The sequence below is a fragment of the Lentzea aerocolonigenes genome (assembly GCF_000974445.1).
Classification (GTDB): domain Bacteria; phylum Actinomycetota; class Actinomycetes; order Mycobacteriales; family Pseudonocardiaceae; genus Lentzea; species Lentzea aerocolonigenes.
On sequence record NZ_BBOJ01000025.1, the window covers coordinates 1 to 57,671 of the forward strand.

The following is a 57,671-nucleotide window of genomic DNA, read 5'->3' on the forward strand; positions in this document are numbered from 1 at the left end:
TGAACACGCTGGGTCTGGTCTGCATAGTGCGGCGGCCCCGGCGGTACCGGTCCTGGCTCGGGCAGCCCGGCACGGTCGCCGAGAACGTGCTCAACCGCGAGTTCGGCGCCGAGGCTCCGGACACGAAGTGGGTCACCGACGTGACCGAGTTCCGGATCGGGGACCGCAAGGTCTACCTGTCACCCGTGATCGACCTGTTCGACCGGTCCGTCATCGCCTACTCCTGCGGACCCTCGCCGACGCTGGAGCTGACGAACTCCTCGCTGCGCGAGGCGATCGCCACCCTGCCCGCCGGGGCCGCGCCGCTGGTGCACTCCGACCAGGGCTTCCAGTACCAGCACGCCTCCTGGCGTGCCCTGCTGGCCGACGCGTGCCTGACCCAGTCGATGTCACGGCGCGCCAACTGTCTCGACAACTCGATCGCCGAGAACTTCTTCGGCCATCTGAAGGAAGAACTGTTCCACCACACCAGGTTCGACACCGTCGAGGAGTTCACCGTGGCTCTGCACGAGTACATCGACTGGTACAACACCACCCGTATCTCGACCACGCTCAAGGGCCTGAGCCCGGTCGAGTACCGAGCCCAGGCCCTCGCGGCCTAACCTTTACTTAGCCAGTCCAACTTCCGGGGACCAGTTCAATGAAGGCGCCCCTTCATCCCGCTTCAGCGGTCCCTGCTCGTGACCAGCCGGGCCAGACCGCGCAGATCCAGGGCTGCGGCCGGACGCGGATCCGCTCGGTCCAGGCAGCCGAACGCCAGCCGCACGCGGCGGTCCGCCTCCGCTTCCGCCCACGCCCGGCCGCCCGCTTCCGCGACGAGCGCGACGATGCGCTGGACCGTCTCGTCCGCGGCGCGGTCGGAGAGGTAGATCCGTCCGAGCAGGCGCCCCGCCGGCGTGTCCGCGGCCAGTGCCGCCACGACTGGCAGGGTTCTCCTGCGGGCCCTGATGTCGGAGTGAGCGGGCTTGCCGGTCCTCTCCGGGTCCCCCCAGATGCCGAGGATGTCGTCGACCAGCTGGAAGGCGACGCCGAGATGCACCCCGAACCACCGGCAGTGGTCAGCGGCGGCGGGGTCGGCTCCGGCCGCGAGAGCACCGAGGCGGCAGGCCGCCCCCAGCAGGGCACCGGTCTTCCTCGCCGCGGTGGCGAGGCACTGCTCGACGTCGGCCGACGCCGCGGTCTCGGCCGCCACGTCGGCCGACTGCCCTTCGCACAGGTCGACCAGCACGTCGGCGAGCACACCGGCCAGGGACGGCGGCACCAGGCGCAGCGCGAGTCCCACCAGGACGTCCCCGGTGAGGATCGCCGCCGTCGTCCCGAACCGCGCCCAGGCCGCAGGACGGTGCCGCCGCGTTTCGTCGCCGTCCATGACGTCGTCGTGCAGGAGCGAGAAGTCGTGGATCAGCTCCACCGCCGTCGCGGCCGCGATCACGTCCGGCGCCGGAGGCCCGTCGGCGAACGCGCGGGCGCAGGCGAGGGTGAGAGCGGGCCTGAGCGCCTTGCCGCCCGGCGGTGAAGGTCTGCCGTCCGCGTCCCACCACCCGATGTGGTAGCCGGCGACGCGACGCAGCGCCGGGCCGAGCTCGTCCACCGCGGCGCGGTGCACCGGCTCGATCAGCGTGCGCGCGTCGGTCAGGAGGCGGGCGGGGCCGGACGTCGGCAGCACCACGTGACCCGTCATCACCGTCCCTCCGGCGCGCCGTCAGGGGCGAGCGCGCCCGTATCGCCGCCGGTGGAGAGCTGGACGTGCACGTGCCCTCTCCCCGCGTCGATGTTGATCACGTCCAGCTGGACCGCGGCCACCGACCACGTGCGCAGTGCCAGCGTGCGCTGCTCACCCGCCAGCGCCACGAGACTGCTCCTGACCGGCTCGGCCACACCGAGTGCCGTCTCGAACCCCTTGACCGCCGCGGCGAGCTGTTGCACAGCCGTGCGCAGGCCGGAACGCGCCACGTTGATCCCGTTTCCCGCGGAAGGCGACTGCTCGTACGACTTCTCCGCTGCCGAGAGAACGTCCTTCCACCCGTTCACCACCTCCGCGGTGAGTGGCGACTTCGGGGCCGACCCGTCGACGGGAGCCGCCTGCGCCATGGCCGCGAGCACCGGGGCCAGCTGGTCCCTGATCTCCTTGGCCTGGTCGGTCAGCGGGCCGAGCTGCGCGGCGTCGCGGGCGGCGTCCTCCCGTTGGAGTTCCGCGATCCGCCGCTGGGTCGCGTCCGGCCCGTTCCCCGAGGTGATCACGTACGCGACCGCCAGCCCGAGCAGGAAGGCGGTGAGGAAACCCGCCCACAGCCGCCCTTTCGGCCTGGGCGGCGGCGTGGCCCAGACGGCGGCCTTGGTCGCACGTGACCGAACGGTCCTGCTCATGGTTGCTCCTCGACGCCGTTGCGGGGAAGCCGGTCAGCGGCCCCGGAAGACCGCTGACCGGCTCCTCGGCTACCGGAAGGTCCACCTCTGGTTGGTCCCGCCGTGGCAGGTCCAGATGATGAGCTGGGTTCCGTCCGCCGTGCCTGCGCCGTTGGCGTCCAGGCACTTCGTGCCGTTGCGGATCGAGCCGTCGGACTGCGCGGTCCAGTTCTGCCCGGACGCGCCGTTGCACGTCCACAGCCTGACGATCGCGCCGTCGGTCTGGCTGTTGCCGGTCACGTCGAGGCACTTGTCGAGCGACCGCAGCGTGGTGCCGTTCTGCGTCCACTTCTGGTTGTTGCCGCCGTTGCAGGTCCACAGCTGGACCTTGGCACCGTCGGTGGAGCTGGCTCCGTTGACGTCGACGCACTTGCCGCCGCCGCCGACGATCTCCTTCGCACCGCCACCACCCGGCTGTCCCGCGCCCGGTCCGACGTAGGTGATCGAGTCGAGGTCGAAGCTGGTCGACGACGACGTCTTGAACACCGCGAACAGCTCGACGGTGCCGGCCGGCGCGGTCACGTTCACCGCGGGCGTGCTGGCGTAGGTGTCCGCGCCACCGGTGCTGGTGACCGGCGACGAGGCGATGAGCTGACCCGTCGGCGAACCGGCGCGCAGTTCGATCGTCCCTCCGCCGCCTGTCGGCGATGACACCCGGAACGACACCTGGTTGATGCCGGTGAAGTTGACCGGTTTGAACGAGATCCAGTCGTTGTTGCTGATGTCACCGACCCTGGCACCGGACTCGGCGCCCGCCTGAGACACGATCGTCACGCCGGACGAGTCGTTGAAGAACTCGGCCTGCTTCTGCTTGGGCTGCAACACGACCTGGGCACTGCCGGTCAGGGGCGGCACGCCGTTCGCACCGTTGTCGGTGTACTCGGCCGAGCCGATGACGTGCACGTTGAGACCTTGGTGCCCGGAGTCGATCGTGGTCTGGAGCGCGCCCGAACAGCCGGTCATCGGCGAGCCGATCGGGTGCTTGTGCGAGTCGTGGCCCATGTTCGACTGGACGCTCACCTTGCCGCAGTCGATCGTGCCGTCCTCCAGGTCGGTCACGGACAGCGTGTACGGGACGGGGTCACCGAAGTTGATCATCCCGCCGTCGACGGGACCGGTGAACTTCACCACCGGCTCGGTGTTGCCCACGCTGATGGTCACGTTCGCGGTGCCGATCTTGCCGGCCGAGTTGGTGACGGTGAGCTGGGCGGTGAACTTCCCGCTGCCGGTGTAGACGTGCGTGGGGTTCTGCTCCGTGGACGTGGCGCCGTCGCCGAACGTCCACCGGTAGGTCAGCGGCAGACCACCCGGGTCGTTGGAACCGGCGCTGGAGAAGCGCACCGTCAACGGCGACGGACCGGTCAGCGGACTGGCGGAGGCCTGCGCCACGGGTAGCCGTTCACCGGTGGTCGTGTAGTCGATGCGCCACAACCCGGCGCCGGGCAACGGTTTGTTGTCGTCCCAGCCCGTTCCCCAGGTCAGCAGGTACATCGACCCGTCGGGACCGAACTTCGCGTCCATCGGCGAGGCGAACGACATGTTGGACAGGAAGTTGTTGACCTTCAGCAGGTTCCCGGACGAGTCCATCCGGAACTCCCACATGCGGTTGCGGGACCACTCGCCGAAGAACGGGGTCTGGTCGAAGTAGGCGGGGAACTTCGTGCTCGACGGGTTGCCCGCGTTGTACTGGTAGGCGGGGAACGCCATCGGCGCCTCGCCGCCGCTGCTCGGGCCCATCTCCGGGAAGGCGTTGCCGTTCGCGCCGTTGCCGTACCAGAGGTCCGCGGCCCGCGACGCGGGCAGAGTCGTCAGGCCGGTGTTGTTGGGCGAGTTGTTGACCGGCGAGGCGCAGTTGAACTTCGGGCCGGACGTGCCGTTGGCGAAGTTCCAGTCGTTGTAGGCGATGTTGTTCGCCACGCAGTACGGCCAGCCGTAGTTGCCCGGCGACTTGATCACGTTCCACTCGACGAGCCCGGCCGGGCCGCGGTTCGCGTTGTCGCCGCCCGCGTCCGGGCCGTAGTCGGCCGCGTAGATCACGCCGGTGGTCGGGTGCACGCTGAACCGGAACACGTTGCGGAAGCCCATCGCGTAGATCTCGGGCCGCGTCTTGGCCGTGCCGGGCGCGAACATGTTGCCCGAGGGCACGGTGTAGGTGCCGTCGGCCTCGGGGTGGATGCGCAGGATCTTGCCGCGCAGGTCGTTGGTGTTGGCCGCGGTGCCCTGCGCGTCGTACAGCGAGCGACCGGGACGTTCGTCGATCGGCGCGTAGCCGCCCGAGTCACCGTTGGGGTTGGTGTCGTCGCCGACGCTGATGTAGAGGTTGCCGTTCGGCCCGAAGTTCAGCTGGCCGCCGGTGTGGCCCGGCTCCTCCTTGCGCGACGCGGGCAGGGTGAGCAGGACCTTCTCGCTGGCCATGTCCATCCTGTCGCCGTTCATGGTGAAGCGCGAGATCCTGGCGATCTCCTGGCTCCCCGCCGGCGAGTAGTTCAGGTAGACCCATTTGTTGGTGGCGAACGCCGGGTCGAGCGCCATGCCGACCAGGCCGTCCTCCGAGTTCTGCCCCTGGCCGTAGACGCTGAGCGTGCCCGCGACGACCGTCGTCCTGGTGTCCGGCTTGTAGATCTTCAGGTTGCCGCCGTACTCGTTGAAGAACACCCGGCCGTCGGGAGCGACGTCGAGCGTGCTCGGCGCGATGGTGGAGTTGTCGAGCTGCACCTTCTGGAAGCTGCTCCACACCGTGGGACCGCAGTCCGCGCCCACGATGCCGCCCGCGGTCTCCACGCCACCGGTGATGTGCTGGCGGAACAGGGGTTCCGAGTAGCTCGAGGCGTTGTGGCCCATGCCGGTCGCCCACACCCGGCCGCCCTCGAAGTTGCGGCACCACGAGATCGGGTGGTCGACGCCCATCTTCTGCGGGCCCGCGTCGTAGGTCGACTCGTCCGCCGTGACCAGCACGTGCACGTCACCGCGCGCGGAGCGGTTGAAGTTGTACCACTCCTCGGTGCGCGTCCACCGGTCCGGAAGACCGGCCCCGGACGGGTGCTTGCGGTCGGCGACCTTGGCGGTGCCGGACACGATCGACGAGTGCTGGGTCATGGTCATGCCGAGCATCTGGTCCCACCACGGGAACTGCTGCTCGATGTTCATGTCCGTGGCGTTGTGGATCGCCACCACGCCGCCGCCCCTGCGCACGTAGTTCTGCATCGCGGTGCGCTGCGCGGCGGTGTCCCACACCATGCCCGACGTCTGCAGCATCACGACCACGCTGAACGTGGCGAGCGTGGTGTCGTTGAAGACCGACGCGTCCTCGGTCTTGGTCATCTCCCAGCCGCGCTGGGCGGCCAGCTGCTCCATCATCGTGATGCCCGCCGGGATGGAGTCGTGCCGGTACGCCCCGGCGGCGGTCTTGGTGAACAGCAGGACGTGCAGGCCGTGGGCCTGTGCCGGGGTGATCGGCGTGACGAGCCCCATCACCACCAGAGCACCGGCCAACGCCGCCAGTAGTCGCTTGAGTCTGTCTTGCATTGCCACTCCTCCGGGGGTGGTGACGCGGTCGGCTAACGGGTGAGAGCGGCGGCGGCAGCGTGCAGGAAGGCCAGGCCTTCGACGGCGAGGGCGTCCGGGGAGTCGGCCAGCGGCCGCCAGATCGAGGCGGCCGTCGCGATGGCGGCGTTGTCCGGGGTGAACGACTCGATGCACAAGGGACCGCGGTAGCCGGCATCGCCCAGGGCGCCCAGCAAGGCGGGCCAGTCCTGGTGATCGCGACCCGGCGTACCGCGGTCGTTGGCGCACACCTGAACGTGTGCGATGCGCGCGCCGGCGGCGAGAACCGCCTTCACCGGCGCCGCTTCCTCGATGTTGAGGTGGTAGGTGTCGAGCGCCAGGCCGCATCCCTCGGCAGGGAGCCCGTCCAGCGCCTCGAGCGCTTGGTCCACGGTGTTCAGCAGGCTCGTCTCGTACCGGTTCAGCGGCTCCACGGCGATGCGGACACCGCGCTGCGCCGCGTACTCGACGACGGGGCGGAGGTTCGCGCGCAGCTCGCGGTACACCCGCGGCCGGTCGTCGATGCGCCAGGTGCGGCCGACCGAGCTGTACGCGGGGCCAGCCGCGACCGGGCTGCCGACGATCGCCGCGACGTCGACGACGTGCCGCAGGTAGTCCTGGGTCTCCGCGACCGTGTCCGCGGCGACCAGCTCACGGCCGGGCGGCATGACGAGGCAGACGGTCGCTCCGAGGTTCAGCTCGGCCAGCAGGTCCGCGGCGCGGCGCGGGTCCCAGTCGCCCGGCTGCTCCACCGGCAGTTCGATGACGTCGAACCCCCACTCGCGAACCCGTGGCGCGAGCGCGGCCAACCCGTCATCGGTGAGCGGTGACGTCCAAACCCATGTGTTGACGCCGATGTCCCACATGCAGGTGAACGTAAGCCCGACCATATGGCAGGGTCAATGCAAAAGTCCGACGCAACCGGACTAAATTATGGCTGATCTATGCCAAAAGTAGTTCAGGCCTGTCCGGCGGAGATCGCGGAGACGACCGCGCCCAGCCGGGCGTCCAGCACCTCCGGCGACAGCACGTGCTGCACGACCATTGCCGCGGCGCCCAGCACGCCGGCGGTCGCACCCGCGGTCGACGCGACGATCCTCAGGTTCTCCGTGGCCAGTGGCAGGGAGCGCCGGTAGATCGACTCGCGCACCCCCGCCAGCAGCATCTCCCCCGCCTCCGCCACCAGCCCGCCGATGACCACCAGGGACGGGTTGAACATGCTCACGCACCCGGCGAGCACCTCGCCGATGTCCCTGCCCGCCTGCCGCACCACCCGGCCCGCCTCGAGGTTGCCGGACCGGACCAGGTGCACCACGTCGGCCGTCGAGTGCGCGGGGAGTCCCAGTTCCCTCAGCTTCGCCGCGAGCGCCGGACCACCGGCGACCGCCTCCAGGCACCCGGTGTTGCCACAGCGGCACAGCGCGTCCTCACCGTCGGGCACCCTGATGTGCCCGAGGTCGCCCGCCGCGCCGGCCGCGCCGCGGTGGAGCACGCCGTTGCTGATCAGCCCGGCACCGACGCCGGTCGCCGCCTTGATCACGATCATGTGCAGCACGTCCGGGTGCGAGGCGGTGTGCTCGCCCAACGCCATCAGGTTGACCTCGTTGTCGACCAGCACCGGCACGTCGAACTCCGCCGCGATGGCCGCGGGCACGTCGAACCCGTCCCAGCCCGGCATGATCGGCGGGTTGTTCGGGCGGCCGGTGGAGTGCTCGACCGGGCCGGGCAGGCCGATGCCCACGCCGGCGATCTCCGCGGTGTCCACCCCGCGCAGCAGCTCGCGCCAGGTCGCGACCAGGAGCTCGAGGATCGCCTCCGGACCGTCCGCGATGTCGAGACCTACCTGTTCGACCGCGAGCAACCGGCACCCGAGGTCGGAGACCGCGACGGTCGCGTGGGTGGCCCCCACCTCGGCCGCCAGCACCAGCTGCGCGCCGGGGTTGAACACGAACCGGCTCGCGGGGCGCCCGCCGGTGGACTCCTCAATGCCACCTCCGGTCACCAGCCCAGCAGCCAGGAGCACGTCGAGCCGCAACCGCACCGTGGACCGGACGAGGCCGGTCGCGGCCACGATCTCCGCTCGGGTGCGCGGCCTGCCGTCCATCAACAGGCGCAGCACGGCGCTCGGGGAACCGGAATCGATGCCATGGGTGCTCTCCATCGGGCAATTGTCACACCGGCAACGAAAGAACCGGGCTCAACGTCGGGCTTGCGTGTGATCGTCACCGAACCCGGGTCAGGCCGGTGTGGCGGCCGTGTGCCGCGCGAACAGGGTGGCGTAGTCGCTCTCGAGCCCGGACAGTGCCGTGCGCAGCGCGGGGAAGATCCAGCCGGTCGGGGACGACTCGCACCTGTCGAGTTTGGTGAGCAGGAGCAGCCTGGCCGCCCCGATGACGACGAGGGTGGCCCCGCTCGCGAGGACGCTGCCACCGAACGCCACCACCCTGGTGATGCCCTCGTAGCCGGAGACACCGCGACCCGACCGGCCGACGCCCCGCAGGCTGAGGTAGCCCGAGCCGTTGCTGACGGTGGCCCTGGTCGTGCAGCGCGTACTGCCGAGCAGTCCGTCGAGGGCGGTGTCGACGCTCAGCGTGGTGTCGACCGTCCGGCCGGGCGCCGGCAGCAGCTCGTGGGCGATCACCTGGTCGGCTCTGGACGCGAAGGCCCGGCGGGCCCACGTGCCGTGCCCGTCGGTCCAGGTCGAGGTGACCTCGCCGGTGCGGGAGTCGGTGATCCGGCCGTAGCCGCCGACGGCGGTCATGCCGGGACTGGAGATCCGGAACTCGTAGGCGGGGTGACAGGACCGGCCGGCCTCGAAGACCACCTTCTCCATCGCGGGCTCGCCGTACAGCACGGCACCGCATTCACCGTTGGCTGTGCGGAAGCCGTCCCTCCAGCACACGGCCGGGCTGGTGTCGTGGATCCTCGGCTCTGGCATGCGCATCACACGACTCCTTTGTCAGTGACGGGAATGGTCGTGAGTGCTTTCCGGCGCCGCAGCGGCGGAAAGCACTCACGACCGCGGATCAGGTCAAGCTCCACTGCTGGTTGGACTGGCCGTTGCACGTCCACAGCTGGACGAGCGCGCCGTTGGCCGTGGACGCGCCGGACACGTCGACGCACAGACCGGACTGCGCGCCGGTGATCGTGCCGTTGGCGTTGACGTTCCACTGCTGGTTGGCCTGGCCGTTGCACGTCCAGATCGCCACCCTGGTGCCCGCGGTGGTCCCTTGGCCGTACGCGTCGAGACACCGCTGCGCAGTGCCGTCGAACACCGTGAGCTGACCCGACGCGGACCGGGCCCACTTCTGGCCGGTGCTGCCCGAGCAGTCCCAGATCCGGGTCTGCGTGCCCGCGGTGCCGTTCGGCGCCTCCAGGCACTTGCCCGCGCCCACCGCGCGCACCGCACCGGCCGGCGGATTCGGGTTCGGATTGCCACCACCACCGCCGTACCCGGCAGCGATGATGTTGGCCTGCACCGCGTTCTCGGTCGCGTCGGACGGGTAGCCCGCGACCATCGCACCCTCGTAGAAGGTTCCCGCGCTGAGGTTGGCGCCGCCGTCGGGCTTGCAGCAGTCACCACCGCTGCCCAGGATGATGGCGCCCTGCTTGCGCATCGGGCTGTAGCCGTTCGGCAGCGAGCCGTCGTACAACGTGGTGAGGTCGCCCGCCTGGGCGTTGCCGCCCTTGAGCGCGAACCGCGAGGTCCCGTTGTTCTTCAGGATCGCCGTGACGAACTTGTCCGTGAAGGCGCGCTGGTTCGGGTTCCACTGCTGGCTCCCGCCGGGGAACAGGCCCCACTCGAGATCCGCCTGGACCCACGGACCGCGGCCCTGGCAGCCGCCGAACCAGCACTGCGTGCTGAAGTTGATCGCGTCCATCGCACCGGCCGCATCGGCTTTGCGGGTCGTCTCGCTGTTGCCGTAGTCGAAACAGCAACCGCCGTTCACGTGCGTACCGCTGGTCACCATGTACATGCCCTCCGGCGCACTGCCGGTGGGCACGCCCGTCAGGTGACCGTCCCGCCAGTAGCTGTTGCCGGGGTTGATGTAGAGCGAGTACGCCTTGCTCTTGTCGGCGCCCATCACCAACGACTCGGAGGTCGCGCTCGCGGGCCTGCTCTGCGGCGAGCCCGGCACCACGCTCGAACCCTGGTACCACAGGTCGTTGCCCCGGCCGGACTGGTCGTAGACCACCGTGACGACGCACGACGTGCCGGCGCAGAACGCGTCCTGTGTCGCCGCGTTGGCGTTGCCGCCGGCGGCGAGCAGCCCGATGTCCTTGCTGGTGTTGTCCGACGAACGCCTGACTTGGTAGAGATTTCCGTTGTAGGCGCCGTAAAGCGCACGCGTCGTGCTGTGCGCCGCGATGCAGGGCGTGCCGCCGCTGGCGTAGATGTCACACGGTCCTGTGGTCGCCGCTGCCGCGGGTGCCGATGTGGACCACGTCAACGTGGCCGCGGCCAGCACGGTCACCGCCAAGGCGATCCGCGTGCGCGCCGCCGTGGAGACTGCCGAGAGTCTCATTCCGCACCTCCTGGGAAGGTCTGCCCGCTCATGGCAGGGTCCAGCGCTGGTTCGTGCCGCCGTGGCAGGTCCAGAGGATCAGCTGGGTGCCGTCCGCCGAACTGCCTCCGTTGGCGTCCAGGCACTTGTTCGCCTGCTGGTTGACCAGAGAGCCGTTCGACCCGGCCGTCCAGTTCTGCGATCCGCTGCCGTTGCACGTCATCAGCTGCACCTGCGCGCCGTTGGCGGTGCTGCCGCCCGCGACGCCCATGCACTTGTTGAGGGCGCGCAACGTGTTCCCGCTGACCGTCCACTGTTGACTCGCGTTGGTGTTGCAGGTCCACAGCTGGATCTTCGTGCCGTCCGCGCTGCTGCCGCCGGCGACGTCGACGCACTTGCCGGAGCCGCCGGTGATCCGCCCCGTGCGCGGAACCGTCCCGCCCAGCTCCTTGATCCGGACGTTGCGGAACGACACGTCGTCACCGGACCCGTGGTTCTGCAGGGCGATGTGCCCCGACGTGAGCGACCTGGCCGGATCGGCGTTGGTGAAATCGTTGATCTTCACGCCGTTCAGGAAGACCTGGAGGCGTTCGCCCTCGACCAGCAGCTCGTAGGTGTTCCACTCGCCGGGCGGGTTCAGCGCGGCGTCCCTCGCGGCGGTGTCGGGGGCCTTGACCCCGTAGATCGCCCCCGTGGTCTTGTCCGCGGTGTCCGTCGCGTCGATCTGGACCTCGTACCCGTTGGCGAGAGCCGAGTCCGGGGTGCTGCCCGCCGGGAACCCGAGCACCACACCTGAGTTGTCATCTCCCGGCATCCGCCAGTCGAGCTTGAGGGAGTACGACCGGAACTCCTTGGCGCTGTACCACAGCATGCCCAGGCCGTCGAACGACGTGAGCGTGGCGTCGCTGTTGGTGAAGCCGCCGGGGCCTGCCTGCGTCCACCCGGTCGTCGACCCGTTGTAGAGGGTCGTGTAGCCGGTCTCCGGACGGCAGTCGGCCTTGGTCCTGTTCGCCGCGTACCTGATGCCGCCGAGGACCATCGTGCGGAAGGCCGGTTCGGTGTAGCTCTCCTTCGTGTGGCCGAGGCCCGTGTAGAAGGAGCGTCCACCGGCCATGGGCTTGCACCACGTGATCGGGTGGTCGGCCCCCATCGACCCACCTGAGTACGTGGACTCGTCCAAAGTGGACAGCACACGGACGTTGGCACGCGGGTTGGCGCGGTAGTTGTACAACTCGTCGGTGCGGACCCAGGCCGGGGAGAGGTGCGCGGTCGCCGCGTGCGCACGGTTCTCCGTCCGGACCGTCGCCTGCTGGATGGCCGGGTGCGACGCGAAGTACGCACCCACCAGCTCGCCGTAGAACGGCCAGTCGTACTCGGTGTCCGCAGCCGAGTGGATCCCCACGTAACCGCCGCCGCCGCGGACGTAGGACTCGAAGGCGCTCTGCTGGGTGGCGTTCAGCACGTCCCCCGTGGTGCTGAGGAACACCACGGCCTCGTACTGCGCGAGGTTCGCGGTCGTGAACTGCGCCGCGTCCTCGGTGGCGGTCACCGTGAAGTTGTTGGCCGCGCCCAGCTCGCGGATCATCTGGATGCCGTTGGGGATCGAGTCGTGCCGGAAGCCCGCGGTCTTGGAGAACACCAGCACGTCGTAAGGTGCGTCCGCGGCCGCCGCCGGTGGCGCGGGTGCGACCCCGCCCACGACGAGCGCCGCGGCGGCCACGCCGAGCGCCCGTCGCCAAGCCTGGTAGGTCATCTCATCCTCCTTGGGTTCGAAGCACGCGGCGGAGTCATGGCAACGTCCAGCGCTGGTTCGTGCCGCCGTGGCAGCTCCAGATGATCAGCACCGTGCCGTTGGCGGTGCCGGCGCCGTTGGCGTCGAGGCACTTGCCGGACTTGGTGTTGACCACGGAACCGTTGGCTCCGGCGGACCAGTTCTGGCTCGTGGCACCGTTGCAGGTCCCGAGCTGCACGGCGCCACCGTCGGCGGTGCCGCCGTTCGCGACGTCCATGCACTTGCCCAACGCCCGCAACGTGGTCCCGTCGACCGTCCACTGCTGGTTCGCGCCGCTGTTGCAGGTGTACAGCTGGATCCGCGTGCCGTCGGCGCTGCTGCTGCCGGTGACGTCGGCGCACTTGCCGGACGCCGCCCCGGTGATCGGCCCGGTGCGGCCGCCGCCACCCGAGGACGTGTCGAACGTGAAGGCGTCCACGTCGAACAGGTAACCGGTGCCGCTGCCGGCGAACGTCAGGTACAACCTGCCGGTGGTCGTGGGCACGTTCGTCAGCGCGGTGGAGACCTCCCGGAACGTGTCCCAGCCGCCGGTCACCGGCACGGTCAGCGTGGCCACCGCCGGACCGGTCTGGGAGCCGGTGCGCACCGTGATCGTGCCGCCCGCTCCCGCGGAGGACACCCGCGTGGTGAACCTGTTCGCGCCGGTGAGGTTGTAGTTGTCGAACGCGATCCAGTCGCCGTTGTGGATGTCGCCGACGGTGCGGCCGCCCTCGGCCGGCGTCTTGTCGAACAGGCCGGTGCCCGACTGCGTCGTGTAGTGCTCGGCCTGGCGGTGCCGGGGCTGGAGCACGTTCTGGGCGTGGGTGGTCGCGGGCGGCACGCCGTTCGCGCCGTTGTCGGTGTACTCGGCGTCGAAGACGGCGTAGATGTTCGCCGCCGTGTCGTGCTCACCGTCCACCGGAATCTGGATCGTGCCCGAACAGCCGGTGCGTGAGGTGATCTTGTGGGAGTGGCTGTCGTGGCCGAGGAGGTAGGACAACGTCACCTTCGAGCAGTCGATCGTCCCGTCCTCCGCGTCGGACACCGTGATCGTGTAGGGGACGCTGTCGCCGAAGCTGAACAGGCTTCCGTTGACCGGGGTGTTCAACGTGACCACGGGCGCGGTGTTGCCGACGGTGATGATCACGTTGGTGCTGCCGGTGAGCCCGGCGGGGTCCTTCACCGTGAGCGTGACGGTGTACTGGCCGTTGGCGGTGAAGGTGTGGCTCGGGTTGGCCGCAGTGGACGTGCCGCCGTCGCCGAAGTTCCACTCGTAGGTCAGCGCGCCGTTCTCCGGGTCGGAGGAGCCGGCCGACGAGAAGTCCACGGCCAGAGGTGCCGCGCCGGACAGGCGGTTGGCGGCCGCACGGGCCGTCGGCGCGCGGTTGCCCGCCTGCCCGATGTACTCGATGCGGTAGAGCGCGGAGCTCGCGTCACCGTTGCCCCAGCCGGTGCCGTAGTCCAGCACGTAGAGCGCGCCGTCCGGGCCGAAGGCGGCGTCCATGACCTGGGTGCCGCGCCAGGGGAAGTCACCGACCTGTCCGGGCGAACCGTCGGGGTTGACGTCGATGGTCTTGATCCAGCGCCGGCCGAACTCGGTCGCGAACACGTGACCGTCCAGCGAAGCGGGGAACTTGACCGTCGACGGGTTGTTCGCGTCGTACCGGTAGACCGGCGCGGCCATCGGGGACTCGGACCCGCAGCCGAACGCGGAGAAAGAGCAGTTGTCGTACTTGATCCACGCGGCGCGTGCGGCGGGCAGGTTCGTCAGACCGGTGTTGTTCCGCGAACTGTTGACCGGTGCGGCGCAGTCGAACCTGGCGCCGGAAGGACCGGACGGGAACGTGTAGCGCACATAGGTCTCATTGGTGGTGTTCGTGCCGGTGCAGTACGGCCAGCCGTAGTTGCCCGCCGAAGTGATCCGGTTGAACTCCACCTGGCCGGCCGGGCCGCGGTTGGGGTCGGTCGAACCCGCGTCCGGTCCGTAGTCACCGAGGTAGATCGTGCCGGTGGCCTTGTCCACGTTGAACCGGAACGGGTTGCGCAGGCCCATCGCGTAGATCTCCGGCCGCGTCTTGGCCGTGCCGGGCGGGAACAGGTTGCCGGCCGGGATCGAGTAGGACCCGTCGGCGTTCACCTTGATCCGCAGGACCTTGCCGCGCAGGTCGTTGGTGTTGGCCGCGCTGCGCTGCGCGTCGTAGACCGGGTTGCGGCCGGAGCGCTCGTCGATCGGGCTGTACCCGCTGGAGTCGAACGGGTTGCTGTCGTCACCCGTGGACAGGTAGAGGTTTCCCGCCGCGTCGAAGTCGATGTCGCCGCCGACGTGGCAGCACATCCCGCGGTTGGTCGCCACGTCCAGCACGGTCACCTGGCTCGCCATGTTGACCGTGAAGTCCGCGTTGAGGGTGAACCGGGACAACCGGTTGACCCCGTTCCACGCGGAGAAGTCGGTGCCGTTGGCCGGCGCGTCACCGCCCGGTGTTGACAGCGGCGGCGCGTAGTAGAGGTAGATGTAGCGGTTGGTGGCGAAGCCGGGGTCCGCCGCGACACCCTGCAGCCCTTCCTCGTCGTGGGTGTAGACGGGGATGTTCGCTATCACGTTCGTGGCACCGGCCGCGGTGGTGCGGCGCAGCGTGCCGTTGCGGGAGGTGTGCAGCACCGAGCGGTCCGGCAGCACGGTCATCGACATCGGCTCGCCCATCTCGGCGACGCCCTTGGCCAGTTCGACCTGCTGGAAGTCGGCCGGGTTGACGGTGTGCGCGGCGGCCGGTGGTGCGGTGGTGGCCGTGACCGCCACGGCTGTGGCGACGGTCAGGAGCGCGGCGGAGAGCGCCGCGGTGAGTCGGTTTCTCATGGCAGGTAACACCTTCGGTCTCGGTGGCGCGCTGGTGCTGGGTTCGCGGTGGACGGCCGGGGATTCGGCACGTCGAGCAGGTCCGGGTGAGCGGACCCGTCGGAGAGGGACCCGGTGCGAGCGTCACGGCGCCGGCCGAGACGAGCGAGGAGACCGCGGAACGCGCGAGAGCCCGGCGGCGGCGCCGGAGGGTGGAGGTACGAGGCCATGATCGTCCTTCTTCGTTGAAGGTGTCTGCCGCTCCGCCCCTTTCCGGGAGCGCTCCCAGAAGGGGGCGGAAATCGGCCCGCCTCCCGTTGCCGGGAGTGCGGGCCGAGGTGGTGCTAGGTGGTCTGGCGGCCGGGCAGGCGCCAGGTCTGGTTGAGCGGGCTGCCCTGGTTCACGGGGTTGCAGGTCCGCTGGTCGAGCAGGGCACCCGACGCGGTGGAGGCGTCCACGACCGCGACGCACTTGCCGCTGTGCCGGGCGACGAGCTGGAAGTCGGTGGGAGCACTGCCCGCGTAGGTGACCTTCCGCAGGGTGAACTGCTGGTTGGTCCCGCCGTTGCAGTTCCACTGGATGACCGCGGCACCGTCCGCTGTGGACACTCCGTTGACGTCCAGACACTTGCCCGACTGCTGGTTGGTGACGGTGAAGGTGTCGGCCGCTCCCGCCACCGGGTTGAAGTTCCACCGCTGCTCGTCAGCGGTGCCGCAGGTGACCTGCTGCTGCCGGGTGCCGTCGGCGGTGCTGCGGCCGGGGTTGGTCAGGCAGTGCTGCGAGTGCTGGGCGACCGCGGTGGACTGGAACGCCCCACCGGGAGTGCCAGACGGCGGCAGGACCGTGATGGTGAAGGACTCGTCGACGTTCGAGTGCGGCAGGTTCACCGTGGTGCCGTTGTTGTTCAGCGTCACGACCGTGTCCACAGCGGTCACGGGCCCTGAGACGGCTCCGCCGTTGTTGTACGGGATGCGCTCTGCGAGCACGCGCACCTGGTTGTTCTTCACGATGCCCTCGGTGGCGTCCAGGCGCCGCAGGTTGACCGCGATGTTGCCCGTCGTGCGACCGCCGCCGACCAGGATCTTGGCTTCACCCGGTGCCTTCGTCGCGAACCCGTCGTAGTTCTGGCTCGGCGTGACCGTGGAGATCTGGCCGGTCTGCGAGCCGTAGAAGCGGTAGACCCACCACTCCCCCTTCGGCTGGTGCTGCCCCGCCGAGTTGTGCACGAGCAGGTTGCCGAGGTCGTTGTGCAGGTTGCCGCCGCTGGCCCAGTTGGCGCGCAGGCCGTCCGCGCCCGCCCGTTCCAGCCGTGAGATGTACCACGAGCCGTCGCCGGGGTTCTGCTCGTTCGACGCGCCGTACTCGTTGATCTGGTACGGCCTCGGGTGCGGGATACCGCGCGAGTCGAGCGTCTGGTTCGCCACCTGCACGTTCGACACGGGGTCGCCGGGCAACGAGTGCCAGCTGATGATGTCGGGCACGGTGTTGGTGGAGCGCACGAAGTCCAGGTACTGCGGCCACCAGCCGCCGGTGGACGGCGTGCACGCGCAACTCGGCCCGACGATCAGCTGGTTCGGGAACTCCGCCCGGATGCGCTGGTACGTGCGGCGCCACAGCTCGAAGTACTGGGACTGCGGGCGGTTCCAGAAGATCGTGATGTTGGGCTCGTTCCAGATGTCCCACTGGACGGGGACACCGGTGGCCCGCACGTCGCCGATCAGGCGGGTGAGGAAGTTGTCGTAGTCGGTCCAGTTGCCGTTGTCACCGGGGAAACGGGAGATCCCGAACCCGTCGGCGCCCCACAGGTCGTGCGGCAGCAACACGAACTCGCCGCCCAGCGCACGGGTGCGCAACAGCTGCGCGCGCGTCGAGTTCCACCGCCGGTCGTACTTCCCGGAGACCCAGCCGCCGGGACTGTCCAGCTGGGCACCGCCCGCGCGCATGTACCGGAACTTCACGTCGCGGTAGAAGTTGTCCGCGGGCCCGGACGCGTTCTCGGTCATGCCGTAGATCCAGCCCGACGCCCGGTAGGTCGGAGCGCCGGCGCCTGTGGAGAAGTCGACGGCGATGGACTCGTCCGCCGCCCCCGCCGGCACCGTGAAGGCGAGGACGGACAACAGGGCCGTGAGCAGAGACAGGACCGCTCGGCGGCGGCCGCGCCACTTTCTCGTGGTGGTGTTCACGCCTGCTCCTTTGCAGGGAAAGGGTTGCGCAGCGGAGTCCAACCTGGTCGATCGATCGATGTGTCAGAGGTTCCGGGCCCACTCGTGCAGTTCGCGGGCCTGTTCCGCGAGCCGGTGCTCGTCGCTGCCCAGCGGGTCCTTGAAGAAGAACGCGAGCGCGCCCTGGGCACCGGTCCGGCCCGCCGCGTGGGCGGCGGCCATCAGGCGGGCGAGGTCGAGCACCAGCGGGGCGGCCAGGGACGAGTCCAGGCCGCTCCAGGTCAGTTGCAGTGACATCCGCGCGCCGAGAAACCCTTCGAACGACACGTGATCCCACGCCGTCTTGCGTTCGCCGAGATCGGGAACGTGGTCGATGTGCAGGGGCGCGGTCACGTCCTCACCGAGCAACGCCGCCAGCCCCCTGGTCTTGGACGCCAGCTTGCTGTCCGCGTGCGCCGGGTCCTCCAGCGTGGCCCCGTCACCACCGCCGAGCAGGTTCGTGCCCGTCCAGGACAGCACGCGCAGCGCTCGCGAGGTGAACATCGGTGCGAGCGCCGCCCGCACCAGCGTCTCCCCCGTCTTGCCGTCCCTTCCCGCGTAGGGCAGTCCCTTCGACACCGCCAGCTCGGCCAGCGCCGGCACCGCGACCCCGGTGGACGGTGTGAAGTCCACGAAGGAGCACCCCGCCTGGAAAGCGGCGTAGGCGACGAGAGAGCTCGGCGGCAGCACGACGTTTCCCGGCACGGCGAGCGCTTCCTCCAGCGCGGCGAGCGAGTCGTGCTCGACCCGCACGGGTGGCTCGGTCGACGCCACGTTCACCACCACGACGCGGGCCAGCTCGTGCCGGGCGCGGAAGTCGGCGATGTCCTCAGCCAGCCGCCGGGCGGCGTCGGCCTGGCTTCCGGACGACGCCGCCGGGTCGTAACCGGGCCGGATCTCCGCGTCCGCGGTGTCCAGCCCGCTCGCGATGCCTCCCGTCACGTCGTACGGCAGCACGCCGTCGCGCACCAGGGACTCGACCCGCTTCGCCAGCGGCGTGGTCACGATGTCGTGCCCGCCGACCACGAACGCGCCCCACGGTGCCAGGTCCGCGTCCAGCAGCTCGGTGACGCAGCCGACCGGCGGCACCAGACCCGCGCGCAACGCGAGCAACCCGCTCACGGCGGTGGTCGCCACCGATCCCCTGGCACCGTTCAACCACAAGCCGATTCGTTCGGCCACGACCGTCTCCTCTCGTCAGCCGACCCCGGCCGGCCTCTTCGCCGCCCGAGCTGAACGCCGTCGACGGTGAGCCGAAAGCGTTGCAGCGAATGAACTCCAGTGCCTCGGGCGCCCCGATGAGCCGGTGTGGCGGATCCGGTCGCGGCACAGCGAAGTCCATTGTGGACAAAATGTGCCGAGACACACTCCTGTCCACGGGCGAACCAGGGCACGATCACGCCTGGGCGAGCTCACCATTGAGTCCTCCGAGCGCCGAGAACCGCTGCGACAGCAGGGAATTCAGCCTTCCGCACAGTCAAACTAACGAGCCGCTTTTCACACGGCAAGGTCGTGACGGTGTCACATATCAGCCAAATTGGCCCCTTGACCCGGCAGTCGACGCAGCCCGCCCGACCGGAGCTGGTGCGAACGTCCATTGTGGATGATCATTCGGCAGGAACACCCGCTTTCGCCAGCACCCGGAGGAACGCACGCGACCACTGGGGCAGGTCGGGCCAGCCCCGGCAGGACACCATCGCGCCGTCCACGACGTCCGGCCCGTCGGCGAAGGTGGCGCCGGCCTGCTCCACGTCGACCTTCAGCGGCGGGTACGCGGCGGTCGTTCGTCCGCGCAGAAGTCCCAGTGCGGCCGGGACCTGCGGGCCGTGGCAGATCGTGCCGACCGGGAGCTCGTGAGCGAAGAAGTACGCGACGATGCGGGCGACGTCCGGGTCCGTGCGGATGTACTCCGGTGCCCGGCCACCCGGAATCACCAGCGCCTGGTACTCCTCCGGGCGCACGTCCGCGAACGCCAGGTCCACGGGCAGCCGACGACCCGGCTTCTCCGTGTAGGCGTCACATCCCGGTTCGAAGTCGTGCACCACCAGCTGCACCGGCCGTGTCGTGGGCGCGGCCACGACCACCTCGTGGTCGTCCTCCCGCAGCCGGAACAACGGGTACATCGAATCGAGCTCCTCCGCGGCGTCCCCCGCCAGCATCAGTACTCGTGCCATGCGCCTTCCTCTTTCCCCGTGCGGTTTTCGTTCAGTTCTGCGGCAGGAGTTGCCATTGCTGGTTGACACCGCCGTTGGCGGACCATTGCACGACCTGGGCTCCGTCGCTCGTGGACTGCCCGTACACGTCCGCCACGAGACCGTTGCCGACGTTGACGATCGTGAAGAACCCACCGGCCGCCGATCGCAGGAACCACTGCTGGTTGGTGCCCCCGTTCGCGGTCCACTGCTGCAGCTGCAGGCCCGTGGTGGACGACGAACCGTTGACGTCGAGCACCTTGCCCGTCGCGTCGTAGCGCAGGGTGAAGGATCCGTTCTGCGCGGCGCTGACGGTCCAGGTCGCGTTCCCGCTCTGCTGCACGGCCTTGGCACCGTCGGCGGTGGAGTTGCCGGCGATGGCCAGCGGCTTGCCGCTGTTGCGGTTGACGATGCGGTACTTGCCGGGGGTGGGCCCCTGTCCGCCGCCCAGGGTGAAGTACTCGGCGGTGTCGGTGAACGTGGTGACGCCGGACTTGCCGGTGGACAGGACGAGGTACACCCGCGAGCCGCTCGCGGGAGTCGTGAAGGACACCGGCTGCTGCACGCGCGAACCCAGCGGGACGGTGAGGGTCGTGCTGCCCGAGGCGATCACCGCACCGGTGGGGCTGTCCAGCCGGGCGCTCCAGGCGAAGTCCACGGCGGTACCGGTGAGGTCGTCGTTGAAGACGGTGATCGTGCGGTCGACCCTGGTGTTGCCGGCGAAACCGGGAACCGCCGACGCCAGCGGGAAGCCGCCGCTCGCGTCGGACACACCGGAGGCCGACCAGTAGGGCAGGTCGATCGCGGCGATCGGGTTGAACCCGGCCTGGACCCGCTGGATCTGGGCGTTGCTCCACGGGTCCGGCAGGTTGTCCGCGCCGTAGACGGGGCGCCCGCCCTCCTCCGGGGTGAAGTCCGTGGTCCGCACGCCGGGGATGACGCTCGCCCAGGCGGACAGCAGGGTGTAGGGCCGCAGGTCACTGGTGTCCTTGCCGCGCTTGGCGGCGGTCGCGGTGCCGAACCACGTGAAGCCCTGCTTGCTGCTGCACGCCGGCCAGATGTACTCGCCCTCGCCGTCCGGCCGGCCCGCCACGGACCAGGTCTGTTCGCCGTAGCGGCCGGTGCCGTCGAGGTAGTGCGGGATGAGGTTGTAGTTGGCCTGCGTCATGCCGGGATACCGGTTGGGCGCCCCGCCGGGGGCCAGCTCGGTGATGATCGGCCTGGTGCCGTCAGCGCCGTTCACGGCCGCGTACAGGTCCTTCTGGAACTGCTCGGAGTCGGAGTCGGAGAGGTTCGGCTCGTTGACCTGGCTCCAGCGGATGATCGACGGGTGGTTGCGGTCGCGCAAAGTCAGCGCACGGGCGTGGGCCACCATGTTGGCGCGGCCCGCGTTGAAGTCCTGGGCGTTGCCGGCACCGCGGATCGCGGTCTCGTCGATGATCATCAGACCGAGCTCGTCGGCCACGTCGAGCATGTACGGACTGGCCGGCTCCTGGTGGATGCGGACGACGTTGAAGTTGAGGCGCAGGTAGTTGTCGACCGCCTGCGGCCAGCCTCCGTTGCCGGCCGACGGCGGGAGGAAGCCCGGCAGCGTGTCGAACGCGTCGCCCTTGCCACCGTTGTCGATCCGGTCGTAGTTGGCGCCCTGCAGGTTGTCGCCGCGCACGTTCACCCGCACGCCGTTGAGGCGGTAGTACTCGCCGTTCTGGGTGCTTTCCCGGAACCCGAAGCGGTACGTGGCGTCGCTGGTGCGGCCGTCGTCGGTGGTCGCGCGCACCGACAGCCGGTGCAACTGGGCACGATATCCCTGCCGATACGGCACGTTCGGCCACCAGTACGAGGCCGCTCCGAGAGTCCACGCCACCGGACCGACGGTCACGGTCGCGGTGGAACGGGCCGCGACGGTGACCGTGCGGCTGGGCAGCGCGGGGTAGGCGAAGGCCTGTCCGTTGTCCGAGGCGAGCGTGCCGCCGAGGGTCACGGTGCGGGCGCCGCCGGAGGTGTTGGCGACCGTCACGTCGTAGGTCAGGGTCTGGTCGGTCACCGAGGTGCGGACGAAGGCGTCGCTCACGTGCACGGCCGGGTACACGCGCAGGAACGCCGAACGGAAGATCCCCTGCGGAACCGCCTCCGACCAGTTGGCGGCGTCGGGAACCAGGTACTTGCCCGCCGGCGTCTTCAACGCGTTGCGGCCCTTCACGTTCACGCTGATCGTGTGCGTCGCGCCGGGCGTCGTGAAGGCGGTGATGTCGAAGTTCGACGGCGTGTACGCGGTCGTCTGGGTGGCGACGACCCGTCCGTCGACCGACAGGGTCGCCTGGTGGTTCACCGCACCGAACTCGATCCACGCCGACTGCGGCTGCCCCGAGTCGGGGACCGTGATGGTGCGCGAGTACGTCGCCTCGGACACGTCGGTGAAGCCTTGCTTGTACCAGCCACCACCGGGCACGGAGATCGTTGTCGCCGGGCGGCCCGCCGGCGTGAAACTCCACCTGCCGGCCAGGTCGACCGACTGTATCGCGGCCTCACCGGCGGCGACCCCGTTCACGTCTGCGACTGCGGGGGCCGAACCGGCCGCCGCGACCGGGACCGCCACCGCCGTACCGACCACAGCGAGCACCACCGCGACCACGGCCGCGAACCGCCCCCGAGACATGCTTGAACTCCTTGTCCGCCAGCCAGGAGTCGTCGTGCTGGCAACAGTTCCGAGTTGTGTCCACAACGGATAGACGTTCCGGGGGGGCGGCGGCGCTCCGGACGTGGTCCTTGGCGGACCGGAGAAGACGGGTGCTGGTGAACCCGGTCGGCGAGCTCGGCCCTGCGGCAGCTCAGCGAGGCGGCGAAGCGCGCCTGGTGGTGATCACAGGCGGCGCCACCGCGTCGGGCAGGAAGGTCTGGACAGAGTACGAGACAGCACTGTCACGGGTACTCCTCGAATCGAGGGCAGGGCCGCGCGCCGACACGCGCGATTCGTTTGTTGACCAGCGAACAATTAGTCGGACCGTTTCCACGTTAGGGCTTGGGCCAGACCCGGTCAATAGGTCATACATGTTGCCCGAATGAGTCAGGTTGCTCCACAAGGCGCAAGCCGACGCCGATCAGCCGAGCCTCCCAGCCGTGCTGCCGACCAGGTCGTTGTCGAAACATATGCGATCGCTACCAGTCCGTGGTCCGACGGCGGGAGACCGCCCACCGCCGTACGGACCACGGCCCCCTCGCACGGCCCACGATATTTGTATGACTCATTGCCGCTACCCTCTGATCAATTGGTGAACTGCTGATCAGTCTTGTGCGATCCCGTTCACCAGGTGGAGGCAGCACGAAACCCCGCCAGGCCGGAAAGTCCACAAGGGATGCTGAGTGATCCTCGGCGAAGGACGCTGTACCGCGGGAAAACTCACGGCACAGCGTCCTTCGAGTGGCTCAGGCGCGCAGGCTCCACTGCTGGTTGGCGGCGCCGTTGCAGGTCCAGAGGATGACCCTGGTTCCGTTCGCGGTGCCGGCACCGTTGGCGTCCAGGCACAACCCCGACTGCACACCGGTGATCGTGCCGTTGGCGTTGACGTTCCACTGCTGACTGGTCTGACTGGTGCAGTCCCCGATCACCACCGCGGTGCCGTTGCCGGTACCGCCGTTGCCGGCCGCCAGACACTTGGTGCCGTACACCTGCAGCTGCTTGCCCGACGTGTTGGTGAAGCGCTGGTTGGTGCCGCCGTGGCAGTCCCACAACTGCGCCTGTGCGCCGTTGGCCGTGCTCGCGCCGCTGATGTCGATGCAGCGGCCGGACTGGCCGCCGACGATCGTGGCGCCCTGCGGACCGCTCCCACCCTGCCGCCGCACGAGCGACTTCGACTCCGCGGACCGGTTCCCCTGCGCGTCGAGGACGTAGAGCCGGTAGTCACCGGCGGTGGCCGGGACGTCGATCGTCGTCGCCGTCCCGCTCGCCCTGGTCATCGTCGGGCCGACCGCGAAGTTCGTCGTACCGAGCGGGGCCAGCCAGACGGTCCTCGTCGCGTCGCCGATGCTCCGGATCGGGATCGACGTCCCGCCGGCGCCGACGAACGTGCTGCCGGGCAGGGCGTAGTCCGGCCGGGAGAGGTTGCTCTGCGGGATGACATCCCGGTAGGCGTCCTCCAGACCGGAGCTCACGGCGATGCTGTGGGCAGCCGCCGGCCAGACGTAGTCCGAATAGACGAGGATGTCCTGGACGGTGCTGTTGGGCAGGTTCTTGTTGGAGACCTTGTTCACCGGACCGTACGTCTGCGTGATGCTCAGATCGTGTTTGCGTCCGAAGTCGTCGGAGTTGATGAGCCAGTTGACGTTCTTGTCCACGCTCAGGACGTTGTCGCGGAAGGTGATGTACGCCGAACCTTCGTCCGGGTGAAGCCCGTACTTGTGTCCGGACGGGACACCCTGGAGGTAGTTGTTGGTGATCGTGGTTCCCGGCTGGCTGCCGAGCGTGTAGATCGGGGCCGTGTCGTTGAGGCGCTGGACCGTGTCGATGATGTGGTTGTAGCTGATGTTGTTGTTCCGCGCCGTGGTCGTCGGCCGGTTGGGTGCGATGGAGCCCGAAGAGCCGTCGAAGTTCCACCAGCCCCAGCCGAGCGTGATGCCGTTCCACGGAGCCTTTTCGATCCGGTTGTGCTGCACGGTCAGGGTGTCGACGAAGTACGCCGAGATCGGGCTGTGCCCGCTGAACAACACCGCGCTGTCGTAGAGGTAGTTGTTCTTGATCTCGATGTTCTTCGGCAGTCCTTCGACCTGCGGGGAGTACTTCTCGCGGTTCGTCGTCGTGTGGTCCCCGATGTAGACGTGCTGCGGATGACCCACGTTGATGGCGGCCCCGGCCGTGTCGTTCGTGTAGTTCCCGACCAACTGGATGTTCTGCACGTCGTTGACCAGGCTGATCGCGTCGACACCGGTGTGCTGGACCCGGTTGCGCAGCAGGGCGATCCCGTCGGCGTTCTCCACCTGGACGGCACCCGGCGGGGTGTCGAGGTTGCGGTAGTAGTAGACGTGGAAGTTGCCCTTGGCGTAGGCGGTGTTGCCGGAGTTGCCCTGCTGGGCCTGCTTGAAGACGGAGCCGGCCACGCTGAAGAGGTTCCAGTCCGAGTGCTGCACCGTGAGGCCGGTGAACGTGATGTTGCGCGCGTGGTTGGCCGTGGACGTGCCGGCGACCCGCAGCAAGGTGGAAACGTTGTTCGGCGCGTAGACCGTCGCCGTCGCCATGTTCTCGGAGTCGGTCTTGTAGTAGTAGACGGTCTGGCTCGACCTGTCGAAGTAGAACTCACCCGGCGCGTCGAGGAACTCGTAGGCGTTCATGAACTTGTGGCTTCCACCGGCCTGGAAGTTGCCGTTGAACGCGCCCTGGGCGATGGCCCCACCCGGTTGCTGGAACAACGCGACACGGTTGGCGCCGTCGCTGGTGACCTGCCGGACTCCCACGATGGACGTCTGCCAGGTCGTCGCCGTCTCGATCTCGATGTCGTCCGGGTTGCGGGAAATGGCGGGCAGATCGGCCGTGCTGTACTTCGCGCCGTCGCACTGCGAGCCCGACTCCCACGCCCACGGGGCCTGACCGGCGGTGACGTTGTACGTGCCGTAGCACCCTTGCGAGTTGATCGTCTTGGTGGCCATGAAGGCGCGCTTGTCGTTGACGTAGAGCGCCCGCAGCTTGTTGCCGCGGGTGAGCGGAGCCTTCCAGATGTTGCCGCTGTGCTGCGTCCAGCCGGTCACCTGCACGCCGCCACTGAGCACCGGCGTCTCGTTCTGGTACGCGGAATAGATGACGCGGTACCCGTTCGTGCCCGAGTCTCTCGGCGTGAAATCCACGGTGCTGCCCAGCGGGTAGTTCCCCCCGCGGAGCTGGACGTGGATGTCCCCGGTCATGTTCGAGTTCACCGCGCGAACAGCGTCCCGTGCACGCGGCAACGTCTTGAACGGGGCCGTGATCGTCCCCGGATTGTCATCATTTCCGTCGGGAGCCACGTAATACGTTTCCTGGACGGCGGCAGAGGCACGCGACTGGTCTGTCGTGACTGGCAGCAGTGCCGCGGACACCAGCACCGCAAGGGCCAACAACGACCTTCTGACAATGACGGCTGTTTTCACCCTGCTCTTCCCCTCGCTTGTTCGCGAACAGACAGGCCGTGGTGGAGCACCGGTCCGCAGCGGGGACGAGCGCTCGACGGCCGGCCTCGGACCACTCGCGAACCAACGTCACCTTCCAGCAAGCCGGGCGACACCGGGGAGCAGTGGCAGACATCTGCCACAGTTGTCAGCCCTCACACCGTGAACGAAGACGCGCACTTCACGCGCGACGAGCTGGAACAGCCGAAGCCAGCCGCGCCCGCGCCACGCGCGGCGCTCGCGATCCGGACCTCGTGGCCGCCTCGGCCTGGATCGCCACACCGACCGCGACACCCCACCAGCCCACACCCGCGGCCAGCGGCCACCACACGGACTCGGTGACAGCGAGCAGCACGTTGCCCACCGCGCAGGACAGCTGCACGAGCATCGCCAAACCGAGCACCGCCCGTGCGCCACAGCTCGTCAGGCCGCGCTCAGCCATGACAACTCCTCGCATTCTGCCGCTGCGGGGTGTATCGCCTGCTGTCATGCCCTGTTACGGAAGGACGTGAGGGTGCAACTTTGGTCAGTACGGCGAAGAGTTCTCCATCAGCGCGTTGTCGTGGAAGCCGCCGACAGAACCGGTCAACAGCAGGATTTCCTGCGCCCGCGGTTGACAGCGATGACACCCGCCGCGCGCATGACCTGCCAGTGTTTCCGTTGCTCCAGTGGAACTTGATGAGGATGAAGTCGTCGGCGCAGTGGACGTCGACGAGGCCGTTCAGGCCACCACGGGGCAGATCACCGGACTGCTGGCGACGAGCCGGTGGTGGTCCTCCTCGCTGGTCCAGCCTTCGGTGAGGTGGACGACGTCGGGGTCGGACGCGGAACGGGGGACGAGGTGGACGACGCCGTGTTCGCTCGAGCCGGGGCTGCCCTCGTCCACGCAGGCCAGCAGCAGATCGACCAGCCGGTCGCCCATTCCGGCTTGGCGGTCAGGGTGGCGTTGGAGCCGTACTCGGCAATCATGAAGGCCTTCTGCGTTGATGGAGTGACGTTCGAGAACAGGCACTCACGCGGCACGCGAGGTGACGATGGTCGTGGCGAGGCTGCGCGCCTGGTCGTGGGCGGCGGCCAGGGACGCCTCGTACAGCGGCAGCAGCGCAGCGAGCGCCGCAGCGACGGGGGCCATGGTCAGCTCGGGGGTCACGGTCGTGACGTCGAGCCCGAGGGCGTCATCGCGCCCCAGCAACGCCTCCAACGTGGGCACCAGGTAGTCCAGACCTTCCTTGGGGGTGCCGGGACCGTAGCCACCACCGCGGGCGGAGATCAGAACAGCCGGACGACCCGCGACCGGGGAGGCGCCGGTGTGGTTCAGGGTGCGCTCGCTGACGACGATCTGGTCCAGCCACGCCTTGAACACCGACGGCATCGACAGGTTGTACATCGGCACGGTGAACAGGTACGCGCCGGCGCCGAGGAACTCCTCGATCAGCTCGTCCTGGAGCGCGGCGGCCTTCGCCTGCTCCGGAGTGTGCTGGGCGGGGTCGGTGATGCGGGCGGTGATGCCCGCCGCCGTCAGGTGCGGGACCGGCGAGGCGGCGAGGTCGCGGTGGACGACCGGGCCCTGCCACTGGTCGCGGAAGGACTGCGCGACCTGACGTGAGACGGAAGCCTCGCCGAGCGAGGAGGAGTCGATGTGCAGCAGGTACGACACGGCTGTTGCGCCTTTCGGAAGTGAGATGCGAAGAGGTGGAGGTTCAGGGGCGGGCCGGGACGGCGCAGCCGTCGGGGCCGCAGCCCGGGGCATCGCCTGCGGGGGCCGGGGTGAGCGGGTGGCCCTCCTCCCAGGCGGTGCGCAGCAGGTCGAGCAGGGTGTCGCTGTCCTGTGCGCCGGGGACGGCGTAGCGGCCGTCGACGACGATGAACGGGGCACCGGTGGCGCCCAGACGCCGCGCACGGCGGGCTTCGTCCTGCACCTGGGTGCGGTAGCGGCGCTCGGTCAGCACCTGACACGCCTTGTCGCGGTCCAGGCCCAGTTCATCGGCGAGCCGGAGCAGGTCGTCCAGGGCGAAGACGGGCTCGGCCTTGCCGAAGTAGGCGCGGAAGATCGTGTCCCAGGCTTCGCGGTTCTTGCCCTGCGCCGAGGCGTGGGCCAGGAACTCGTGGGCGAGGTCGGTGTTGCCGACGACGTTGTCCAGCACCCGGTACGGGCTCAGGCCCTCGGCAGCGGCCAGCGACTCGATCTGCCCGGTAGCGGCCTCCGCCTGCGCGCCGCTGATGCCGTGCTTGCTCAACAGGGCCTCGCGGGTGCTGACCGTGCGGTCGGCGGGAAAGCCGTTGCTCAACGGGAAGGAGTGGTGGACCACCTCGACCTCGTCGCCGTGCTCGAACCGCTCCACGGCGCGGTCCACCCGGTGGCTGCCGAGCCCGCACCAGGGGCAGGTCACCTCGGCCCAGATCTCTACCTTCATGGCTTGAACTCCAATTCCTCTCATTTGTGCGTAACGCCATGATGCGCCAGTATGGAGGACGTTACAAAAGGCACACCGGTGTGCGCGACGGAGAGGAATGGGCGCCATGCAGGACAGCACTGGTACGGAGATGGCGGCCGCGACCGGGCCGTGCGCGAGCATCCCCGCCGACCACATGGCCTTCATCCGGCAGGTCCTCGACCGGGTCGGCGACAAGTGGAGCATGCTGATCGTCGCCGTACTCCAGGACGGCCCCCTGCGCTACACCGACCTGCAGCGCCAGATCCCGGGCATCTCCCAGCGCATGCTCACCCACACGCTGCACCAGCTCCAGGGGGACGGCCTGGTCACGCGGACCGCCTACGCCGAGGTGCCGCCGCGCGTGGAGTACGCCCTGACCCCGCTCGGCCGCGGCCTGCACGAGATCGTCCTGCAGTTGATCGGCTGGGTTGCCGACCACCACGACGAGATCCGCGCCAACCGCTCTGGTACCAACGCCGCCGCCTCCTCGCCCCGGTCCTGAGCCCGCAGACACCGCAGCAACGCGACCACACCCCCAGGCAGCAACGCGTCCGCGCGGCGGGCCGCATTCAACACCGTTGCGGACAGTTGCAGTCCGGCAATCGAGCGGACCTGCGCGACCCGCCGGGCCCGCACGCTCACCCTGGTCCACCTCCAGCCGTCCACCGGCGACGCAGGAGGCAGGCACTTTCACGCCCGCGCACCCGCTGGAGCTTGTTCAACTCCGCCAACAGGCTGTCCAGCCCCAACGCACCCAGGTCCGCGTTCAGCTCAGTGAAGAACGTGCCCCACCACCCGAGTCCTCCTCGTCCGCTCCGCCATCCGGGGCGATCAGGTCGTCCAGCCGGGACCGGGTCGCCGCCGACAAGGACAGGGCATCGCACTGAGCGCTGGTGCACTAGAGGTCCTCCTTGAGGCTCTCGATCAACTGTTTCCGCAGCCCGGCTGCGGTCGGCTCCGGATTTCCGCTGTGCAGTTCCGCTGCCGCGGACCACGACCGGTGGGCGGCGTGGAGGTTGCCGCGGTCGGCGTGAAGGTCACCGATGCTGCTGTGGAGGTGGGCAAGGTGACTCGACTGCCATAAGCGCTACGGCCACAACAGGGGCACGGCGTTCCACAACGCCCAGCAGTTCAGCGCAGCCCAGGCCGCGATCCACACCACCGCAGGGATGTGCGTATCTGCGGCGAGCGTCCGTGCGTCGTCCTCAACATCGTGCGCGCCCCGCAGCCTGTTCCGCACGAGCGCCCATAGGCCTGCGAACTCGCACAGCAAGAGAAGCCAGGTCTCGGTGTACGCCAACCAGTGCTGTGCGTCGATCGATCCCCATCGCACGACCACGAACGCAAGCGCGCCTACCAGGACGACGCTGCTGACCGTGAGCACGTCGCGCGACACGGCCAGGATCAGCGCCATCGAAGCCACTGTGAGCGCCAGCACCATCGGCGCTTTGCCCTGACCGAGCAGTGCCGCGAACCCGAGGCCGACCAGAGGCGGCGTAGCGTAGCCCGCAGCACTGGTGATCACTGCGGACGGCCACGACGGGTACCAGGTCCAGGTGCGTCCCGAGTCCGGGGAATGGATCTCGATGAACTGCACACCGCCGCCGGTGACGACGCTCGCGACACCGTGGCCGGCCTCGTGCGTGATCGTGCCGAGGACCGTGAAGCCGAACATCATCTTGCGTATCAGTGAGACCCGCGGAATCACCGCCGAGGTTACGGCGAACAGCGCGACGAAGCCCGTTACCGCGGTGACCCACCACATCGGCAACGGTGTCGCCACGGTGACCGACCACACCGACTGGTCCACGCTCGTGATCACCTCGCTGTCGGGTGCCGGGCGGAACAGGGCGTCTCATCGATTGTGCCAAAACAACATGGGTTCTCGGAACCTCATTCGACTGATTCCAAGCGGTCGTGCTGGCTGTCGCCCCGGACCTGACGACGGCCGCATGTCCCCCACCGTGCGGGCTTTCTTCAAGTCCTGAGTCGTTGCACGGCGTCGAGCCCGAGCGCTGACAGTAACGACGACCGTGCTGCACGCGAGGGTCAGTCGTCGTCGCGTGCTGTTGTGAGCGGGCGCAACAACAATCTCGACACGAGCCCGACATCAGCGCCGAGAACCCACACGCGCGTGCCGCTGCTCAGAAGGAGCGCTCACGCCGCTCTGTTGGTCGCGAGCAATTCGACGACGGCATGATGCCAGCCCGTCGCGTCGCTCATCGCATGGATCAGGCGCGTTCCCACGCCGTACGGTGCCTGCTCGACGCCGACAGCGGCGAGCCGCGGGTGAGCGAGCCCGAGGTCAGGCTTGTCAACGCTGAGGCCTCGCACGCCCCTTTCGCAGTGCGAACGGTGCGACCGCGCAGAACAGGGCGCTCATCAGGAACAGCACCGTGAGAGGACCCAGCAGATGCGACAAGTCATGGCTCCACATGAGATCGGAGTGGACAATCGCCGCCTGCGGCAGATTCACGGAGGAGGCCAGGGCACTGGTCGCCCAGCGGGTGGGGAACAGATACGAAGCCCATCCGAGCACGAACTCGAATCCGGACGAGACACCAAGCGGCAGAACCAGGCCGCACAGCACCACCGCTCCTCCTGACAGCCCTGACATGATGCCGACGGCCTGCTCCGCCGTCGACGACAGGCAGCTGACGAGCAGCCCCAGGCACATCGAGCACCAGGTGAGTCCTGCGAGCACGAGACCTGTCTCCACACCGGCCGGAAGACCGGTCAGAGTGTCCTGGCGCAGCTCGTTCCCCAGGGTCAGCACCACCGTGGCCACAACGGCCTGCACCAACGCGGGCACTCCGCGACTGATGGCTCGAGAGAGGACGACGGCGGAATCCGGCACGCCCCAACGACTTTCCCGCCGAAGCACTTCTCTGTCGTTGACGATCGATGTCAACGACAGGGCCATCGCGAGCAGGGACAGGCAGATGGCCGTGACCGCGATCGCCATCGCCAGATCGGGATTGGGCTGACCGGGAGAGCCGACCAGGCCGCGATCGTTAGTCCACGTCGCGATCGCTGCGGCGACCAGAGGTCCCAAGAGCGCCAGGCCCGCGAGCAACTCCTTGCGCAACCACATCCGGTGGAACTCTCGCCTCAGACTCACCGCCAGCACGTGCTGCCACGGCTGTGTGCGGCCTTCGCGTGGCAGGGCCGGCGCCGCCGACCTCGTGGCCGGGCGCGGCGCCGGTGGCCGCAAGGGCATTTCCGCGGTACGACCTTCTCGCAACGCGTCCATCACATCCGCGGCCGAGTCCGCAGAGAACCTGCTCAGCAACTCCTCCGGCGGGCCGACGTAGCCGGTTCCGGACGGTTCGCTCTCCCCAGCCGGACTGGCCGCGATCGCGACCACCGCCGAACTCTCGTTCAGGTGAGCCATCGTGTGGGTCACGATGACCACCGCACAACCATCGCGCGCGACCGCCGCGAGATCCCTCATCAGCTTGCGGTCGAAACCTTCGTCCAAACCTGACGTAGGCTCGTCGAGCATCAACAACAACGGGTCGCTCAGCAACTCCACGGCGACGCTGAGCCTGCGTCTTTGCCCACCGGACAACTTGCCCACCGTCTGGTCCTGGAGCAGGTGGAGGTGCAACCTCTCCAACACGTCCCGCACGCTGCCCGCGAGTTCCGCGGAAGTGGCGTCGGCGGCGAGGCGGAGTCGTGCGGCGTGCCACATCGTCTGCTTGACTGTGAGCTCGTCGAGCATGGACGAGGCCTGTGGCACGAAGCTCACCAGCGCGGGGTTCACCCTGTGCGCAACACCGAGCGGCATCCCGTCCACCTCGGCCCATCCCTCTTCCACCACGGCCTCGCCGAGCAGGCCCGCGCACAACGTGGACTTGCCGAGTCCGGACGGGCCGATGATGGCGAGCATTCCGCCGCTGGGCAGAGTCGCCGACACATCCCGCAGAGTCGGCACTTCCTTGCGGTGGTGTCGGATCGTGAGCCCGGACAAGATCAGTGACGGAGGCGTCGCCAGGTTCTCGCAAGTGATCGTGTCGCCGTCCAGCACCCGGAAGACGTGGTGGCCCACGAGAAAAGACCCACCCGGCCCCACCGGGGCCTGCAACACGGGTCTTCCATCGACGAACGTCCCGGTGCCGGCGTTGAGATCGCGGACGAGGACCCCCGACGATCCCCGACGCACCACAGTGTGCCGCAATGCCACGTCAAGTCCGTCCACCTCGACGTCGGCACCACCGCCTCGTCTGCCGATCGTGAGTGGAACGTCACCGAGCCGGACGCGTCTGGCCAGCTTCGCTGGCGTCATCGGCATCGCGGGCACGACCAGCATTGGGGGCGTCACCGGTACCGCGGGCCCGGCCGTCACCGGAGAGCACGGACCAGGCCGAACCGGTGGTGCCACATCCCCGATCTCCACGGTCAGGCGCACTCGATGCCTGCCCAGGCTCAACTCCGCTTCCACCACACCGGTTTCGGCGAACTCGACACCGATCACGTCGCTGGAACCGAGCGGAGCGACGTCGACTCCATCCACTTCCAACCGGCTACCGCGCTCCAGCACGTAGAGACGCCATCCCGCCGCGTAACGGAACCTCGCCCACCTGGCCGGTCCTGCCCCGACTCGGATCCCCGCCTCCGCACCGCTGCCCAGAACCGTTGTCTCGTCAGGGGAAAGTCGATGGCGGGTGCCATCCACGACCACCACGAGCGACAGATCCGGCGTCATGCCCACCTCCTGTTGTCCCAGTGACCATCGCTGGACATCGGGAAAACGCAACAGCCGCAAGGCGATGTCGCTTGGAATGAAACGATCACAGCGAGTCGTGCGATCAACCGTCTGCTCATGCCCTGAGGAGGCAACATGGTTGGCGTCGACAGCGTCAAAAGGGTGGAAGGATCCACTCGCAAGGTTTGGCCGTTCTACATCGTGTGCGACGTCTCAAGCTCTATGTGGGACGAGTATTCCTGGCCGGTCAAAGCATCGGCGCCGTTGTCGGTCATGAACGACTCGCTCGGTCTGATGCTGGAAGAGCTCGCCGAGGACATCGAGGCATCAGCCATCGGCAGGGTCTCGGTCGTCACCTTCGCCGACAAGGCGACGACCCACTACCCGCTCACCCCGATCGGGAAGCCCGGCCGGCTCGATCCACTGCCGCGAGGCAGTTGGACGAACTTCGTAGCTGCCTGGGAGCACCTGAGGGACACGATCCACGCGGACGTCGGCGAGTTGGTCGACCAGAACTTCCGTCCGAAGAGGCCGGTCGTCTTCTTCTTGACCGATGGCAACGCCGGGCACAGCAAGCACACCCAGACGGTGGCGGAGTGGTCCGTGCCCAGAGACGAGCTCTGCGCGCCGGAAAACGAGTACCGTCCGTTGGTGGTGGCGCTCGGCATGGGCAGCGTCGACCAGGCGACCGTACGGGCGCTGCGGTCCACCAACCCTCAGGGTGCCGCATTCTTGGCGAAGCCCGGGGAGCCGGCGAGCATCCTGCTCAAGGCGATCATCAAGGTCATCATCCAGTCGATCACGGTGTCTGCGGCACAGGGCTCGTTCATGGTCCCCACGCCGATCGGGATGACGCGCCTCGACGCCGGAACGGTATGACGTGGGCAAGCGGCGCAAGAGTTACAAGACAGCCTGGAAAGGGAATTGGGAGACCATCAAGACGTGGCCGTCTTTTTCTCGCAGGAAGGCACCACCGGGTGCCGATCCGCAGGAGCACGCGGTGGAACCTGCGGCCGAAGACGCCTTTCCGGTGCTGACAGCACCGGCGGGCACCGGGCGTGACAGCGTGCCGGACGTGGCGGGGCACCGCTGCCGCGTCGGCCAGCTGCAGCTCAGTGCCGCATCCGTGATCGGTTCACGGCACCGTCAGAACGGTGAGGTGCGCGAAGACGCGTACGCGTTCGCCACTGGCAAGAACTCCTGTGGCGTCGCGGTTGCGGACGGTGTGGGTTCCGCGATCAACGCGCATATGGCCGCGAACGCGGCCGCACGGTGTGCGGTGGACGAAGTGGTCCGGTGGGCGGACACCAGAAGGTCCTCCTGGATAGATCATTGTGTGGAGCTCGTGCACCGGACGAGCGACGCGGTCCGCCAGGTGCCGGACACCAGAGCGGGACACCCCGCGGCCAAGAACAACCCGCCCGCCGCCACTCTCTCCGTCGCGACGCTGCGGATGCTCGACGACGCGACCACAGAGGTGAACTGGTTGGCGTACGGGGACACCGCAGTCCTCAAGCTGTCTCTCAACGACGGGCGCTGGACCTGGCTGTCAGGAAAGGAACAGGCCCGGAGCAACGTGACGCACGCACTTCCAGGCCCGTTCGAGAACAGCGTGCACGGCGAAACCGTGCTGGAGCCCGACCACGTGTTCGTGATCGCCACCGACGGAGTCGCCGAGGCAATCGAGGCGATGCCCGCCGAGTTCGCGGAGGCGATCACGGGCACGGTGCTGGAGGCCATGTCGGCCGCGAAGTTCACCACGTTGCTGGACTTCGACGTGCAGGGGATGGCGGACGACCGCACGATTCTCCTCGTGTGGCAGCCCAGGTAGCCCGAGTCAGGACGCCATGACAGACCCCATCAGGGTTCAGCACACGAGCCTGCGGACGTTGTCCGACGGGAACTTCGCACTCGGCGGCCAGAGCAGCGGCTTGAGCTGGGTGCGTATGAGTTCGGACGAAGTGCTGCTGTACAAGCGATATCTGCCGGACACCACGCAGGGCGCCTCAGCCGAGAGTCTGACCACCATGGCCGAATGGCGGCGGTCCCTCGGTCTCGCCGACCGCACCTTCCTGGACGCGCGAACGAGCTGGGTCCGGCACGTCGTGATGCAGGACGGTGAAGTCACCGGAGTGCTCGTGCCGCCGGCGCCAGATCCGTTCTGGCGCATGCACAAGAACGCGCCCTTCCCCAGGGACATGGCAGGCCTGACCCTGACAGCGCACGACGCGAAGGAGCGTGGCAGGGACTACGCCAGCGTTCCGCAGACCATCGCGCGACTGGGGCACCTGCTGCGCACCCTGTCCTTCCTGCACCTCAACAACGTCGTCGTCGGAGATCTCCGGCTGCAGAACACCCTCACCAGCGGCATCTCGCAGGCACCGGCCACCTACCTGATCGACTGCGACGCCATGGTGTTGAACGGTGTCAGCGCGCTGCATGTGGCGGAAGCACAGACGATGCGACCTGACGACGTCGAGGGCTGGCCGCAACTGCTGGACGAGCGAACGGACTGCTGGAAGTTCGCCTCCATGGCCATCGCGTGCATCGGCAAGGACGCGGCGCTCGCAGCGGTCGTCAACGACGTCCGGCGGCACCTCATCCCTGACCATTCGGAGGTCCTCGAGGACTTTCTGCTGTTCGAAAACCAGCACGCGTCCGCGCGGTCGTTGCGGGCGATGGCCGACGTGTGGCGCGGCTACGTCACGAGTTCCGGTCAGGAGAAGACCCGAGTCAACAGCGGACTCGTGCTCACACCTTGGCTCGGCGCTCCGTCCTGCGCGTACGAGCAGGACGCCACCTGCCCCGCCTTTTCCCTGCCGCCGCAACCTCCTGCGCCGGCCAGCACCCCTCCTGCCCGGACCAGTGTGACCGCGCCGAGGAAGCCGACGGTCAGCGTTGCTCCTGCCCGGAACCACTTCCCCGTACCGAGCCTGCCGATTGTCACCCGGCCCCCGGCGCCGCCCGATCCGGACCCCGACGAACGCCTGCGGCGAGCGAGCTTCTGGTTCGTCATCTTCCTCGTCGCGATCGGTGTGCTCGTCGGCGCCTCGCTCGTCGCGTACGAACTCGGACGGTGAAGGCCGGTGGTGCGCAGAAGAGGCCGGCACACCACCACGATCACTCGGCGGACCGCGCCGCCACTCGCAGAGCACGCACCGTCGGCAGCATTCCACCTGCGGGGTGTCAAACACGGTCCAGTGGGTCTGGCCTGCCTGTCAAGCTGCCGAAGGTGTGTATTCGTTGATCAAGCCGCCGAGTACTTGTCGGCGACGTACGGACCTACAGCCGGGCTCTGCGATCAGATGATCAGGTTGCGGTCGAGTGTGGTGGCGCTTGATGTGGTCGACGGTGGCTGTAGTGGGACACGTAGCGGTTCAGCACCGCCTTACGGTGATGCTCGTTGATGAAGAGAATCCGGTCGGTAAGGTCGCGTCTGACGGTGCCGAGGAAACGTTCGGCAGGGACAACTACAAATCGAACGCATCCAGACGGACCCGTTCTCCACAAGCGAATCAGGCAGATCGGGTTCCACGGATCGCGCGTGCCTTGCTGTATTCGACCCTTTGCCCGCGAGATGGATGTGGTCAGAGCGCACGCAGGTAGATCAGTGTGGCGCTGGGGGAAGCCCGATGCGGCAGGGGAGAACGGGAGCGGCTCCGAGCACTCGACGCCAGCTACCGCCAAGATGCCGCATCAATTGATCTTGTCGGTCCACTTGTGCTTGTGGTTGGCGCGGTGCGCGGAGCGCAGCAGCCAAGTCGGGCTGAACCGAGCGATGATGGACGCTACCCACGACTGGGCGTAGAGGTCGTTCAGCCGACCTGTGACCTTGGGACTCAGAACGCGAACCCGATCGATGAGGGCATTGGCCCGTTTGTTGAACTTCCTGTCCTGGAGTTTCAGCGCCATCGCGAGTTCGAACTGCGTGCGCAGCGTCTCGTGGTGGGCTTCGCCCAAGGTGACCAGCTGTCCGCGGTGGGCGGATTCCAGGTGTTCGATGGCTTGAGGGAACTTCGCCAGCTGCAGGTAGGCCATGCCGAGGACGTACGAGCACCTGTGGTGGAGCGGATGGTCGACGCCGACGCGGCTTTCCAGGACAGGAAGCAGCGCCCTGGCGTGATCGCGCGCGGCGGCCGCTCTTCCTTGGCCGATCAGGGCAGAGCCGATCGCGGTACGAGTGGTCAGTGTGGACAGATTGCGGGGGCCGAGCACCTTCTCCTGGTCGACCAGCTGCGCCCGGAGCCTCTTCTCGGCTGCGGGCCAGCGCTCCAGATCCGGCTTCAGCTCCAGGAATCCCAATGTGATGTCGGCGCTGGCGAGGGTGAAGCGAGCCTGTGCGGCCACCGGATCGTGCGGGGTGTTCGCGTTCTCGTAATAGTCGACGACGAACCGGGCGCGGTCCCGGGCGTCCTCGGGGCGGTCGGTAAGCATGTCGATCTCGGCCAGCTCCAGCCGGGCCTCGTGGGCGAGCCGTGCGGGCAGTTCGTCCTCGCGCTCCAAAATGGCGACCAGGCGCTGCCGGTGCGGTAGCAGGTCGCCCCGTAGGCGGCGAGAACGAACCCAGTCGATCTCGGCGGCAGCACCGTCCGGCCAGGACGAGATGACCGGGTCAGTGATCACGTTCTCCCACACGGGATCCGCCTCCGCAAACCTGCCTCCAGCATCCAGCGAAGCCGCGAGGACCAGGAGTGCGTCGAGCCTCTCGCCTGCCTCTCGAGCATGTTCGACTGCGCGTTCGTGCTCACCTACCTGGGCGTGGCAGCGAGCCGCGGCGAGATGCGTCGCGGCCGTGCCGGCGGCGGGGAACTCGGCCAATAGGCGTTCGTAGAAGCGTGCCGCCGCCTCGGGGCGGCGGAGGTGGACCAGCGTCGCGGCTGTGCGAGTGAGAAGCAGCTCGCGCAACTCGGGCGCCAAGGCACGGTTTCCACACAGGTGCCGTGCGTGGGGAAGCAGCCTGTCGTCGAGCGGGGTGTCAGCCGAGGTGAGCAGGCGCGCGGCCGCCACCACCAAGTCGTTCGCGGGAACTCGACAAGGGAGTCTGCGAGCCGCGAGCCGGACCAGCGCGTGCGCGCTCCACGAGTCACCCTCCCAGGTGATCTGATGGCTGTCCCGGAGCCGTCGCAGCGCACGTACAACGGAGTGTTCGTCGAGGTCGAACCGGTCGGCCACCGCGCAGGCGAAGCGCACCGGGATGGCGTCCAGCGCGCATTCCGCGGCGAGTTGCAGCAGCGTCAAGCAGTCCGGGTTCGTTTCGCGCCCGAGACGGTCCGCGACGACCGTGACGATCGCCTCGATCCCCTCCTCCGCACCGTCGTACACCCGTCCGACTTGTTCGGCGAACGAGCCGAGATCGCTGCGTTCGCGCGCGCCGCGAGCCAGAGCGGCGAGTGCCATCGGATGGCGGGACACGCTCCTGGCGAGCAGCGTGGGAAGTTCGTCTTCCTCTTCGGAGGACAGCGGGTGGTACAACTTGACCAGCTGGACGGCCTCGTCCGGGCTCAGCCCGTCGAGGCGTACCTCCTCGGCAAGTCTGGACGCTGGTCCTCCCTGAGAGACCAGGATCGTGTCGACGTTGTCCAGCGGCATGATCAGCTCGTCGAGCTGCCTGTCGGTGAGATCCGGTGGAATCGTGTCGACCACCCAGAGCTGGCGCCGATGGCCCCGCTTGACACCCAGCGAATCCATCGCCGATCCCCGGTCCCGCACGCCGAGGAGGCGTTCGATCTCGTCGGGGTAGTAGTCCGCGACACCGCGGAGGTCCAGCTTCCACACGTCGTCGTAGAGGTGGCCGAAGTACAGGATGTAGTCGTCGACGAGGGTGCTCTTGCCCGCGCCAGGCAACCCGGTCAGCAACGCGGCCCGGTTGACGGGCCGTTGGGTTATTGGGAAGTCGTTGCGGGTCAGTGCGGTCCGCACTCGCCACATGTCGCCGTGACGCCGTACCCGCACGTCGACAGTCGGCGACATCCCGTGGATGCGCGGAGGCGTGACGGCGACGTTGATGCCGGGGAACGTCCCGCGGACGTCCCGCGCCCTGGCGCAGATCTCGTCCACGATCTCGCTGACGTCCTGACCGCGGTCCTCGATGTACAGCTTGTCCTGCAGCGCGACCGGCTGGATGTGCGCCCGGTCCTTCTCCGGGTTGATGACGAGTATCCGGCTCTCTCCGCCTTCGGCCTCGTCGGAGAGGAAGGCGTGGATCAGCTCGAGCTGGCACGAATGACTGATGGCGTAGCACGATGAGTAGTGGACGACGAACAGCTTGCTGCGGCGCAGCCCCTTCTCGATCTCCGGCGTCAGCCCTTGGCCGGGCCGGACCTTCTCCCGGTCGAAGAAGGGGTCGTGCCCACGGGAGACCAGCTCCTCGTGAATTTTCTTCACTCGCGACAGTCTTTGTCCGGAAAACGAAAGAAACGCGATGTGGTCTTCCACGGCGCGAGAATACCGCCCCGCTCGATCATCGAGGCTGTCGCGGGACCGGCAGGTCCGTCCGTTCGCACAGCGGTGGCACCAGTTGCCTGATGTCGGCGGTCACCTCATCGGCGAGGGGTGACCCGACAGCCTGGAACAGGCTGCGGGCGGTTTGCCAGTGCTCGAGTGCCGTCGCCGCGCGGCCGTCCGCGAGCGCCACCGAACCTAGACCTCGGTGCGCCCAGGCCTGCTCGAACTCGCTCTCGCAGCTCTCCCCCATCTCCAGCGCCTGCCGGTGGGCGATCTCAGCCAACACCAGGCCACCTAGCCGGCAGTGCGCCGTCCCGAGGACGTTGTTCGCCTGCGCGATGTCCAGCGGGAACTCCAGGAACGTCGCGAGGTCCACGGCCTCCTGCGCACACCGGAGCGCCTCTGCGGGCTGCCCCAGGTGCAGATGGGCGTTCGCCATGCTGCGCAGTGTTATGCCGATGTGGTTGGCCGACCCGGTGACGCGGTAATAGCTCATGGCGGCTTCCAGGAGGCGCAGCGCACCTGCGGGATTCCCCTGCCGGCGGAGCACTGACGCCATGTTGGCCAGCGAGTTGCTCTCGCCGCCTCGGTCGCCGATCCTGACGAAGATCTCCTTGGCCTCGGTGAACTGGCGCATCGCGTCGTCCAGCAGGCCGCCGGCGGTCATCGCCATGCCGAGGTTGTTCAGCGTGAGTGCCTCGGCGTAGGCGTTGCCACACCGCCGAGCAGCGGAGAGCCCGTTCACGTGAGTTTCCAGCCAGCCGTCAAGCTGCTTCGTGAGGTAGAAGTAGTCGCGCAAGACGTAGGCCAGCTGCCAGCGGTGCTCGTCCAGCGAGGGGTCGTCGAGCCGGGACAGGGCGACGAGGTTCTGCTCTTCCTCGTGCAGCCACAGCTTCGCGGCGGTGGCGTTGGCGAACCCGCGGCCGGCTTCCTGGTCGCCGGGCAGCGCGGTTCGCACCCGGTGCGGCGTGAGCAGCCGGTCCGCGCGAGCGGCGGACCAGAGGTAGTACTCGAAGAGACGGCGGCGGGCGGCGGCGGGCGGCGGATCGTCACTCACGGCGGCGACCTCGCCCGCGTAGACATGCAGAAGGTCGTGCATTCCGTACCTGCCGTCGCCCATCTCCGTCACCAGATGCGCCCGAGCGAGGTCCGCGAGGACCCGCACGACGACGTCGAAAGGTCGGCCGGCGACGGCGGCGATCGTCCGGGCCTCGACGCCACGCCCCGGTCCGAGGCCGATCGCGTGGAACACCGCGGCGTGGTCTCCGTCGATCTGGCGGTAGGACCAAGAGAACACGGTGCGTACGTTGGCTTCCGGGCCGAGCGTGCTCAGCGCGGCGAAACGCTCGCGCTCGTCGTCCAGCTCAGAGACCAGTTCCACCAGGGATGACGGCGGTCTGGACACCAAGCGCTCGGCGACGATGCGCAAGGCCAACGGCAGGCCGCCGCACTGCTCGGCCAACCGGAAGGCCGCCTTCGGCGCACGGGAAGCTTGTGGTCCCGCACAGGCGATCAGAAGCCGGACCCCTTCGGAGGTCTGCAGTGGCGCGAGGCGCAACAGGGTGGCGGTGTACCGGATCCGCAGTTCGCTCACCAAGTCCCTACTGGTCACGATCACCACGGCGGGACCCGTTCCTGGCAGCAGCGGCTCAACCTGCGCGGCGGACCGGGCGTTGTCCAACACCACGACCATGCGGCGCCCACTCAACAACGTCCTGAAACGTGCGGATCGCTCCTCCTGAGTGGTGAGCTCCTCCGGCCGCGCCACACCGAGTGCCCGCAGGAAGCCCGACAACGCTTCCTGCGGCGCCACAGGCTCGTCCGGGCCGAACCCTCTCAGATCGACGTAGAGCTGGCCGTCGGAGAAGTCAGCGGCAGCGTGATGTGCCCACCACGACGCCAGCGCGGTCTTGCCTACCCCCGCCGGCCCCGAAATGACCGCCAGCCGCGGCATCGAGTCCGCAGCGTCCGCGACGAAGGCGTCCAGCTGAGCCAGTTCGTCCTCACGACCGATGAGGTGACTGCTCGCCGGCACCTGCCGGGGCACGTTCCGGTCGGAACCCCGTGCGGGGACGAACCTCGCGACGTGCCGAGCGAGCGACTCGATGTCCGCGCCGAGGGACCGGTGACGTACCTCGGCCGTCTGGTGGAGAAGCATCGGGCGCACATCAGCCGGCAGTTGCCCGTGGTCGGGCAACACCGCGCCGTCGAGCAGCACAGGCACGATCGGGACTCCCCGCCGGATCGCCTCCCGAATCTCGCGGCGGACCCAATCGCTCTCGTGGTGGATCGGCGGTGACTCGGCGTCCAGTCCGGTCATCCAGTCCGGCCCGATGAGCACCAGCAGAACACGCATGGACGACAGCGCGGACTGGATCTGCTCCGGGTAGACGGCTCCGGGGCGCATCGACTGGTTGTCCAAGAACACCCGCGAACGCCCGAACCGCCCAGCCAGCAGTTCGAACGCCGCCGCGGCGGCGAACCGCGCATCGGCCGTCCGGTAGTTGATGAACACGTCGACCATCAGCGACCCCCGCCCGGCAACGGTCGTAGGCATCTCCTTCCCACGATAGCGAGACCTGGGCCGCGCGAGTGGCCGGATAGCGCCGGGCCTCGCGGGCCTTGGCAGGCTTCGCCCCCTCCTTCCCTGCACCGCGACAAACGTCTCGTCATTCATGAGCCGTTCGCAGGCAATCCGCTCTCACACCTCATACTCGTTGACCGGGTTGTACCGCAGCGCCCGGAACCGCGGGCACGTGCTCCCCCACCCGATCCACAACCGGTCGCGCGGACCCGGCCACACCTGTCGGCCGGTGTATCGCGGGTTCTCCAGAATCATCGCCACCGTCCGCACGATCCACCACTCCCCCGACCTATGCGCGTTCCGCACCGACGGGCACACCACATCTCGCTTGCTGAGTTCCTGCGCCAACGACGCCACTGTCCGGCCGCGCGCCTGTACCGCGAACATCCACCGCCCCACGGTGCTGTCACCGATTCCGGCACCAACACGTGCACGCCGCCGACCCCTCTTCGTCGAGATCACCATGCAACTTCCGCTCAGGGTGCCCACCGAGTTCCAGCTGGGCTACGGGGTCCCGCGAAGAAGGTGGCCTCGGTTCTGGGCATGGACTCGTGCTGCACCCGTCCAGGCCCCGTCCGAGCGAATGCGGCACGAGCACACCTGCTTGCAGGACTGGACCCAGGCGGACATCGCGAAAGCAGCCCAGCCTCTGGGTGCTCCCGCCAGATCACGGTGACCTCGGTGGCTGGACGGAGAGTCGGTGTTGGGGTGTCGAGGTCGCTGATGCGGCGACCGAGATGTTGCCGGGTCAGGCTTCGTCGCCACCTCAATCGGGTGACGCTTTGTAACAGATGTCCAGGCATGCTGCGACAGGACAGGCATGCGCATTGCCGTTGCCGCCCTTCTGCTGTTGCTGACCGCCGCGTGTTCGACCCCGCTGCCGGCCACCACCGCCGCAAGCACACCCGATCTGCCGGCCGCAACCGCCGCCGCACCAACCCAGACGACGCCCGCGGCGGCTACCACGATCTCTCCGGCCGCGCCCGCAGTGAAAACGTGCACGGTGCCCAACGTCGTCGGTCTGATTCACCAGACCGCGCAGGACACCATGCAGAAGGCCGGCCTGTACTTCCTGACCGAGGAAGACGCGAGCGGCCAGGGCCGACTGCTTGTCAACGACCGCAACTGGAAGACCACGAAGCAGAGCGTTGCGGCCGGTGCGGTCATCGACTGCAACACGAAGATCCTGTTGTCGGCCGAGAAGATCGACGGTTAACAACTCAGGTGCTCGCTCATGTGACGAGTTGAGTGGCGCTTTGCAACATGATTGCCAAGCAAAGCAACAGGTCGGCTGTGCGTAAAGCGCGATCGCGGTGCCCGAGAACGGGCGCTGACCGTCGGCTCGATCGGTCTGGCTCACTTGGCCCTGGCCTTGTCCCGCTGGTCGCCGCCGCTGAGGCCCTGCAGGTGCGGCTCGCCCGGTCGTGACCCGCGCCTGCCTGGGCTCGGCTCTGGCGCGACACCCTGGGACGAAGAACGATCCTTCGAAGCAGGCACATGGACTGGCACGTGCGCCGCGACGACCAAGCGGAGCGGGGACCGCGGCAGAACAAGTGGTCCGCAGCGCTGCCGGAGAAACGTGCTGGGCACCCTTTACTCGGCTCCACTGCGGCTCCCGGCTGTCCGGCACTCGTTGACCTCCGCGCTCCACACTCCGTAGGTTCGATCACGAACGGGGAGGTTCGGGATGAGCAACCTGGTGCGGTTCGCCGACGGAACCGGCAACGTCCGTGTCGGCCTGCTCACCGGTGAGCAGCTGCGGCCGCTCGCGGTGGCGTCGATGAGCGACCTGCTGCGCCGTCCCGTGGCGGAGATCCGCGAGCTGACCGAGGCCGCCGGGGAGGCCGTGTCCGCGGTCGGGGTACGCCTGCTGCCGCCACTGGACGGGCGGATGGAGGTCTGGGCCGCCGGGGTGACGTACCTGCGGTCGGAGGAGGCACGCCGCGAGGAGAGCGTCGACGAGGACGTCTATGCGCGGGTGTACCGCGCGAAGCGGCCGGAGTTGTTCTTCAAGTCGCCCGCGTGGCGCGTGGTCACCGACGGCGAGCCGATCGCGATCCGCGCCGATTCCGCCAACAACGTGCCGGAGCCGGAACTCGGCCTCCTGCTGACCAGTGCCGGGGAGATCGCCGGGTACGTGGTGGTCGACGACGTCAGCTCCCGCAGCATCGAAGGCGAGAACCCGCTGTACCTCCCGCAGGCCAAGATCTACACCGGTTCCTGCGCGGTGTCGGCACTGGTCCGGCCGGTGTGGGAGGTACCGGACCCGCTGTCGCTCGACCTCCGCATGCGCATCCTTCGCGACGGTCACGAAGTGTTCGTCGGCGAAGCCAGTACCGCGCAGCTGAACCGCGAACCGGCCGAACTGGTCGAGTATCTGTGGCGGGACAACGACTTCCCCGACGGCGCCGTGCTCTCGACGGGCACGTCCGTCGTGCCGGGGCTCGATCTCGGGCTGCGACCGGGAGACGTGGTCGAGATCGAGATCAGTGAGGTCGGAACGCTGCGCTCCTCTGTGGTGCTGGGAGCGGACGAGGTGCGCCGGGTGCTCGCGGCCCGCTGATGGCTCGGCGGCACTCCGCGCTCGGTCCCGTGCCCCCTCAGCCAATCTGATCTGACCGGATGTAGTGGTCCTGCGGTATCACGGCACCGAGACCACAGAACTACCGCCAAGAGGACTGTGGGGTGATGAGGGAACCCTTGCATCCCGATAGCGTCGAAGCCATGACCAATGGTATTTCCACGGCAGACAGTTTCCGAGTCGGCCGATTACGCATGACCTTTGCCTGGCTCATCGCAGGCGCGGCGGTTTTCACGGCTATCCTGCTCTATTTTGCCGTCCTGCTCATAACCGCACAGACGACCGAGAACGCGGTGCTGTCGTACGTTCTCGCCACACTCACCGCGCTCGTGTGCGCAACCGGCTTCGCGCGATTGTCGGTTCGACTCCGAGGCGACCACAGGCGAAGCCGCAGACGGCTGACCGAAGGCATCTGCCTCACGATTTCACTCCTGCTGGCAGCCGGGTTGTCCTGGGCGTGGTTCGGGGCGCCCACAACCTCTACGCCGCTGCCCGACTCGCCGGCCGTTCAGCACTGGGATCTGCCGACCGGTTCCCGGATCGGCTACGTCCGCACCGCCGGGAAGGTCACGCACCCAGAGCCAGTGCTGCTCGTTCACGGCGGCCCAGGAGCCCCGACCAACGCGAGTGACGAGTTCGCCGGGCGCCTCGCCGCCGCCGGATTCGCCGTGTACGCCTACCAGCAGGTCGGCGCGGGCCAGTCGAGCCGGCTGGATCCGGAGGAATACACGATTGCCCGGCACGTGGCCGACCTCGAAGCCATCAGGCAGAAACTGGCGGCTCCGAAGATGGTGCTGATCGGCTCGTCCTGGGGCGGCCAGCTCACCGCACAATACCTGGCCACACATCCGGACAACGTCGCAAAGGCGGTCGTTGCAAGTCCCGGAGCCATGTCCAGCGACTCTTTCACCGACGGCAGCCTCACACCGAACGGCAAAAGCGATCAGACCGGCCAGTTCGCGAGGCACACCCGCTTCGCGGCGACGTACTTCCTGGCCCAGTTGGGCGGATTCCGAGCAGCCCGGACATTGATGCCCACCGATACGGCGGACGGGCTCTATCAGCAATTCGTGCGAAGTCTCAACATGAGCTCCGGTTGTCCTGGTGTCGCTGAGGCCGCGCGTTCCATCGACGCCACCGCCGGACACAGCCTCTGGGTCAACATCGCCACTCTCGCTTCGGCGTCGAAGGCAACCGACCCTCGGTCGGCGTTGCGCCACAACCGCACCCCTGTGCTGGTCTTGCGGGCGCAATGCGACTACCTCCGCTGGGAAGTCACCCGCGAGTACCGCGACACCTTCGCCCAATCGACGATGCTCACCATCGACGATGCCGGACACACCGTTCTCGCCGACAAACCAGGCGAAACCGGCACGGCAGTCGCCGCCTTCCTCACCGGAGAAGCTCTGCCGACCAAGCCGTACACCGCGGCAGAAGAGCCCTGGCAACGCTGAGACGTGGCACGCAGGCGACTTTCTTCGGGCACGAGGCAGCGACGCGCTGCTGCCCCGCCAGGAGTCATCGGAACTCGCCTCAATGGCCTACTACGTTGCTTAGGATGTTTCGCGTGCGTGGCTATTGACCAGTCACTTGGTCGGGAGCCGCAGCCGCTTGAGCGCGAGTGCGTTGAGGGCGACGATCACGCTCGACCCGGACATCGACAAAGCGGCGATCTCGGGACGCAGCATCAGGCCGAAGGCGGGAACGAACACGCCGGCCGCGATGGGCAGCGCGATGGTGTTGTAGCCGATCGCCCAGCCGAGGTTCTGCCGCATCTTGCGCAGGGTGCCGCGACCGATCCGCAGCGCGATCGGGACGTCGAGCGGATCAGAGCGCATCAGCACCACGTCGGCGGTCTCGATGGCCACGTCGGTCCCGGCACCGATGGCGATGCCGAGATCGGCCTGGGCCAGCGCGGGAGCGTCGTTGACACCGTCGCCGACCATGGCGACGCGCCGGCCGCCGGACTGCAGCTCGGCCACCTTCACGGCCTTGTCGCCGGGCAACACCTCGGCGATGACGGTGTCGATGCCCAGCTGGGCAGCGATCCGCGCGGCCGTGGCGTGGTTGTCGCCGGTCAGCATCACGACCTCGACGCCGAGGTCGTGCAGTGCCTCAACGGCCGCGACCGAGGTCTCCCTCGGCGCGTCGGCGATGCCGATCACTCCGGCGGGCACACCGTCGATCGCGGCCAGCACCGCGGTACGGCCGGTGGCGGCGAGTTCGTCCCGACGGCTCGCCAACGGGCCGAGGTCCACGTTTTCCCGCTCGAGCAGCCGCCGGTTGCCGACGACCACACGCCGGCCGTCGACCTCCGCGATCGCCCCGTGCCCCGGGACGTTCTCGAATCGAGCCGCCCGCAGCCCGTCGAGGTCTCCGGCGCGGCGGACGATGGCCTCGGCGAGCGGGTGCTCGGACTCGCGTTCGACCGCGGCGACCAGACGCAGCAGCTCGTCCTCGCCGAAGCCGTCGGTGATCACGTCGGTGACCTCCGGCTCGCCCTTGGTCAGCGTGCCGGTCTTGTCCATCACCACGACCTCGATGCGGGCGGAGGTCTCCAAAGCCATGGCGTTCTTGAACAACACCCCGCGTTTCGCGCCGAGGCCGGTACCGACCATGATCGCGGTCGGGGTGGCGAGGCCGAGAGCGTCGGGACAGGTGATCACCACGACGGTGATGGCGAACAGCATGGCCGTGGCGAACGAGGCGCCGGACAGCAGCCAGGCTGCGAGAGTGAGACCTCCGCCGGCGAGCGCCACGAACACCAGCCAGAAGGCCGCCCGGTCCGCGAGTCGCTGGCCAGGAGCCTTGGAGTTCTGGGCTTCCTGCACGAGCTTGACGATCTGCGCGAGCGCGGTGTCCGAGCCGACCTTGGTCGCCCGGACCCTCAGCGTGCCGTTGGCGTTGATCGTGGCGCCGACGACGACCGAGCCAGGAGACTTGTGCACGGGCAGGCTCTCACCGGTCACCATCGACTCGTCGACCTCGGACTCGCCCTCCTCGACGACGCCGTCCACCGCGATCTTCGCGCCGGGCCGCACGAGCAACAGGTCACCGACGGCGACCTCGGCCGTCGGCACCTCCACCGGTTCGCCGTCCCGCAGCACGACCGCCTTCGGTGGCGCCAGGTCGAGCAGCGTGCGGATCGCGTCGTTGGCGCCCCCGCGGGCACGCATCTCGAACCAGTGTCCCAACAGGACGAACGCGGCGAGCACCGTCGCGGCCTCGTAGAAGACCTCTCCCCCGCCGGTCAGCGTGATGACCACGGAGTACAGCCAGCCCGCGCCGACCGCGACGGCCACGAGCACCATCATGTCGAGCGTCCGGGCTCGCAGCGCCCGCCAGGCGCCGTCGAAGAAGATCCAGCAGGAGTAGAAGATCACCGGCAGGCTCAGCAGCAGCGACCACACGTCCGCGCGCATTCCGAACGGTGTCGGCAGGTGCAGCCCGAACACCTCGGTGCCGATGGGCGACCACAGCACGATCGGGATCGAGAACAGCACCGCCACCAGGAACCGGTTGCGCATGTCGGCGACCATCGCGGCCATCGACATCCCGGCGTGCCCGCCGTGACCCATCATCTCGTGCGGCGAGTGCTCGGCTCCCGGTTCCGCGGTGGGATCGCAGATGTGGTTGGGGACCGACTGGCCGGCGCAGTGGTAACCGCACTCGACCACCCACTGGCGCAGTTGTGCCACGGAGGTCGTGTCCGGGTCGAAGTGCACGGTCGCGGTCTGCGCGGCCGGGTTGACCTCGACGTGGTGCACGCCGGGTTGCCTGCCGAGCTTGGCGTTGACGACGTTCTGCTCGGTCGCGTAGTGCAGCCCGCTGACGTCCAGCACCACGGAGTTCATCGCTGCTCCTCGTAGCCGAGCACGGTCATCATCCCGGCTTCGGCGTGGTAGGCGTTGTGGCAGTGGACCATCCACTGGCCGGGGTTGTCCGCGTCGAACTCGCACGCCACGGTCTGGCCGGGCAACACGATCGCGGTGTCCTTGCGCGGGCCGTTCAGCTGGAAGGTGTGGCCGTGCAGGTGCATCGGGTGCCACATCATCGTGGTGTTGACGAACTCCAGGCGCACGCGTTGTCCACTTCGGACTCTCTGCAGACCGTCCGAGCGGCCGTTGACGCCCCACTCGTAGCTCATCATTCCCCCGGTCAGCTCCAGCCGGTGCACCACGTCCGGTGTCCTCGACGGCAACGGCACCGTCGCCTTGAGCTCGTCGTACGCCACGACCTTGCCGCGCAGTTCGTCCGGCCGCACGTCGGGCCCCGGCGCGGTGCCCGCCCCGGTGCGCACGAGGGCCAAACCTGCGCCGCTCTTGCCTTCCGCGACGGCCACGAGCGGAAAGGCACCATCGGCCAGCGTGACCAGCACGTCGTAGCGCTCGCCCATGCCGATGACCAGAGCGTCGGTGTCCACCGGGACGACGGGGACGCCGTCGGTGTGCGTCACCGTCATGCGGTGCGTGCCGAGCGCGACGCGATAGGCGGTGTCCGCGCCCGCGTTGATGAACCGGATCCGGACGCGTTGCCCGGGTTTCGCGGCGAAGGTGAGGGGCGCAGCCGCCAGCCGGCCGTTGACCAGGTGGTGCGGGTGAGCGACGTCGCCGCCGAGCACAGCCGCGCCGTGCATCATGTGACCGCTGCGCCTGCGCAAGCCGGCGAGCACCTGGTCGGGATCGGTGCCCGTGCCGTCGAGCCAGTCGTCCAGCACGACCACCCACTCGGCGTCGTACGCACCGGGTTCGGCCGGATCCTCCACGATCAACGGGGCGTAGAGGCCGCGGTCGAGCTGGGTACCGGTGTGCGGGTGGAACCAGTACGTGCCCGGAGTCGGCGCGACGAACCGGTAGGTGAAGTCCTCTCCTGGTCTGATCGCGGCCTGGGTGAGCGGAGGCACGCCGTCCATGTCGTTGCGCAACGCCGGACCGTGCCAGTGCACCGACGTGTCCGCGGGCAGCCGGTTCACCACCTTCGCCTCGATCAGGTCCCCGGCACCGACGCGGATCTCCCGACCGGGCAGCACCCCGTCGTAGGTCCAGGTGTGTACCACCTGGCCACCCAGGTCGATCTCACCTTCGGCCGCGGTCAGCGTGACCACGCGGGTGCGGCCGGTGCCTCCGCGGGCCGCCTCGGCTCGGTTCACCGCCGGGTCGGTAGGAAGGACCAGCGGGTTCTCGGCGGCGGTGCAGCCGGCGAGGCCGAGAACGGTCGCGCCGAGAAAAGCCCGGCGGGTGAAGGAGCTCATGCGGTCGCCTTCCGGAACAGCCAGGTCGCCAGCACGCCGAGTCCGAGCAGCCAGCCCAGCCCCAGCAGCAACGCCCCGGTTTCGTCGAAACTCGTGGTCAGCCCGCCGTCGAGCAACACGCGGTCAGCGCCGTAGCCCGGCAGGAACCGTGCCCAGTCCGGTGGTTGCGCCCGCAGCATCGGGCTCTGCGCGATGCCGATGTCGAGGAACGGCACCAGAAACGCGATCAGCACTCCGGACACGCGACCGAAGACCGGTCCGATGCAGACCCCGATCAGCGCGTAGATCGCCGCGAGCAACACGTTGCCGCCCGCGTAGACCGGCCACTGCTCCGCGTCGAACACGGTGGCGGTGACGAGCAGCGACGCCGCGGTCACGAGCAGGACGGCGCAGCCGATCACACCCAGGCGCGCGGTGAGCAGTGTGGGCGTGCGGAAGCCGGCGAGGGTGAGGCGCTGGTCGCCCGCACGGGCGTCGAGGACGATGAACAGTCCGGCGAGCGCGGCCAGTGAGGCGATGGCGATCGGGGTCATCGTGCCGGCGTGCATGTCGGGCAGCCAGAACGAGAGCGGGCGCCGCACACCGTCATCCACCAGGGACAGCACCATGGTGTCGTCAGGTGTGATCACCTTCGACAGCCAGATGAACACGATCGGCACCGCGACGAGCAGGAACCACAACACCGGGTTGCGCCGGTAGTCGCGCAGTCCCATGCGCAACGCGGTGATGAACTGCGCCGCCCGCACTCGACGTCGGCGGGCAACTCTCGTGGTCGCCGTGACCACCAGACACGCGAACACCAACGCGCCGGCCGTCCACACGAGCGCCCAGCCGAGGTCGCCCACCTGGCCACCGTGCCGGGACGGCAGGTCGACCATCCACAACGTGACGAAGTGGGTCGGCAGCCAGCGCGTCGCGAGCCGGTCCGGTGAGCCGAGCGCGGGGCCGAAGAACACGTCGAGGATCCAGACGAACAGGATCAGCACCGTGCCGTTGACGGGGTTGCGCACCAGCACACCGGTGACCGCGCCGATCGCCAGGTAGATCACGGCGAACATCAGCGTCCCGGCGGCGACCCGCCCCGGCTGGTCGATCCCGGTCCTGGCGGCGAGCGCGGCCAGTGCGGCGGCGGAGGCCAGCACGGCGAGCGCCAGACCGGTCGTGACCCGTGCGGCGACCAGTCGTGCGGCAGGCATCCCCGCGAGCACGAGCCTGCGGTCCGCGGCCCTGGCCGCCCGCAGCTGGAAGTACAGCGCGATGCCTGCCAGGAAGCCCGCCGCCCATCCCGCGGCGGCGGTCTCCACCGAGGGCCCGGTCCCGCCGAGCAGCTTGGCGGCCTCCGCCATCGACCCGGCCGCGACCACGACGAACACCACCGGCACCAGCACGAGCACCAGCGGGTTGACCGGGTTGCGGGCGTAGTCGGCCAGGAAGCGGCGGACGAACAGCAGCGTGGTCATGTCCGGCCGTCCCGCAGGTGCACGATGCGGTCGAAACGCTCCTCGTCGGCGACGAAGTGGCTGATGATCAGCACCGAGCGGCCCTGCTCACGACGACGTGCGACCAGGTCCCAGAACCTCAGGTAGGTGTCCCAGTCGAACCCGGCGTAGGGCTCGTCCAGCAGCAGCACGTCGGGGTCGGCGAGCAGCGCGAGTCCCAGGTTCAGCTTTGCCAGCGTGCCACCGGAGAGCTGATCCGCACGGGTGGACGCGTAGCGCTCGAAGCCGAGTGCCGCGTAGAGCTCACGCCGCGACCGGCGCTCGGCCTCCGGGCTCATCCGGTAGGCCCTGCCGAACAGCTCGAAGTGTTCGTCGCAGGTGAGCCGCTCGTAGTACACCGGCTCCTGCGGGCAGTACCCGAGCCGTCCGGTGATCGACACCGTTCCCGCGTCCGGCCTCAGGGCACCGACGAGGATCTTCATCAGCGTCGACTTGCCAGAGCCGTTCTCCCCGACCAGGCCGACGACCTCACCGGGCAGCAGCGTGATGTCCGCGCCGCGCAACACGTTCTGGCGGTGTCGCAACCCGTGCCGGTAGCTCTTCTCGATGCCGCTCGCCTCCAGCACGGCGGTTCGCACCGGTTGTGCGGTGGTGGTCATGGCGCGCTCCAGCTGCCGACAGCGTCCTGGGGAAGTCCGGTGATGCGCAGCTCCACGGCCGCTCCGGCGGGGACAGGCGTGGCGAAGCTGAGCGTGCCCTCGCGGTGGTGGCCGCCGGGGCTCTGCCCGTCCCAGCGGGCTCCGTTCACGCTCGTTCCGTTGACGGTCAGCCGAGCCGTGGTGGCCGGGTCGAGGCCGAGGTCCACGGTGTGGGTGTCGAACTTGATCCTGAACGTGGCGCCGGAGCCGTCCAGCGTCAGCGCGGTCATGGCGACCTCGACCCCGCCGGCCTGGACGGTCCGGCTGCCCAGCTCTGCCCGACTTGGTTCGGGGCGGGTGAGGAACCAGGCCACCACTCCGAGCACGACCAGCGCGACCGCGACGACAACGGCGACTCCGCGCCACGACGTGGTGATGTGCACCATTCCGCTCACCGTCCAACTGGGACTGACGTGCGGCGCAGCCTGCGCGCCGCGAGGAACACACCGAGCGCGTTGATCGCGATTCCGATCGCCATGATCGGAATCCGGTACTCGGTCAGGAACACCGCGGCGCCGGACGCACCGATGATCGGCGCGAGGTCCGCGACGTGGTGGGCACAGCAGGCGATCATGCCGACGGCCGAGGCGCCCGCTCCGCCGCCGGTCGCGGCGCGCACGTCCGCGTGCAGTCGCTCACGCCGCCGCAACTCGGTGAACAGCCCGATCTGGGTGCCGAACCCGGTCAGGATCAGCAGCAGCCACGGCCAGTCGTCGAGGGTCTGCTGCCCCAGGTGCGCGAGACCGCCCGCGTAGCCGACGACCAACGCGTAGAACAACGCCAGGCCAGCGGCTCCGAGGATCCCGGCACGGATCGCTTTCGTGTTCATCGCCGGCTCCGGGCACGTACAGCCGGAACTGCGCGCAAGCGGGGCAGGAAGGCCGGGGTCCGTTCGGCGTACGCGGACCACTCCTCGCCGAACCGTTGTGCGACCTCACGTTCCTCGCTTCGTGCAAGCCTCGCGTACACCACGACCAGGACGGGGAACATGATCAGCGTGGGGATCGTCGGCCACTGCAACAGGAAGCCGATCATCACCAGCAGGAACCCGTCGTACTGCGGGTGCCGCACCCGCGCGTAGGGCCCTGCCGTAGCCAGCCGGTCTTCCTTGGCGGCTTCGTGCAGCCGGGCCCATGCGGCGGAGATCAGCCAGAACCCTCCGGCGATCGCGACATAACTGGCCAGGTGAAAGGGACTCAGGTGCGGGTCACCGGTCCAGCCCGTGAGGTCGTTCCACAGATGCCCGCCCGCGTGGGTGTCCTTCAGCAGCGGGAACCGCGACCCCAGCCACGACCCGAGCAGGTAGATCGTCAGCGGGATGCCGTACATCTCGGTGAACAGGGCCACGAGGAACGCGGTGAACGCGCCCATCGCCCGCCAGTCCCGCTTGGTGCGCGGCCGGAAGAAGCTCGTCGCGAACATCACGAACAACGCGATGTTCAGGATCACGAGCGGCCACAGCCCGTAGGCGGCGTCAGCCATCACGACCCGCCGGTGGTGTGGTGTTGATCGTGGTGCTGTTCGTCAGGTCCACCGTGGCCGCCGTGCCCACCCATCATGAACATCATCATCAGCGGGCAGGCCAGCACCAACAGACCAAACAGCATCGTCTGAAGGGGCACGCCTGCGAAGGCGAGACCGACGATCAGGATCGCCAGGGCGATCGCGTACAGGCCCAGTTGCTTGCGCTTCACGGCGTCCTCCTCATCCTCGACTGCTTCGAGAATCGCCGCCCGGAAAGCGGGTCAGCAGGGCAGCTCGTCGCCAGCACGGAAATCCGAAGGTCCCCGTCCCGAACGGGACTAAGTCCCTGCCCAAACCTACGACGGATCTTAGGAGGTTTTCTAGCAGCCTAAAGGCATCGCTCGACCGGGAGCGGTCAGTCAGCCGGACGGAGCCCTGCTAGGGTGACAGCGACGAGCCGGCGCACGGCGTCCTCGGAGGAAAGATTGCCCGCCGCCGTGAGCGCGTGGACGCAGAAGGCCGCGAGCTCACCGGGCTCGACGTCGTCGCGAACCTCTCCCACCCGCGCGGCGTCGGCCACGAGGTCACGGATCACGTCCTGGACTTGCGCCTGAGCGCCGGCGACCTGCTCGTCCCGGTGCAGGACGGCTGCGAGATCGGCGTCGAAGTGCCCGCGCGACCGGCGCGAGATGTCCGCGAACGCCTCGAGCACCGCCTCCAGCCGTTCGCCAGGATCGGTCACGCGGTCGCGAACCGCGATCAGGTGCGCGATCAGGTGCGCGATCTGCTCGCCGTGCCACGCGCGCAGGATCGACTCGACGTCCTGGAAGTACTTGTAGAGGGTCGCGCGGCCGATGCCGGTTTGCTCCGCGATCTGCGACATCGTCACGTTGAGCAGTCCGCGCTCGGCGACCAACGCCGCGGTGGTGTTCAGGATTGCGTGCCGCACCTCCCGGCGGTGCGTCTCGATCGTCTCGTTCCACAGCTTCGGCACAACGACATCCTACGGGACCGAGACACTATGTATTGAAAAAGACACAGTGTCTCGTAAACTGTCCTGCATGGCTGACACACCCCGCTGGGCGAAGATCATGTGGATCGTCGTGGCCGTCGTCGTCGCGCTGGTCGTCGTGGTGCTGCTGCTCCCGATCGAGCACGGCCCTGGAATGCACCGATGAGGCCACGGGCCCGCAAGGTCGCGCTGACCGCGCACATCGGCGCTTCGGTCGGCTGGTTCGGCGCGGTGCTGACGTTTCTCGGACTCGCGATCGCAGGTGTCACCGCGCAGGACGATCGGCTGGTGCGCAGCGCATACCTCGTCGCGGAACCCGTTGTCTGGTACGTGATCGTTCCGTTCGCGGTCGCCTCGCTGCTCACCGGGCTGGTCTCTTCGCTGGGTTCCGCGTGGGGTCTGTTCCGGCACCACTGGGTGCTTCTCAAGCTGGTTCTCAACGCGTTCGCGACGGCGGTCCTGCTGCTCTACACGCAGACCGTCGGCCACCTCGCGGACATCGCCGGGGACTCCGCCGCGGACATCGCGCCGCTGCGGTCGCCGACGTTCGTGCTGCACTCCGCCGCGGCGCTCGTCCTGCTGGTCGTGGCTTTGGTGCTCGCCGTGCACAAGCCACGTGGCGTGACCCGGTTCGGCCGGTCAGCGTGAGGCGAGGGCAGGGAGCAGCGTCGCTTCGAGCACACCGGCGGCCTCTTCAGCGGCGAGGCTGCCCGCGTTCACGTCCTCGGCCGCCGCGTGCAGCAGGCTGTAAACGGTCGTGACCAGCCAGGTCATCGGCAGATCAGACCGGAACACGCCCTCCTGCTGCCCGCGGACCAGCAGCGACTCGACGTGGTCGACGACCTCGCGATGACGTTGCCTGAGCCGAGTGGCACCGAGCTCGCGCTGGGCCAGGTCGAACAGCTTGCGGTGCTGGTCCAACTCGTGCCAGGACGACTGCAGGAGCCGTCGCAACGCGTCGGTGGCAGGACCTTCACCGGGAGTCGCCTTCTCGATCACCTCTCCCGCCGCCGCGATCGCGCGGTCCAGCACGGCTTCCAGCAGGACTTCGCGGGACGGGAAGTGGGCGTAGAGGGTGACGCGGCCGACGCCCGCGGCGCGCGCGATCGCCGCCATGCTCGCGCTCGGATCCTCGGTGAAGGACACCAGGGCGGCATCGAGGATGGCGGCGATGTTGCGTTCGGCGTCGGCGCGGCGCCGGGTCTCCGTGGTGGCCACGACCGAGAGCCTACGGACCTCAGTGCGCGAACACCGGGCCGTCGGTCGCGGGTGGCCGTCCGGCGGGAACGAGCAGGGTCGCACCGACCGCGACCACCGCTGCCACGACTGCGGTCGCGGTGAACGCGGCACCGAACCCGGTCACGCCTCCGCCCTGCAGGCTCTGCGCGGCGATCGTGGACACGAAGGCGATGCCGAGTGTGGCACCGAGCTCGTGGCCGGTGTTGACCAGTCCGGACGTGGTGCCCGCGTCGTGCGGGCCGACGTGTGCCATCGCGGTGGTGGTGGCCGTGACGAACGCCGCGCCGAGCCCCAGTCCTGAGATCAGGAAGCCGGGAAGCACTGCCAGCACTGCGTTTCCGGACGCGGGTACCTGCGCGAGCAGCAGCGCCCCGACGGCAGCGAGGCCGAACCCGGCCGCGACGGCGGGGCGTCCGCCGAAGCGGCTCACCACGCGCACGCCCAGGTGCGTGCCGAGGCCGATCACGAGCGCCACCGGCAGGAAGATGAGCCCGGTCTGCAGCGCGTCGAGTCCCAGAACGTGTTGCAGGTACTGGGAGTTGAGGAAGAAGTTGCCCAGCAACAGCGCTGACGCCGCCAGCATCACCAGGTTGCCCGCGACCACCGGCCGCCTGCCCAGCAGGGACAACGGCACCAGCGGGCGGGCGGCCCGGCGCTCGACGAGGACGAACAGCGCCAGCAACGCCACTCCTCCGGCCAGGAACCACGGCGTGCTGCCGCCGCTCCAGCCCGTGTCACCGGCGCGCACCAACCCGTAGATCAGCGCTCCCACGCCGAGAACCACGGTCAGCGCACCCGGCACGTCCACACCGGACATCGACTGTCCACTTTGCCCGGCCGGAACCAGGCGCGGCAGCAGGACGGCGACGAGCACGCCGACCGGGACGTTGATGAAGAACACCCACTCCCAGCCGGGACCGGCGGTGAACACACCACCCAGCAGCACACCCACCGCCGCACCGGCTCCGGCGATCGCCGCCCACACGCCGAGCGCACGGTTCCGCTCGGGCCCGTGGAAGGTGGTGGTGAGGATCGACATCGCCGCCGGAGACAGCAACGCGGCACCGACGCCTTGTGCCGCCCGCGAGACCACCAGCGCAGTCGCACTGCCGGCCAGTCCGGACGCCAGCGAAGCGATCGTGAAGACCACCAACCCGGCCAGGAACACCCGGCGTCTGCCCACGGTGTCGGCCAGCCTGCCGCCGAGGAGCATCAGGCCGCCGAAGCACAGCGTGTACGCGGTCACCACCCAGGTCAGCGCCGCGCGGTCGAGGCTCAGATCGATCGCCATCTGCGGGAGCGCGACGTTCACGACCGTCACGTCCAGGATCACCATGAACTGCGCCAGGCTCAGCAGCACCAGCACCCACCAGTTCGTTCGCACGGCCACACCGGTCATGCCCACTCCTCAAGTTGAACACCACTGTTCGACTTAAGGTACGCCCACAGCCGCAATAAGTCGAACAGCTATGTTCGACTTATTGCGGCTCGATGCCCGCGACCAGGTTGAACGAGCCGGTCAGCAGGTTGAGACTCACCAGCCAGACGACCTCGGAGATCACGCGGTCGCTCCAGCTGTGCCCGCGCAGTTCCTCGACGTCGGCGTCGACCAGCCCGGAGTACCTGATGGCACACGTGCGCCACGGCCAGAAGCGGTTGCCAGGCGGAGGCGGAGCCAGGCTCACGCCGGCTCCAGCGATGACATCAGTGGTGGTCGTGGTGACCTTCGTGCACCTCGTGACCACCGTGGTACTGGTGCACGACCGCGTGCCCCTTGCCCCGCGAGATCAGCCATCGGTTGACCGGCACGGTCAGCACGAAGGCCACGACCAGCGCGAACGCGAGGCTCGCCCAGAACAGCCAGCTGCCCAGACCTGCTTCCATCGCGCCGGGCACGACCAGCATGATCCCGTTGTCGACGATCTCCATGACGGCGATGGACAGGGTGTCCGCGGCGAACGCGACGCCGATCGCGACCTTGAACGCCACCCCCGCCTTGAGCACGGGCCGCATGGTCAGCGAGTACCCGAAGAAGAAGGCGAGCAGGACGGACAGCGCGACCGTGGCGAGGTTCGACCAGCCCAGCGCGGTACCGATGATCATGCCGAGCACCTCGCCGATCGCGCAGCCCGTGAGGCAGTGCAGCGTGGCGGAGACGGCTTGCTTGGTCAGGCTCGCGGGTGCGGCGCCGTGGTTCATGAGTCCTCCCTCAGTTCAGGTCGGACCATACCCCTAG

The 57,671-nt window shown here is 68.5% G+C and carries 46 protein-coding genes; 9 read left to right on the forward strand and 37 right to left on the reverse strand.

All coding sequences use genetic code 11. The annotated features are described in order from the left end of the window. Positions 1 to 602: IS3 family transposase (locus AOM45_RS39375; RefSeq protein ID WP_059362934.1), on the forward strand; the 602-nt coding region annotated here is incomplete at its 5' end. 62 nt (positions 603 to 664) lie between these two features. Here the strand turns inward: AOM45_RS39375 and AOM45_RS39380 are convergent. The 18 genes from AOM45_RS39380 to AOM45_RS39465 form a co-directional block, all read right to left on the reverse strand. Then, the gene (locus tag AOM45_RS39380; RefSeq protein WP_030469983.1) at positions 665 to 1,681 is read right to left on the reverse strand and encodes a polyprenyl synthetase family protein; all 1,017 of its coding nucleotides are present in this window, start codon (positions 1,679 to 1,681) and stop codon (positions 665 to 667) included. Beyond that, positions 1,681 to 2,367 carry a hypothetical protein gene (locus AOM45_RS39385; RefSeq protein ID WP_051784070.1) on the reverse strand — a complete coding sequence of 229 codons (687 nt, stop codon included), beginning with the start codon at positions 2,365 to 2,367 and terminating at the stop codon, positions 1,681 to 1,683. Before AOM45_RS39385 ends, AOM45_RS39380 begins: the two co-directional genes overlap by 1 nt. Positions 2,368 to 2,436: 69 nt before the next feature. Next, positions 2,437 to 5,931 (reverse strand): ThuA domain-containing protein, encoded by a 3,495-nt coding sequence (locus AOM45_RS39390; RefSeq protein WP_030469981.1) that lies wholly within the window; start codon positions 5,929 to 5,931, stop codon positions 2,437 to 2,439. A 32-nt stretch (positions 5,932 to 5,963) separates the two neighbouring features. Next, positions 5,964 to 6,815, reverse strand: a complete 852-nt coding sequence (locus AOM45_RS39395) for a sugar phosphate isomerase/epimerase family protein (RefSeq protein WP_030469980.1) — start codon at positions 6,813 to 6,815, stop codon at positions 5,964 to 5,966. A gap of 92 nt (positions 6,816 to 6,907) precedes the next feature. Further along, positions 6,908 to 8,110, reverse strand: coding sequence for an ROK family transcriptional regulator (locus AOM45_RS39400; RefSeq protein ID WP_030469979.1), 1,203 nt, complete (start codon positions 8,108 to 8,110; stop codon positions 6,908 to 6,910). 75 nt (positions 8,111 to 8,185) lie between these two features. After that, positions 8,186 to 8,893, reverse strand: a complete 708-nt coding sequence (locus AOM45_RS39405; protein ID WP_030469978.1) for a glycoside hydrolase N-terminal domain-containing protein — start codon at positions 8,891 to 8,893, stop codon at positions 8,186 to 8,188. An 82-nt stretch (positions 8,894 to 8,975) separates the two neighbouring features. Continuing rightward, positions 8,976 to 10,475 (reverse strand): arabinofuranosidase catalytic domain-containing protein, encoded by a 1,500-nt coding sequence (locus tag AOM45_RS39410; protein WP_030469977.1) that lies wholly within the window; start codon positions 10,473 to 10,475, stop codon positions 8,976 to 8,978. Positions 10,476 to 10,503: 28 nt separating this feature from the next. Continuing rightward, positions 10,504 to 12,207 carry a ThuA domain-containing protein gene (locus tag AOM45_RS53905; RefSeq protein ID WP_030469976.1) on the reverse strand — a complete coding sequence of 568 codons (1,704 nt, stop codon included), beginning with the start codon at positions 12,205 to 12,207 and terminating at the stop codon, positions 10,504 to 10,506. Between the two features lie 34 nt (positions 12,208 to 12,241). Continuing rightward, the gene (locus AOM45_RS39420; RefSeq protein WP_030469975.1) at positions 12,242 to 15,079 is read right to left on the reverse strand and encodes a PQQ-dependent sugar dehydrogenase; all 2,838 of its coding nucleotides are present in this window, start codon (positions 15,077 to 15,079) and stop codon (positions 12,242 to 12,244) included. 323 nt (positions 15,080 to 15,402) lie between these two features. Next, positions 15,403 to 17,241, reverse strand: a complete 1,839-nt coding sequence (locus tag AOM45_RS39425) for an RICIN domain-containing protein (protein WP_030469974.1) — start codon at positions 17,239 to 17,241, stop codon at positions 15,403 to 15,405. Between the two features lie 63 nt (positions 17,242 to 17,304). Then, positions 17,305 to 18,441 carry an inositol-3-phosphate synthase gene (locus AOM45_RS39430; RefSeq protein WP_236703998.1) on the reverse strand — a complete coding sequence of 379 codons (1,137 nt, stop codon included), beginning with the start codon at positions 18,439 to 18,441 and terminating at the stop codon, positions 17,305 to 17,307. Positions 18,442 to 18,866: 425 nt separating this feature from the next. Continuing rightward, positions 18,867 to 19,433, reverse strand: coding sequence for a DJ-1/PfpI family protein (locus AOM45_RS39435; RefSeq protein WP_030469972.1), 567 nt, complete (start codon positions 19,431 to 19,433; stop codon positions 18,867 to 18,869). 31 nt (positions 19,434 to 19,464) lie between these two features. Then, positions 19,465 to 22,107, reverse strand: coding sequence for an RICIN domain-containing protein (locus AOM45_RS50130; protein ID WP_081902371.1), 2,643 nt, complete (start codon positions 22,105 to 22,107; stop codon positions 19,465 to 19,467). A 767-nt stretch (positions 22,108 to 22,874) separates the two neighbouring features. After that, a complete protein-coding gene (locus AOM45_RS39445; protein ID WP_236703999.1) occupies positions 22,875 to 25,340 on the reverse strand; it encodes an RICIN domain-containing protein in 2,466 nt (821 codons plus the stop codon). A gap of 421 nt (positions 25,341 to 25,761) precedes the next feature. Next, positions 25,762 to 26,022 carry a hypothetical protein gene (locus tag AOM45_RS39450; protein ID WP_030469969.1) on the reverse strand — a complete coding sequence of 87 codons (261 nt, stop codon included), beginning with the start codon at positions 26,020 to 26,022 and terminating at the stop codon, positions 25,762 to 25,764. 279 nt (positions 26,023 to 26,301) lie between these two features. Continuing rightward, the gene (locus AOM45_RS39455; protein ID WP_201780158.1) at positions 26,302 to 26,502 is read right to left on the reverse strand and encodes a hypothetical protein; all 201 of its coding nucleotides are present in this window, start codon (positions 26,500 to 26,502) and stop codon (positions 26,302 to 26,304) included. Between the two features lie 90 nt (positions 26,503 to 26,592). Continuing rightward, the gene (locus AOM45_RS39460) at positions 26,593 to 27,237 is read right to left on the reverse strand and encodes an FMN-dependent NADH-azoreductase (RefSeq protein WP_030469968.1); all 645 of its coding nucleotides are present in this window, start codon (positions 27,235 to 27,237) and stop codon (positions 26,593 to 26,595) included. Positions 27,238 to 27,280: 43 nt separating this feature from the next. Further along, positions 27,281 to 27,994, reverse strand: a complete 714-nt coding sequence (locus tag AOM45_RS39465; RefSeq protein ID WP_030469967.1) for a DsbA family oxidoreductase — start codon at positions 27,992 to 27,994, stop codon at positions 27,281 to 27,283. Between the two features lie 106 nt (positions 27,995 to 28,100). Here AOM45_RS39465 and AOM45_RS39470 point away from each other — a divergent pair, with 106 nt between their 5' ends. Then, on the forward strand, positions 28,101 to 28,517 hold the full coding sequence (locus AOM45_RS39470) for a winged helix-turn-helix transcriptional regulator (protein ID WP_156094066.1): 417 nt from the start codon (positions 28,101 to 28,103) through the stop codon (positions 28,515 to 28,517). A gap of 585 nt (positions 28,518 to 29,102) precedes the next feature. Here the strand turns inward: AOM45_RS39470 and AOM45_RS39475 are convergent. Together AOM45_RS39475 and AOM45_RS39480 are read right to left on the reverse strand one after the other, a co-directional pair. Continuing rightward, positions 29,103 to 29,825, reverse strand: a complete 723-nt coding sequence (locus tag AOM45_RS39475; protein WP_156094065.1) for a M50 family metallopeptidase — start codon at positions 29,823 to 29,825, stop codon at positions 29,103 to 29,105. A gap of 504 nt (positions 29,826 to 30,329) precedes the next feature. Then, on the reverse strand, positions 30,330 to 32,723 hold the full coding sequence (locus AOM45_RS39480; protein ID WP_081902370.1) for an ATP-binding cassette domain-containing protein: 2,394 nt from the start codon (positions 32,721 to 32,723) through the stop codon (positions 30,330 to 30,332). Positions 32,724 to 32,858: 135 nt separating this feature from the next. Here AOM45_RS39480 and AOM45_RS39485 point away from each other — a divergent pair, with 135 nt between their 5' ends. The 3 genes from AOM45_RS39485 to AOM45_RS39495 all read left to right on the forward strand — a co-directional run bounded on the left by AOM45_RS39485 (position 32,859) and on the right by AOM45_RS39495 (position 35,803). After that, entirely contained in the window at positions 32,859 to 33,602 is a 744-nt protein-coding gene (locus AOM45_RS39485) for a vWA domain-containing protein (protein WP_156094064.1), read from the forward strand. A 121-nt stretch (positions 33,603 to 33,723) separates the two neighbouring features. Next, on the forward strand, positions 33,724 to 34,554 hold the full coding sequence (locus AOM45_RS39490) for a protein phosphatase 2C domain-containing protein (RefSeq protein WP_030469962.1): 831 nt from the start codon (positions 33,724 to 33,726) through the stop codon (positions 34,552 to 34,554). 115 nt (positions 34,555 to 34,669) lie between these two features. Beyond that, positions 34,670 to 35,803, forward strand: a complete 1,134-nt coding sequence (locus AOM45_RS39495; RefSeq protein WP_156094063.1) for a hypothetical protein — start codon at positions 34,670 to 34,672, stop codon at positions 35,801 to 35,803. A 229-nt stretch (positions 35,804 to 36,032) separates the two neighbouring features. Here the strand turns inward: AOM45_RS39495 and AOM45_RS53910 are convergent, their stop codons facing one another. The 4 genes from AOM45_RS53910 to AOM45_RS39510 all read right to left on the reverse strand — a co-directional run bounded on the left by AOM45_RS53910 (position 36,033) and on the right by AOM45_RS39510 (position 42,138). Next, the gene (locus AOM45_RS53910) at positions 36,033 to 36,410 is read right to left on the reverse strand and encodes an integrase core domain-containing protein (RefSeq protein ID WP_369406711.1); all 378 of its coding nucleotides are present in this window, start codon (positions 36,408 to 36,410) and stop codon (positions 36,033 to 36,035) included. Between the two features lie 9 nt (positions 36,411 to 36,419). Further along, a complete protein-coding gene (locus AOM45_RS39500; RefSeq protein ID WP_081902367.1) occupies positions 36,420 to 39,158 on the reverse strand; it encodes a TIR domain-containing protein in 2,739 nt (912 codons plus the stop codon). A 25-nt stretch (positions 39,159 to 39,183) separates the two neighbouring features. Continuing rightward, positions 39,184 to 41,724 (reverse strand): ATP-binding protein, encoded by a 2,541-nt coding sequence (locus tag AOM45_RS39505; RefSeq protein ID WP_162185700.1) that lies wholly within the window; start codon positions 41,722 to 41,724, stop codon positions 39,184 to 39,186. Positions 41,725 to 41,868: 144 nt separating this feature from the next. After that, the gene (locus AOM45_RS39510) at positions 41,869 to 42,138 is read right to left on the reverse strand and encodes a recombinase family protein (RefSeq protein ID WP_162185699.1); all 270 of its coding nucleotides are present in this window, start codon (positions 42,136 to 42,138) and stop codon (positions 41,869 to 41,871) included. A gap of 433 nt (positions 42,139 to 42,571) precedes the next feature. Here AOM45_RS39510 and AOM45_RS53235 point away from each other — a divergent pair, with 433 nt between their 5' ends. The 3 genes from AOM45_RS53235 (at position 42,572) to AOM45_RS39525 (ending at position 45,786) form a co-directional block, all read left to right on the forward strand. Continuing rightward, positions 42,572 to 42,967 carry a PASTA domain-containing protein gene (locus tag AOM45_RS53235; RefSeq protein ID WP_030469957.1) on the forward strand — a complete coding sequence of 132 codons (396 nt, stop codon included), beginning with the start codon at positions 42,572 to 42,574 and terminating at the stop codon, positions 42,965 to 42,967. Positions 42,968 to 43,438: 471 nt separating this feature from the next. Then, positions 43,439 to 44,314 carry a fumarylacetoacetate hydrolase family protein gene (locus AOM45_RS39520; protein ID WP_030469956.1) on the forward strand — a complete coding sequence of 292 codons (876 nt, stop codon included), beginning with the start codon at positions 43,439 to 43,441 and terminating at the stop codon, positions 44,312 to 44,314. A gap of 161 nt (positions 44,315 to 44,475) precedes the next feature. Beyond that, positions 44,476 to 45,786 (forward strand): alpha/beta hydrolase, encoded by a 1,311-nt coding sequence (locus AOM45_RS39525; RefSeq protein ID WP_162185698.1) that lies wholly within the window; start codon positions 44,476 to 44,478, stop codon positions 45,784 to 45,786. Positions 45,787 to 45,918: 132 nt separating this feature from the next. On the opposite strand, the gene AOM45_RS39530 is transcribed toward AOM45_RS39525, so the two are convergent. The 9 genes from AOM45_RS39530 to AOM45_RS39570 all read right to left on the reverse strand — a co-directional run bounded on the left by AOM45_RS39530 (position 45,919) and on the right by AOM45_RS39570 (position 54,178). After that, positions 45,919 to 48,186 carry a heavy metal translocating P-type ATPase gene (locus AOM45_RS39530; RefSeq protein WP_030469954.1) on the reverse strand — a complete coding sequence of 756 codons (2,268 nt, stop codon included), beginning with the start codon at positions 48,184 to 48,186 and terminating at the stop codon, positions 45,919 to 45,921. Further along, positions 48,183 to 49,583, reverse strand: coding sequence for a multicopper oxidase family protein (locus AOM45_RS39535; RefSeq protein ID WP_030469953.1), 1,401 nt, complete (start codon positions 49,581 to 49,583; stop codon positions 48,183 to 48,185). The genes AOM45_RS39530 and AOM45_RS39535 overlap by 4 nt, the downstream gene beginning before the upstream one ends. Next, the gene (locus tag AOM45_RS39540; protein WP_030469952.1) at positions 49,580 to 51,043 is read right to left on the reverse strand and encodes an ABC transporter permease; all 1,464 of its coding nucleotides are present in this window, start codon (positions 51,041 to 51,043) and stop codon (positions 49,580 to 49,582) included. Before AOM45_RS39540 ends, AOM45_RS39535 begins: the two co-directional genes overlap by 4 nt. Then, positions 51,040 to 51,681, reverse strand: coding sequence for an ABC transporter ATP-binding protein (locus tag AOM45_RS39545; RefSeq protein ID WP_081902364.1), 642 nt, complete (start codon positions 51,679 to 51,681; stop codon positions 51,040 to 51,042). Before AOM45_RS39545 ends, AOM45_RS39540 begins: the two co-directional genes overlap by 4 nt. After that, positions 51,678 to 52,106, reverse strand: coding sequence for a hypothetical protein (locus tag AOM45_RS39550; protein ID WP_051784067.1), 429 nt, complete (start codon positions 52,104 to 52,106; stop codon positions 51,678 to 51,680). The genes AOM45_RS39545 and AOM45_RS39550 overlap by 4 nt, the downstream gene beginning before the upstream one ends. A 5-nt stretch (positions 52,107 to 52,111) precedes the next feature. Next, complete coding sequence (locus AOM45_RS39555; protein ID WP_030469949.1) at positions 52,112 to 52,549, reverse strand: hypothetical protein; 438 nt, start codon at positions 52,547 to 52,549, stop codon at positions 52,112 to 52,114. Then, entirely contained in the window at positions 52,546 to 53,202 is a 657-nt protein-coding gene (locus AOM45_RS39560; protein ID WP_035911624.1) for a methyltransferase family protein, read from the reverse strand. Before AOM45_RS39560 ends, AOM45_RS39555 begins: the two co-directional genes overlap by 4 nt. Continuing rightward, positions 53,202 to 53,414: a DUF2933 domain-containing protein gene (locus AOM45_RS39565; protein ID WP_030469947.1), complete on the reverse strand. Its 213-nt coding sequence runs from the start codon at positions 53,412 to 53,414 to the stop codon at positions 53,202 to 53,204. Before AOM45_RS39565 ends, AOM45_RS39560 begins: the two co-directional genes overlap by 1 nt. A gap of 185 nt (positions 53,415 to 53,599) precedes the next feature. Next, on the reverse strand, positions 53,600 to 54,178 hold the full coding sequence (locus tag AOM45_RS39570) for a TetR/AcrR family transcriptional regulator (protein WP_030469946.1): 579 nt from the start codon (positions 54,176 to 54,178) through the stop codon (positions 53,600 to 53,602). A 180-nt stretch (positions 54,179 to 54,358) separates the two neighbouring features. Here AOM45_RS39570 and AOM45_RS39575 point away from each other — a divergent pair, with 180 nt between their 5' ends. Next, the gene (locus AOM45_RS39575; RefSeq protein WP_030469945.1) at positions 54,359 to 54,844 is read left to right on the forward strand and encodes a hypothetical protein; all 486 of its coding nucleotides are present in this window, start codon (positions 54,359 to 54,361) and stop codon (positions 54,842 to 54,844) included. Here the strand turns inward: AOM45_RS39575 and AOM45_RS39580 are convergent. The 4 genes from AOM45_RS39580 to AOM45_RS39595 form a co-directional block, all read right to left on the reverse strand. Beyond that, positions 54,836 to 55,414: a TetR/AcrR family transcriptional regulator gene (locus AOM45_RS39580; RefSeq protein WP_030469944.1), complete on the reverse strand. Its 579-nt coding sequence runs from the start codon at positions 55,412 to 55,414 to the stop codon at positions 54,836 to 54,838. The genes AOM45_RS39575 and AOM45_RS39580 overlap by 9 nt on opposite strands. Before the next feature lie 19 nt (positions 55,415 to 55,433). Beyond that, a complete protein-coding gene (locus AOM45_RS39585; protein WP_030469943.1) occupies positions 55,434 to 56,834 on the reverse strand; it encodes a DHA2 family efflux MFS transporter permease subunit in 1,401 nt (466 codons plus the stop codon). A 79-nt stretch (positions 56,835 to 56,913) separates the two neighbouring features. Beyond that, the gene (locus AOM45_RS53240; protein ID WP_030469942.1) at positions 56,914 to 57,120 is read right to left on the reverse strand and encodes a hypothetical protein; all 207 of its coding nucleotides are present in this window, start codon (positions 57,118 to 57,120) and stop codon (positions 56,914 to 56,916) included. Between the two features lie 19 nt (positions 57,121 to 57,139). Continuing rightward, positions 57,140 to 57,634 (reverse strand): DUF4396 domain-containing protein, encoded by a 495-nt coding sequence (locus tag AOM45_RS39595; protein ID WP_051784066.1) that lies wholly within the window; start codon positions 57,632 to 57,634, stop codon positions 57,140 to 57,142. Positions 57,635 to 57,671: the final 37 nt, after the last annotated feature.

What these genes read in the sequence shown, in the direction of transcription:
- AOM45_RS39420 (WP_030469975.1), bottom strand. Translation starts at nt 15,079, where the DNA reads ATGAGAAACCGACTCACCGCGGCGCTCTCCGCCGCGCTCCTGACCGTC.
- AOM45_RS50130 (WP_081902371.1), bottom strand. Translation starts at nt 22,107, where the DNA reads ATGTCTCGGGGGCGGTTCGCGGCCGTGGTCGCGGTGGTGCTCGCTGTG.
- AOM45_RS39520 (WP_030469956.1), top strand. Translation starts at nt 43,439, where the DNA reads ATGAGCAACCTGGTGCGGTTCGCCGACGGAACCGGCAACGTCCGTGTC.
- AOM45_RS39505 (WP_162185700.1), bottom strand. Translation starts at nt 41,724, where the DNA reads ATGCCTACGACCGTTGCCGGGCGGGGGTCGCTGATGGTCGACGTGTTC.
- AOM45_RS39445 (WP_236703999.1), bottom strand. Translation starts at nt 25,340, where the DNA reads ATGACCGGGGACATCCACGTCCAGCTCCGCGGGGGGAACTACCCGCTG.
- AOM45_RS39510 (WP_162185699.1), bottom strand. Translation starts at nt 42,138, where the DNA reads ATGTTCGCGGTACAGGCGCGCGGCCGGACAGTGGCGTCGTTGGCGCAG.
- AOM45_RS39455 (WP_201780158.1), bottom strand. Translation starts at nt 26,502, where the DNA reads ATGGGCGACCGGCTGGTCGATCTGCTGCTGGCCTGCGTGGACGAGGGC.
- AOM45_RS39405 (WP_030469978.1), bottom strand. Translation starts at nt 8,893, where the DNA reads ATGCGCATGCCAGAGCCGAGGATCCACGACACCAGCCCGGCCGTGTGC.
- AOM45_RS39525 (WP_162185698.1), top strand. Translation starts at nt 44,476, where the DNA reads ATGACCAATGGTATTTCCACGGCAGACAGTTTCCGAGTCGGCCGATTA.
- AOM45_RS39390 (WP_030469981.1), bottom strand. Translation starts at nt 5,931, where the DNA reads ATGCAAGACAGACTCAAGCGACTACTGGCGGCGTTGGCCGGTGCTCTG.
- AOM45_RS39545 (WP_081902364.1), bottom strand. Translation starts at nt 51,681, where the DNA reads ATGACCACCACCGCACAACCGGTGCGAACCGCCGTGCTGGAGGCGAGC.
- AOM45_RS39410 (WP_030469977.1), bottom strand. Translation starts at nt 10,475, where the DNA reads ATGAGACTCTCGGCAGTCTCCACGGCGGCGCGCACGCGGATCGCCTTG.
- AOM45_RS39470 (WP_156094066.1), top strand. Translation starts at nt 28,101, where the DNA reads ATGCAGGACAGCACTGGTACGGAGATGGCGGCCGCGACCGGGCCGTGC.
- AOM45_RS39550 (WP_051784067.1), bottom strand. Translation starts at nt 52,106, where the DNA reads ATGGTGCACATCACCACGTCGTGGCGCGGAGTCGCCGTTGTCGTCGCG.
- AOM45_RS39535 (WP_030469953.1), bottom strand. Translation starts at nt 49,583, where the DNA reads ATGAGCTCCTTCACCCGCCGGGCTTTTCTCGGCGCGACCGTTCTCGGC.
- AOM45_RS39385 (WP_051784070.1), bottom strand. Translation starts at nt 2,367, where the DNA reads ATGAGCAGGACCGTTCGGTCACGTGCGACCAAGGCCGCCGTCTGGGCC.
- AOM45_RS39450 (WP_030469969.1), bottom strand. Translation starts at nt 26,022, where the DNA reads ATGGCTGAGCGCGGCCTGACGAGCTGTGGCGCACGGGCGGTGCTCGGT.
- AOM45_RS39435 (WP_030469972.1), bottom strand. Translation starts at nt 19,433, where the DNA reads ATGGCACGAGTACTGATGCTGGCGGGGGACGCCGCGGAGGAGCTCGAT.
- AOM45_RS39485 (WP_156094064.1), top strand. Translation starts at nt 32,859, where the DNA reads ATGGTTGGCGTCGACAGCGTCAAAAGGGTGGAAGGATCCACTCGCAAG.
- AOM45_RS53905 (WP_030469976.1), bottom strand. Translation starts at nt 12,207, where the DNA reads ATGACCTACCAGGCTTGGCGACGGGCGCTCGGCGTGGCCGCCGCGGCG.
- AOM45_RS53235 (WP_030469957.1), top strand. Translation starts at nt 42,572, where the DNA reads ATGCGCATTGCCGTTGCCGCCCTTCTGCTGTTGCTGACCGCCGCGTGT.
- AOM45_RS39380 (WP_030469983.1), bottom strand. Translation starts at nt 1,681, where the DNA reads ATGACGGGTCACGTGGTGCTGCCGACGTCCGGCCCCGCCCGCCTCCTG.
- AOM45_RS39540 (WP_030469952.1), bottom strand. Translation starts at nt 51,043, where the DNA reads ATGACCACGCTGCTGTTCGTCCGCCGCTTCCTGGCCGACTACGCCCGC.
- AOM45_RS39395 (WP_030469980.1), bottom strand. Translation starts at nt 6,815, where the DNA reads ATGTGGGACATCGGCGTCAACACATGGGTTTGGACGTCACCGCTCACC.
- AOM45_RS39555 (WP_030469949.1), bottom strand. Translation starts at nt 52,549, where the DNA reads ATGAACACGAAAGCGATCCGTGCCGGGATCCTCGGAGCCGCTGGCCTG.
- AOM45_RS39595 (WP_051784066.1), bottom strand. Translation starts at nt 57,634, where the DNA reads ATGAACCACGGCGCCGCACCCGCGAGCCTGACCAAGCAAGCCGTCTCC.
- AOM45_RS39585 (WP_030469943.1), bottom strand. Translation starts at nt 56,834, where the DNA reads ATGACCGGTGTGGCCGTGCGAACGAACTGGTGGGTGCTGGTGCTGCTG.
- AOM45_RS39465 (WP_030469967.1), bottom strand. Translation starts at nt 27,994, where the DNA reads ATGAAGGTAGAGATCTGGGCCGAGGTGACCTGCCCCTGGTGCGGGCTC.
- AOM45_RS39575 (WP_030469945.1), top strand. Translation starts at nt 54,359, where the DNA reads ATGAGGCCACGGGCCCGCAAGGTCGCGCTGACCGCGCACATCGGCGCT.
- AOM45_RS39400 (WP_030469979.1), bottom strand. Translation starts at nt 8,110, where the DNA reads ATGGAGAGCACCCATGGCATCGATTCCGGTTCCCCGAGCGCCGTGCTG.
- AOM45_RS39495 (WP_156094063.1), top strand. Translation starts at nt 34,670, where the DNA reads ATGAGTTCGGACGAAGTGCTGCTGTACAAGCGATATCTGCCGGACACC.
- AOM45_RS39530 (WP_030469954.1), bottom strand. Translation starts at nt 48,186, where the DNA reads ATGAACTCCGTGGTGCTGGACGTCAGCGGGCTGCACTACGCGACCGAG.
- AOM45_RS39560 (WP_035911624.1), bottom strand. Translation starts at nt 53,202, where the DNA reads ATGGCTGACGCCGCCTACGGGCTGTGGCCGCTCGTGATCCTGAACATC.
- AOM45_RS39480 (WP_081902370.1), bottom strand. Translation starts at nt 32,723, where the DNA reads ATGACGCCGGATCTGTCGCTCGTGGTGGTCGTGGATGGCACCCGCCAT.